Origin of the sequence: Stappia sp. 28M-7 (assembly GCF_014252955.1) — a bacterium.
Classification (GTDB): Bacteria; Pseudomonadota; Alphaproteobacteria; order Rhizobiales; family Stappiaceae; genus Stappia.
Map to the genome: position 1 here is coordinate 3,396,521 of NZ_JACMIA010000001.1, position 56,165 is coordinate 3,452,685.

A 56,165-nucleotide genomic window follows, 5' to 3' on the forward strand; every position below is an offset into this window, starting at 1 on the left:
GCAGGATCGCGGCATCAAGGTCGCGCTGGTCACCGACGGGCGTATGTCGGGCGCCTCCGGCAAGGTCCCGGCCGCAATCCATGTCACGCCGGAAGCTGTCGACGGCGGCCCCATCTCCCGCATCCGCGACGGCGACCTCCTGCGCGTCGACGCCCCTGCGGGCCGGCTCGAGGTGCTAGTCGATGCGGCGGAGTTCGCCGCGCGCACGCCCTCGACCGCCGACCTTTCGGCCCACCAGCACGGCGTTGGCCGGGACCTTTTCGCCGCCTTCCGCGCCTTCGCCGGTCCCGCCGACCAGGGCGCCCACGTATTCGGCAACAGCGGCTTTGCCGCGTGATGCCCCTTCACGGAGACTGACCTTATGGCCACAAGCCAGAACACCGAACGCCTCGACCGGATCATGCAGGCAGCCCCGGTCATTCCGGTGCTGATCGTGGAAGACCCCGCCAAGGCTGTGCCGATGGCCCGCGCGCTGGTGCGCGGCGGCCTTCCGGCCATCGAAATCACGCTGCGCACGCCGAAGGCGCTTGAGGCGATCCGCGCCGTCGCCGCCGAGGTGCAAGGCGCCTTCGTCGGGGCAGGCACCGTTCTGGATGCCGCGCAGTATCAGGCCGCCGTGGAGGCCGGCGCCACCTTCGTCGTCTCGCCCGGTGCGACCGACCGGCTGCTGGCGGCCGCATCCGACCACGACGTGCCGCTGCTGCCGGGCAGCTCCACCGCCTCGGAAGTGATGAAGCTGCTGGAGGCCGGCTACTCGCGCCTCAAGCTGTTCCCGGCCGAGGCTGTCGGCGGCGCCAATCTGCTCAAGTCGCTTGCCTCGCCGCTGCCGGCCGCGCGCTTCTGCCCGACCGGCGGCATCACCGAGAAGACCGCCCCCACCTATCTCGGTCTGCCGAATGTCGTGTGCGTCGGCGGCTCATGGATTGCCGGGCCGGATGCGATAGCCGCCGAGGACTGGGACGGCATCGAGGCCCGCGCGCGCCGGGCGGCGCAGCTGTCGGCCTGATCCGCGGCCTCGCACGAGAAAGGGAGCAGGCCTTGGCAGAAAATAATCTTGCCACTGGCCTGTCCTCGCCCTTGAAGGGGATTTTTGCCGTTCCCATCTGCTTCTGGCTGCGGACCCCTTCGTCCGCACTCCATGAGGCATCCATCCATGTCACAGTCGCAGGATACCGCCACCCCGGCGGTTGCAGCCCGGACGAAAGTCCGTCCGGGCCTGACCTTCTTCATTGTCGTCGTCTCCGCAACGCTGCTCTTTGCCGCCGAAATCTGGGCAATGACCCTCGGCTTCCTTTGGGCCTTCATCGGCATCATGTCGCTCAGCTCGGTCAGCGCCATCGTCCTCTCCGCGCTGGTCCTGCCGCTCGCCGCCTTCGCCACCTGGCGCCTGGCCGTCCTCGCCGTTCGCGGCGAGTTGGACTTGCTCCCTGTCTCTTCCGATCGCCAAGTGCGAGGATCGACAACCCGGACCGGGTAAGCGCGTTCCTCCAAGGAACGCTTGCCGGCGGCGCGCGTGTGCCGGCCGGCGAGCCCGGATGCCCTGCCCCGGTTCTCAAGACCTGGGCCTTGCCATGGCTTCGAGGGACGGATGCGTCCAGCGAATGCCCGGATCGGAATTGTCATGCTCCTCGACATCGCCCTTGTGGGCCTCGGTCTCGTCCTGCTGTTCTTCGGCGGCGACCTTCTCGTGCGCGGCGCGGTGGCGCTGGCGGCACGCCTCAGCGTTCCCCCTCTTCTGATCGGCCTGACCATCGTCGGCTTCGGCACCTCCATGCCCGAGCTGCTGGTCTCGCTGAACGCCGCCTTAGCCGGCCTGCCGGATATCGCCGTCGGCAACGTCGTCGGCTCGAATACGGCCAACATCCTGCTCATTCTCGGGCTTGCCGTGCTGGTCGCGCCGCTGCCAACGCGCATTCCCGGCCTCTCGCGGGACCTTGCGGTGATGCTGGCCAGCGCCGGCTTGCTGGCGGTACTTGCCATGGATGGGCGGATCGCCGGCTGGCAGGGCCTGCTGCTCCTGACGCTGCTCGCCGCCTATCTCGTCTACGGCGCCATCCGCGGCCGCTCGCAGGGCGCGGAAGAGCCCGACACCGGTTCCTCGCTGAAGCTCTGGCAGATGCTCGGCTTCCTTGCAGCCGGCCTTGTCGCCCTCGTCTTCGGGGCGGACTTCCTGGTCGATGGGGCAACCAGCCTGGCGCGCGGCGTCGGCGTTTCGGACGCGGTGATCGGCCTGACCATCGTCGCGGTGGGCACCAGCCTGCCGGAGCTCGCCACCTCGGTCGTTGCTGCCATGAAGCGCCAGCCGGAAATCGCCGTCGGCAACGTCGTCGGGTCGAACATTTTCAACATTCTCGGTATCTTGGGCGTGACCGCCGCCATCTCCCCTGTCCCCGTGGCCCCGCAAATGGTGGCCTTCGACATCCCGGTGATGCTTGCGGTCTCCCTTGCCATCGCGGCACTGCTGACAGTCGTGCACCGCGTGCCCCGATGGGCAGGCCTGGCCCTTCTTGCCGTCTATGCCTGGTATTGCGTCGTGCTGTTCGTCTGACGCACTGTCTGGTCCTGGCGGCACCGCCCAACCCATGAGGAGGAGTACAGCCATGACCGGACCTGCGTTCCCGCAAGACCTGAAGCAGAAGGCCGAGGCGTTCCGCGCCGCCGGCCTTCGCCACCTGTTCGCGCAGGACCCGGGCCGGTTCGACAGCCTTTGCTTCCGCTTCGAGGATCTGCTGCTCGATCTGTCGAAGATGCACTGGGACCGCGATACCATCGCGGCCCTGGCCGCCTTCGCCCGCGACCGGGGCATGGAAGCACGCCGCGAGGCGATGTTCGCCGGCGAGGCGATCAACGCCACCGAGGCGCGCGCCGTGCTGCATGTCGCCCTGCGCAACCGGGGCGAAACTCCCGTGCTGGTGGACGGGCGCGACGTCATGCCGAGCGTGCGCGAAACGCTGGCGCGGATGGAGGGCTTTGCCCGTGGGATTCGCGACGGGTCGATCCTCTCCGCCGCCGGACGCCCCTTCACGGACGTGGTCAATATCGGCATAGGCGGCTCGGATCTCGGCCCGGCCATGGTGACGGCCGCCCTGTCGCCCTTCGCCGACGGACCGCGCCTGCATTACGTCTCGAATGTCGACGGCGCCCATATCGCCGACACGCTGCAAGGGCTCGACCCGCGCTCGACGCTGATCATCGTCGCGTCCAAGACCTTCACCACCATCGAGACCATGACCAATGCCCGCACGGCGCGGCAGTGGATCGTCAAGGCCCTGGGCGAAGACGCCGTCGGCGCGCATTTCGCCGCCGTCTCCACCGCGCTGGAAAAGGTCGGTGCCTTCGGCATCGATCCCGCCCGCGTCTTCGGTTTCTGGGACTGGGTCGGCGGGCGCTATTCGGTCTGGTCGGCCATCGGCCTGCCGGTGATGATCGCCGTCGGGCCCGAGGATTTCGCCGCCTTTCTGGAGGGCGCCCATGCGCTCGATCGGCATTTCCTGGAGGCCGAGGCGACACAAAACCTGCCGGTCCTGCTGGGACTTGCCGGGATCTGGCACCGCAACTTCTGCGGCTTTCCCGCCCGCGCCATCCTTCCCTACGACCAGCGCCTTGCGCGTCTGCCCGCCTATCTCCAGCAGCTCGATATGGAATCGAACGGCAAGCGCGTGACGCTAGCCGGCGCACCCGTCGACTGCGCAACCGGGCCGCTCGTCTGGGGCGAGCCGGGCACCAACGGCCAGCACGCCTTCTACCAGCTGCTGCACCAGGGCACGGACGTGATCCCTTGCGAGTTCATCGTCGCGGCAACCGGGCACGAGCCTGAGCTTGCCCATCATCACGCCCTGCTGGTCGCCAACTGCCTCGCGCAGTCGGAAGCCTTGATGAACGGGCGCACGCGCGAGGAAGCCGAGGCACTGCTTGCAAGCGAAGGAAAGTCGGTGGCGGAGGTCGCCCGCCTTGCCCCGCACAAGGTGTTCCCCGGCAACCGGCCCTCGCTAACAATCGTCCACGACCGCTTGACGCCTCGTGCGCTCGGCCGCCTCATCGCCCTTTACGAACATCGCGTGTTCGTGGAAGGCGCGATCTGGAACATCAACTCCTTCGACCAGTGGGGCGTGGAGCTCGGCAAGGTGCTCGCCAACGAGCTGCTGCCCATGCTCGACGGCCGCGAACCGGCCCAAGGCCGCGACAGCTCGACCCTCGGACTGCTCGCCCACCTGCGAAGCCGTTGATATCGGAGCGTTAACCGCCTCTTCGGCAAGAACGTCAAACGATGATCTGCGTCACAGCTTCGCCTTAGCGTGCCGCTAGACTGGGGTCGGTTTTGGTGCTCAGATAGGAGCCAACGCAGGAATGACTCTCCGTCTCCCTGCCGCGGCGCCTGCCGGGAGGCGACATTCGCCGGAACCATGTGGACACGTGAGGAGTTATAGGATGGTCAGGATTGTTCTTGTGGGCGCGGCTGCGCTTCTGCTGGCGGCGTGCCAGTCCGACAGCCAGCGCGACCGTACGCTTGTCGGCGGTGGCCTTGGCGCCGCGACAGGTGCGGTGATCGGTGCGGCGGCGACCGGTGATGTCGGCGGCGCGCTCGTCGGTGGCGTCATCGGCGGTGTGGGCGGTGCCATGGTCGGTTCGGCCACGACACCGAAGAACTGCGTCGCGCGTGATCGCTACGGCCGCCGCTATCGGGTTGCCTGCCCGTAAGGGTCGAAACTCGCCTGCCCGAGAGGGACATGCCTGACCGCCGCAACGGAAGCTCCGGCCAACCGTTGCGGTGGAGCATGCGTTTCGTCGAAGCGCAGATCGGCCAACCAATCGGAGGCGAATTTCATGCATAAACTCGTGATCGTTTCGGCGACCGCCCTGCTTCTTGCCGCTTGTCAGTCCGACAGCCAGTCCGACCGTGCTCTCGTCGGCGGCGGTCTCGGTGCTGCCACCGGCGCAGCCATCGGCGCTGCGACGACCGGCGATGTCGGCGGCGCGCTCGTCGGCGGTGCGATCGGCGCAGCCGGCGGTGCAGTGGTCGGTGCGGCCACCACGCCGAAGAACTGTGTCGAATACGACCGCTACGGCCGCGCCTACCGGGTAGCCTGCCGGTAAGCGAAAGCCATCCTTCGTGAGGCAAAACAGCCGGCCAGGACACCCTGGCCGGCTGTTTTCGTTTGAGCTCAGGAAACCCTGGAGCCGAGATCAGGCGGCGGCGGCCGCCGCCTTGCCCAGCGCCTTGGCCGGCGCGACATAGTCGTAGCCGAGCGCGGTCGCGACCGCCTCGCAGGTCACCTGCCCGGCATGCACGTTGAGGCCGTTCATCAGGTGCGGATTGTCCGCCAGAGCCTTGCGATAGCCGTTGTTGGCCAGCGCCAGGGTGAAGGGCAGCGTCGCGTTGTTGAGCGCATAGGTCGAGGTGCGCGGCACCGCGCCCGGCATGTTGGCAACGCAGTAGTGCACGACATCGTCGACCACATAGGTCGGCTCGGCATGCGTCGTCGCATGCGAGGTCTCGAAACAACCGCCCTGGTCGATGGCGACATCCACCAGCACCGAGCCGGCCTTCATGCGGCGCACGTGGTCCGCCGTGACCAGCTTGGGCGCCGCCGCACCCGGCACCAGCACCGCGCCGATCACCAGATCTGCTTCCAGCACATACTGCTCCACCGCCGAGCGGGTGGAGTAGACCGTGCGCAGCGCAGCGCCGAACCGGGCCGACAGGTTGCCCAGCACATCGATGGAGCGGTCGAGAACCGTCACATCGGCACCGAGGCCCAGCGCCATGGTGATGGCATGAGCACCGACGACACCGCCGCCGATCACCACCACCTTGGCCGGCGCCACGCCCGGTACGCCGCCGAGCAGAACGCCGGCGCCGCCATGGGCGCGCTCCAGCGCGGTCGCGCCGGCCTGCACCGACAGGCGGCCGGCCACCTGCGACATCGGCGACAGCAGCGGCAGGCCGCCGCGCGCATCCGTGACCGTCTCGTAGGCGATGCAGGTCGCGCCCGACCTGACGAGATCGGCCGTCTGCGGGGCATCCGGCGCCAGATGCAGATAGGTGAAGAGCAGATGATCGGGCCGCAGCATCGCCCGCTCGGAAGCCTGCGGCTCCTTGACCTTGACGATCATGGTGGAGGCTTCGAACACCTCGGCCGGAGTGGCGGCGATCGAAGCGCCGGCCGCCTCGTAGACGGAATCGTCCGCGCCGATGCCCTGCCCGGCGCCGGTCTCGACCAGCACCTCATGGCCGTTGGCCACCAGTTCCCGGACGCTGTCCGGGGTCAGGCCGACGCGATACTCGTGGTTCTTGATTTCCTTAGGGACACCGACGCGCATTTCGAACCTCCTCCGTACTCGACCGCCATGCGGTCGGGATAATCGAAGACGTTACGGCAAAACGCGTCGAATTTGCTTGCGTTGTCGCCCTTCCCTTCACAATCTACGCAATATCCAGGCGTAGAAACGACAAGTCATGAAACAATATTCGAAGGAAACCGCGAGACTGGACCGGATCGACCGTCACATCCTGTCCCTGCTGCAGGTGGACGGGCGCATTGCCAATGCCGATCTTGCCGAAGCGGTCGGCCTGTCGGCCTCAGCCTGCCTGCGCCGGGTCCGCATGCTGGAGGACAGCGGCGTCATCGACCGTTACGTCGCCCTGCTGGACCAGGCCCGCATCGGCAGGCGGATGAACATCTTCGTCGAGATTTCCCTGACCTCGCAGTCGAACGACGTGCTGACCCGCTTCGAGCAGGCGGTCGCCCGTTCGCCGGAGATCATGGAGTGCCATCTGATGGCGGGTGACGCCGATTACCTGCTACGCATCACCGCTGCCGATCCCATCGACTTCGAACGCATCCACCGCGATCACCTCGCCCGCCTGCCGGGCGTCTCGCGGATGCGCTCGTCCTTCGCGATCCGCACCATCGCCCGCAGCACCGCCTATCCCCTGCCGGACGAAGACGACCGCTGAGCCGGAACGGTCCCGCATGTGGATTTCCCGAGCGCCCTGTCACTACTGCCTAAAAGGTCGGCAGTCGACTTTATGGAACCCTGTCTAATTTACTGATAGACTGGGTCCGTGTTCCGGAAATTTCGCGAGCTATCGCCTTGGCAGCCCAGCTATGAGAGCAGAAGCGGTTTCTGCAAGCGGATCCGACTTGACGCTGATGATCGTGGACGATGATCCCGATGATCTCTGGATGTTCGGGCACCTGTTCATGCGCGCCTGTCCGGAGCCTGGAGAGCTGTCGCTGATCGCAGCCGCCGACGGTGCCGACGCGCTTGCACAGATCGAGCGGGCCCTTGCCACCGGCGCGCCGCTCCCCGATGCCATTCTTCTCGACATGAACATGCCGGGCCTGACCGGCCTCGATGTTCTGGCCGCCCTGCGGCAGAAGTCCTGCCTCGATGCGACCCCGATCATCATCCTGTCCACGGCAGAAGACGCGGCGACGAGCGAACGTGCCCTGGCCGCCGGCGCCGATGCGGTTTTCACCAAGCCGGACTCCATGGACTGCATCGCCCGCCTTGCCGCCGGCATCTTGCGCACCGTGCTTGCGCGCCGCAATCCCCGGCCCCACTGCAACAAGGCGCGGGCCTGACCCCATTGCCTCCTCATCCGGTTGCACCTGCCCTGCGCAAGGTGCTTGATCGCGTGCGCCTGTCGTCCGACAACGGAGACCCGTTTCCCAGTCTCAGGAGCACCCCATGGCCCATGCGATTTCCCGCCTCAGCGACACCCGCTGCGAGCTTGCCGAAGGCCCGACCTGGGACGAGCGCCTGCAGCGCCTCTACTGGTGCGACATCCTCGGCAAGCGCATCCATGCGCTCGACTGGCAGAGCCGCGAGGAACAGCACTGGGAGATGCCCGATGTCGTCGGCTCTCTCGGGCTGACGGAGGACGAGGACCGGCTGGTCGTCGCCCTGCGCGACCGGGTGGTGCTCTTCACCCTGTCCACCGGCGCCATGGAGCTTCTGGCAGAGATCGAGACGGACGATGCCCGCACCCGCCTCAACGACGGCAAGGTCGGACCGGACGGCGCCTTCTATGTCGGCACCATGGACGACCGCCCCGACCGCCAGCCCATCGGCGCGCTCTACCGGGTGGCCCGCACGGGCGGCGCGACACGCCTTGTCGACGGCGTCACCGTTTCCAACGGCCTTGCCTGGTCGCCCGAGGGAACCGTGCTCTATCATGCGGACAGCCGGCCAGGGCATATCGAGGCTTGGAATTTCGACGCGGCGACCGGCGCGATCTCCGCCCGGCGCCTTTTCGCGCAGCTGACCAACGAGACCGGGCGCCCCGATGGCGGCACGGTGGATGCGGAAGGGCGCTACTGGTCGGCGGGCGTTTCCGCCGGCCTGCTCAACTGCTTTGCACCCGACGGCACGCTTATCGAGGCGATTGCCATGCCGGTACCGCGCCCGACCATGCCCTGTTTCTGCGGCCCCGCGCTGGACGAACTGGTGGTGACGAGCCTGCGCCCGCACAATGCTCCCGACCTGCTCTCCGAATTCCCGGATTCGGGCTGTCTGTTCGTCCTGAAGACCGGGGCAACCGGCCTGCCGGCCTCTCGCTTCCGCCTCTAGCTGGAGCGCGGCGTCAGCCTTCGGTGCCGCGCGCCAGATCCCGCGGCAGGACCGGCAGCGCCTCCTCCGGCGCGTTCTGCCCCCAGGTCGGGCGCAGCGCGTGGTCGACGGCGATCCGCTCGTCGAACACGAAACAGTCGCCCCGCCACAGGCTTTTTTCCTGCGGCACCTTTTCCAGATAGTTCAGGATGCCGCCTTCTAGGTGGTAGACCTCCTCGAAGCCTTCCGAGAGCAGAAACGCGCTCGCCTTCTCGCAGCGGATGCCGCCGGTGCAGAACATCGCCACCTTGCGCGGAGCGCAGGCCTCCTCCCGTTGCTGGCGCAGCCATTCGGGGAAGGCGCGGAACGAGCGGGTATCGGGCGAGCTCGCCCCCTCGAACGTCCCGAAGGCGACCTCGTAGTCGTTGCGCGTGTCGATGACGAGAACGTCCGGGTCGCTGATGAGATCGTTCCAGTCCTGCGGCGCCACATAGGTGCCGACCTCCCGGGTCGGATCGATCCCCTCGACGCCGAGACTGACGATCTCCCGCTTCAGCCGCACCTTGAGGCGGGCGAAGGGAATGCGACCGGCCCAGGAGGCCTTCTCCTCAAGAGCTGCAAGACGAGGGTCGGCCCTCAGCCAGGCGAGCACCTGCGCAATGCCCGCCTCGGGCCCCGCGATGGTTCCGTTGACGCCCTCGCTGGCCAACAGGATCGACCCGCGCACGCACGCCGCTCCGGCAACGTCCAGCAGTGGCTGGCGCAGGGCCTCGTAGTCCGGCAGAGGCGCAAAGTGGTAGAAGGCGGAAATGCGGATGTCGGTCATGGCTGCGTCGGGGCTCGTCGGCGAAGGTCTCGGCCTGCCGAGCCTTCTACACTCGTCGCTTCCTCGCTGGCAACATGCAGGCCCGGCGCTAGAACGGCAGCCTTTCGCCGTCATGGGAGAGGAAGGCGCCGCTGTCCTCGCGCCCTGCGGCATCGATCACCGCGAGCAACCGGCCGGCGGCTTCGTCCGGCGTGCGAACGGTGAGCCCGGCGCGGGCGAAGGGGCGCGACAGTCCCGTATCCACCGTGCCCGGATGCAGCGCCAGCAGCAGCAGCTCCGGCTGCCGGCGGGCAAGCTCGATCGACGCGGTGCGAACGATCTGGTTGAGAGCCGCCTTCGACGCGCGGTAGCTGATCCATCCGCCGAGCCGGTTGTCGCCAATGCTGCCGACCTTCGCCGAAAGCGTTGCGAACACGCTCTTGCCCTCGCGCGGAAACAGCGGCGCGAAATGCTTGATCATCAGCGCCGGGCCGATGGCGTTGATGCGAAACGCGCGCTCCATCGCGGCCGGGTCGATCTGGCGCAGCGCCTTTTCCGGCTGCATCCGCGCGTCGCTCAAAAGGCCGGTGGCATCGATGAACAGCCGCAGCTCTCCGGCCGCAGAGATCCGAGCGGCCGCAGCGGCAATGCTCTCCTCGTCCTCAAGATCGAAGCCTGGGGCCAGGCTGCGTGCCAGCCCCTCCACCTGGTCGAAGCGGCCGCACGCCTCGATCCGCTGCAACAGGGCCGAACCGATGCCGCCAGTCGCGCCGGCAACCACCGCAAGCCCGCCCTGGGTGAAACTGGTGAGATCGGTTGTCATGCCGAAACATACGCGCAGGCATCGCCGACGGTTTTGTCGAAACCCGAGCAGTTAACGAAACGTTAGCCTGGCAGGAAGGGCTTGTTCACAGGCAGGTTGGCAAGCGGCGCCCCTCCATGCCACAGTCTGGCCCGTCGCCGGCTGGACCGGCGCAACGCGAAGTCCGGCAAGACGAAACGACGCCACCGTCCAGCAGGGAACCCCCAAGATGCCTCGACGTTTCTTCGTCCTCGACGTCTTCACCAACCAGGCGCTTGCCGGCAATCCGCTGGCCGTCGTGCTGGATGCGGAAGGCCTGTCGGACGCGCGCATGCAGGCGATAGCGCGCGAGTTCAATCTGTCGGAGACCGTCTTCGTCCTTCCGCCGGAAAATCCCGCCCATTCGGCGCGCCTGCGCATCTTCACCCCTGCCCGCGAGCTGCCCTTCGCCGGGCACCCGACGGTCGGCACCGCCATCCTGCTGGCCAAGGAGCGGTTCGGCGACATGGATTCCGACGCCGACCGCAATGCCATGGTCGTGCTGGAGGAGACGGTCGGCAACGTGCGCTGCGGTGTGGTCCTGAAAAACGGGGCGGCCGGCTTTGCCGAGTTCGACATTCCCCGCCTACCCCGCCCCTGCGACCCGCTGGGCGACAGGGAGATCATCGCCGCCGCCGTCGGCCTGGAGCCCAACGAGATCGGCTTCGAGAACCACCGCCCCTGCGCCTTCGAGGCGGGCGTGCCCTTCGCCTTCGTGCCCGTGGCCACTCTCGATGCCCTGTCGCGCGTGTCTCCCGTGCATCGTCACTGGGAGGAAGCCTTCGGCCGCCGCGGCGAGATGGGCGCCTATCTCTATTGCCGGCAGACCAATTCCCAGGACAGCACCTTCGCCGCCCGCATGTTCGCCCCGCATATGGGCATCGGCGAGGATCCCGCCACGGGCGCGGCCGCGGCCGCGTTTTCCGGCGTCATCCGGCATTTCGACAAGCTGACCGACGGAACCCATTACCTGCGCATCGAGCAGGGCTTCGACATGGGCCGCCCCTCGCTCATCGATCTGGAAATCGACATCACGGCCGGCGCGCTGAAGGCCGTGCGCATCGGCGGCCAGGCCGTCATCGTCTCGCAGGGCGAGCTGTTTCTCTGACACGCTGTCCCGGCGGCGCGCCCGGCGCTCTCGCTCAAGGTGCCGCCGCGGCGCCCAAATGAGGAACGGGCCGCGGCACGCCGCAGCCCGTTCCCGGTTCACCCGACCGCACGTTTACTGCGCCGTGCCCGGGGGATTGGCCGGATCGACCACGGCCGGCTGGCCCGCTCCCATCTCCTTCTGGGCGCGGATCGCGTCCTCCTCCTGGCGCTTCTGTACCAGGGTGACGAAGTCGGGCGCCGTCTCCAGGTCCTCTGCCGTAGCGGCAAGGATCAGCTGATGCTCGCCGGGCGTCACCGTCACGTGCTGCACCGCCTCATAGGGCACGGCCACCTGCCGCGCGCCCATGCCCAGGAAGCCACCGGCCTCGATCACCACCGAGACGACCCGGCCGTCCGGCCCGATCTCGAGCGCGGCAACCTTGCCGAGGGTCTCGCCTTCCGGATTGGTGACGCCGAGGCCGATCAGGCTGCTGGTCAGCCAGTTGCCGTCCTGCTGTTCGCCGATGAAGCTGGCGGTTGCTGCGGCATCGCCGGGCATGGCGGCCGGAGCCTCGGCCCGCGGCATCCCGGTGTCCGGCGTCTTGGTGTCCGGCGCCTCGTCGGCCGGCATCGCCGCGCCCGGAAGCGTTTCCTCCACCAAAGGCTCGTCGACCTGCGGCTCCGTCGCCGACTGGGCCCAGACCGGCCCCATCGACAGGATTGCAAGCGTTGCGGTCGTCGCAAGAAGCGTCTTCATCATCGACTCCCTTGTCGCGTCTCTCGCCCGCAACACCGGGATGGCGCCGGGGCTGGACAGTCGGATTAATTTGGGAATCGATCGTGATCTTTTTCCGGCCCTTCGCTTTTCGGGCAAGATCCATGAAAACAATAATTTAATATTTTTGAAAAACAGCCCCATACAACAGGATCCTGGCAAGAGGATGGCTGTTTTCACCGAGCGGGAGGACCGTAAAGCCACTGCACGCCGGAAATGTCCGCCGCCTGAAGACCTTGGAAAATTTCACTATACTTGAAATGCATGATCGACAGGCCCTTCAGGTGATGATCAAGGCCGATCGCATGGCCGATCTCATGCGCGAAGGTGTAGCGCAGATCATACGCGGCAAGGTTTCCGTCGAAACCGATCTTCCAGTCATGCCCCGGGTTGAGGCAGATGGCCGAGCGGGTGATCGGCGCGATCCGCGCGGCGACCGGCGCCGTCCGCACGCCCTTTCCCGTTCCTGCGACAGGCAGGTTCAGCCCTCGCCCGTCGGAGCCGCCGGCCTCCATCAGGCCGGGCGCATCCTCATGGGCAAAATCCACGTTGGTGAAGGCAAAGCCACGGGGCATCGTCTGGGCGCCGAGCAGAATATCCGCGCTGTCTCCGTCCGCGGCCTCCTCGAAGACCAGACCGCTCACTTCGCTCCACATGCGAAACGCGGCGACTGCTTCCGCACGGACCGCCTCGCTCGTTTCGCCGGAGGCTTCCGCCAGATGATCGAGGCTCTGCATCTCCCGGCAGTTGCGCGCATCGGGACGGCTGACCGGCCCGCTGGCGAAGGCATAGGTCACCCGTGCCGGCGTGCCCACGCGCGGCTCGCCCCACTTGAGGATCGATCCCTCGAGCCGAAGCGGCGTGAACAGGCGTGCCAGCGGCAGACGTGCCTTGGTGCGAGCCGGCGGCTGCAGCGTCCTTGCACCGACGGCTGGGGCCTGGGGGCCGGCGGCCAGGACAACCGAAGCCGGCAATGCCAAAGCGGCTGCAAACACCAGCGCACGAAGGGAGGAGATCGTCGCGCGGGTCAAAGCGAGCCGGGCCCGTAAACCGGAGTTCCACCGAAGATCATGCAGCGGGTCCTCGCTGTCGCTGGCCGGCTATGCGCCGGGCATCATCCAGTGCCGGATGTCGGGACCCTCACTCTGCAGGCCGCGGGCCTGACGCAAACACCCTTGCGCCGAACCCCGCTTTTTTCCCGAAGCACCCCGGAACACCCTAGTTAGGATTACCAGCCTGCTTCGGATTCCCCTGCGTCGGCAAGGGGTGCAAGCTTCCCGTGAGGGATCGTCCGTCTGGCGTGTCTTTTCTGCAACGCCGGCCGGGCTGTCGGGATCGCCGGGTTCTGCGCCGGATTTCCCCTTGACGCGATCCGGCATCCGCGCGAGTGTGCCCGCCGAACCGTACCGTACGGTACCAGAAATTTCCCACGCGCGGAACCCGGCCCTTCGGCGTCGCTTCGCCCGTCTCTCCAGCTCGCAGAACCTTGCCCCCGATGCCGCCCGTCCCCGACAGCGATTTCACGCCGCGCCAGAACGAGGTCCTCGCCTCGGCCCTGCGTCTTGTCGTCGATGGCGGCGAGAAGGCGCTGACCACCTCGGCGGTGGCGCGTGCGGCGAACTGCTCGAAGGAAAGCCTCTATCGCTGGTTCGGCGACCGCGACGGTTTGCTGGCGGCCATCGTCGCGCACCAGGCCGCCAAGGTGCGGGTGCCGAGCGAGAGCGCGGGCGCCCTCGACCTTGCCGAATTCCGCGGCCGCCTTGCGACCTTCGCCGAGGATCTGCTGACGGTGCTGGCCGGCGACACCTCGCTGGCGCTCAACCGGATCGCCATCGCCCATGCCAGCCGGCACGGCGCCCCGCTCGGCCGCCTGCTGCTGGAGCGCGGCCGCGAGCGCATCGCCACTCGCGCCCGCACCCTGCTGGAGGCGGGCCGCGACCAGGGGCACATCGACTTCCAGGACGCGACGGAGGCCTACCGCACGCTTTACGGCCTCATCGTGCGCGATGCCCATGGCCGCTGGCTGCTCGGCCAGCCTCCGCTCGGCGAGGATGCCGACTTCGCCGGTCAAGCGCGCCGCGCCGTCGACCAGTTCATCACCCTTCATCCGCCGCTTCCGCGCGACAGCGCACGGTCGGGACGGAGCTGACCCCGGCCGGGAAAGGTTCCCGGTCCAACCCAAAACGCCAAACGGGAGATACCAGATGCGCGTTTATTATGATCGCGATGCCGACCTCAACCTCATCAAGTCCAAGAAGGTCGCCGTCATCGGCTATGGCAGCCAGGGCCGCGCCCATGCGCTGAACCTCAAGGATTCCGGCGTCAAGGACATCGTCGTGGCCCTGCGCCCCGGCTCCACCACCGCCAAGAAGGTCGAGGCCGACGGCCTCAAGGTCATGAGCGTCGCCGAGGCGGCCGGCTGGGCCGACCTGATGATGATGGCCACCCCGGACGAGCTCCAGGCCGACATCTACCGCGACCACATCGCCGACAACATCCGTGACGGCGCCGCCATTGCCTTCGCGCACGGCCTGAACGTCCATTTCGGCCTGATCGAGGCCAAGTCGACCGTCGACGTCCTCATGGTCGCTCCGAAGGGCCCGGGCCACACCGTCCGCGGCGAGTACGAGAAGGGCGGCGGCGTGCCGTGCCTCGTCGCCGTTCATCAGGACGCTTCGGGCAACGCCCTGGACCTCGGCCTGGCCTATGCCTGCGGCGTCGGCGGCGGCCGTTCGGGCATCATCGAGACCACCTTCAAGGAAGAGTGCGAGACCGACCTGTTCGGCGAGCAGGCAGTCCTGTGCGGCGGTCTGGTCGAGCTGATCCGCGCCGGCTTCGAGACGCTGGTTGAGGCCGGCTACGCTCCGGAGATGGCCTATTTCGAGTGCCTCCACGAGGTGAAGCTCATCGTCGACCTCATCTACGAGGGTGGCATCGCCAACATGAACTACTCCATCTCGAACACCGCCGAGTGGGGTGAGTACATGTCCGGTCCGCGCGTCGTGACCTCGGAGACCAAGGCCGAGATGAAGCGCATCCTGACCGACATCCAGACCGGCAAGTTCACCTCGGAGTGGATGCAGGAATGCAAGGGCGGCCAGGCCCGCTTCAAGGCGACCCGTCGCCTCAACGATTCCCACCAGATCGAGGAAGTCGGCGAGAAGCTGCGCGGCATGATGCCGTGGATCAAGAAGGGCGCCCTGGTCGACAAGGAGCGCAACTGATCCCATACGCTTCCGGCCCCGCCGGAGCGAAACGGAGACGGCCCGCACCCGCGGGCCGTTTTCATTTGCGGGCGACGGCGCTACTAGAGGCGTCGACAACACCCGCCAGGAGCCAGAGATGACCGCATCCGCAAGACCCGAGATCGTGCTGATCGCCGCCGTCGGCGAGAACGACGTCATCGGCTCGGATGGCGACATGCCCTGGAAACTCTCCACCGACCTGAAGCGGTTCAAGCGCCTGACGCTCGGCCATCCGGTCGTGATGGGCCGCAAGACCTTCGAGTCCATCGGCCGCCCGCTGCCCGGTCGCCGCAACATCGTCGTCACCCGCGATGCGGGCTGGGCACATGAGGGCGTCGCGCGCGCCGGCTCGCTCGACGAAGCCTTTGCGCTTGCCGGCGAGACCGCGGGCGACGCGGTGATGGTCATCGGTGGCGGCACGATCTACTCGGCTGCCCTGCCCATGGCCGACCGGCTGGAGATCACCCGCGTGCATGCCGCGCCCGCCGGCGACACGCTGTTCCCGAAGATCGACCCGCAGCTCTGGCAGGAAGTGGCGCGCGAGACGCCGCCGCGCGGCGAGAAGGACACGGCCGACGTCACCTTCCTGACCTTTCGCCGCTGTACACAGGCGCCGTCGCGCTGAGACGCCTGTTTGTCGCCTCGGGCCTTTCGCCCGCCGGCCCAATTTCCTAGGATCGCTCTCCAAAGCGGAGCGGAAGCGTTTTCCTATCCTACCTCGTCCCATAGCTGGAGGTTTCCCATGGACGTACGTGCTGCAGTCGCCTTCAAGGCCGGCCAGCCGCTGTCGATCGAAACGGTGCAGGTCGAAGGCCCGCGCGCCTTCGAGGTGCTGGTCGAGATCAAGGCGACCGGCGTGTGCCACACCGATGCTTTCACCCTGTCGGGCGACGATCCGGAAGGCCTGTTCCCGGCCATTCTCGGTCATGAGGGCGCCGGCGTCGTCGTCGAGGTCGGCAAGGGCGTGACCTCGCTGAAGCCGGGCGACCACGTCATTCCGCTCTACACGCCCGAGTGCCGCGAGTGCGAGTACTGCCTCAACCCGAAGACCAACCTGTGCCAAAAGATCCGCTCCACGCAGGGCGCGGGCGTGATGCCGGACGGCTCCTCGCGCTTCTCCATCGGCGGCGAGAAGATCTTCCACTACATGGGCACCTCGACCTTCGCCAACTACACGGTGCTGCCTGAGATCGCGCTCGCCAAGGTCCGTCCCGACGCGCCTTTCGACAAGATCTGCTACATCGGCTGCGGCGTCACCACCGGCATCGGTGCGGTCATCAACACCGCCAAGGTCGAGCCGGGCTCCAATGTCGTGGTCTTCGGCCTCGGCGGCATCGGCCTGAACGTCATCCAGGGTGCCCGCCTCGTCGGCGCCAACATGATCGTCGGCGTCGACATCAACCCCGACAAGAAGGCCATGGCCGAGCGCTACGGCATGACCCACTTCGTCAACCCGCTGGAAGTCGAGGGCGACCTCGTTCCCTATCTCGTCGACCTCACCAAGGGCGGCGCGGATTATTCCTTCGAGTGCATCGGCCGCACCGACACCATGCGCCAGGCGCTGGAATGCGCCCACAAGGGCTGGGGCGAGTCGATCATCATCGGCGTCGCCGGTGCCGGACAGGAGATCTCCACCCGTCCGTTCCAGCTGGTCACCGGCCGTTCCTGGCGCGGCTCGGCCTTCGGCGGCGCGCGCGGCCGGACCGACGTGCCGAAGATCGTCGACTGGTACATGGACGGCAAGATCGAGATCGACAGCATGATCACGCACACCATGCCGCTCGAGGAGATCAACAAGGCCTTCGACCTGATGCACGACGGCAAGTCGATCCGTTCCGTCGTGACGTTCTGATCAAGGCGGGCCGGAGGCACCGCCCCCGGCCCGCACCGCGCCCCGCTTGCGGGGCAAGCCGCACCTGCGGCGCAAGCAGCACGAACCGGGGGGACCGATGAGCGAGACCGAGAACATGTGGGCGGAGCCGCGCGACGGCGACACCATCGGCGGGCGCATTCGCCGCGCACGCGAGGCGGCGAATTTCTCCTCCGCCCAGCTCGCCCGGCGCCTCGGCGTCAAGACCGCGACCGTCAACGCCTGGGAGACCGGCCGGTCGGAGCCCCGCGCCAACCGGCTGACCATGCTGGCCGGCTTTCTCGGCGTCAGTCCCACCTGGCTGCTCTACGGCCTCGGCGATGCGCCGGCCGAGACCCCGCTGGCGAGCGAAATGGCGCTGATCGCTTCGAGCCTCAAGCTGCTTCGCGAGACGCACGAGCGCACCGGCGAGGCACTGGACCGCCTGGAGGCACAGGTCGAGCAGATCGGCCGTCTCGTCGGCAAGGACGCGCCGGGTCCCGGCGCGTGAGCGCACCCATGACCAGCCCCACGCTCGGCGCCCCCGCCCTTCCGGCAATAGCCGGCAGACCGCCCCTCGCCGCCCTGTGGGCGGAGATGGACGAGCTCTCGCCGCGCCAGCTCCATGCCATGCTTCGCCTGCGCGTCGATGTCTTCGTCGTCGAGCAGGCCTGCCCCTATCCGGAGATCGATGGCCGCGACCCGCAGGCCCGCCATCTGCTGGTGAGCGCACCCGGCGAAAACGGCCCGGATGATGAGAACCTTGCCGCCTGCCTGCGCCTGCTGAGGCCGCAAGCGGCGGGCGAACCGCTGCGCATTGGGCGCATCGTCGTTGCACCGGCCTGGCGCGGCACCGGCCTTGGCGACTACCTGATGCGCGCGGCGCTTGCGGAGGCACGGCGCATCGCGCCGGGCTGCCCGCAGGCCCTGTCGGCGCAGGCGCATCTGACGGCTTTCTACGCCGGCCACGGCTTCATGCCCGTGTCCGAAACCTACCTGGAAGACGGGATCCCGCATGTCGACATGCTGCGCGATCCCGCCTCGCACGACACCTGACCCCCTCCCCATCACGCGAGAGCCGATGTCCATGACCCTCGACACCATTTCTTCCGCCCGCGCTTTCGGCGGCGAGCAGCGCGTCTATCGCCATGCCTCCACCGCCACCGGAACGGACATGGAATTCGCCGCCTTCCTGCCGGCCGAGGCCCTGCGCGGCGAGGCCTGCCCCACCCTCTTCTATCTCTCGGGCCTCACCTGCACCTGGGAGAACGCCACCACCAAGGCCGGCTACCAGCGTCTTGCCGCCGAGTACGGGCTGATTCTCATCGCCCCGGACACCAGCCCGCGCGGCGAGGGCGTCGCCAACGATGCCGCCTATGATCTCGGCCTGGGCGCCGGCTTCTACATCGATGCCACCCAGGCACCCTGGGCGCCGAATTTCGCGATGGAGAGCTACGTCGCGCGCGAGCTCTTCGACCTCGTCTCGGCCGAGCTGCCCGTGTGGGAAGGCGCCGTCGGCGTCACCGGCCACTCGATGGGCGGCCATGGCGCCCTGACCCTTGCCATGAAGCATCCCGACCGCTTCCGCTCAGTCTCGGCCTTCGCCCCGATCGTCAATCCGCTCGACTGCCCCTGGGGCGAGAAGGCCTTCAGCGCCTATCTCGGCGCGGATCGCGCGGCCTGGGCCGCCCATGACGCCTGCCATCTGGTCGAGCACACCGGCTGGTCCGGCGACATCCTGATCGACCAGGGCACCGCCGACGGCTTCCTGGAAGAGCAGCTCAAGCCCTGGAATTTCGAGCGAGCCTGCCGCAAGTCCGGCGTCGACCTCACCTTGCGCATGCAGGGCGGCTACGACCACTCCTACTATTTCATCTCCACCTTCCTCGCCGACCATGTCGCCTGGCATGCGGCGCGCCTGACCGGCTGAGGAGCGGCGCTGTGGGCGAGTACGACGTCATCGTTATCGGGGCCGGCGCGGCGGGGCTTGCCGCCGGCGAGCGTCTCGCTGCCAGCGGGCTGAGCTTTGCCGTGCTGGAAGCCAAGGAGCGGGTCGGCGGACGGGCCTGGACCGATCGCCATGTCTTCGGCGGCATCCCCTTCGACCGGGGCTGCCACTGGCTGCACAGCGCCTCGCGCAATCCCTTCCGCGCGGCGGCCGACCGGCTCGGCATGCGCTACATGGTGCGCAGCACACGGCGGTCGGCCGACCTCTTCCTCGGCAGCACCAAGGCGGATGCACAGACCGCCCGCGAAGCCTGGAACGCGGTCGAAGCGGCCTTCGAGGCCGCCGCCGCCGGCCCCGGCGAGCCGGACCGGCCGGCCATTGCGGGCTGCGACACCTCCGGCCCCTGGTGGCGCCTTGCCCGTCACTGGCTGACGTTGCTGTCCGCCCTGCCGCCGGAGCGCATCTCGGCGCTCGATCTTGCCGCCTATGCCGACACTTACGAGAACTGGCCGGTTTCCGACGGCTACGGCGCGCTTGTCGCCCGCACCTCGGCGCATGTACCCGTGCATCTGCGGGTCGACGTCCGCAGCATAGACACACGCGACACGCCGATCCGGATCGAGACGAACCGCGGCACCTTGCGCGCCGGGCATGTCATCCTCACCGTGTCCACCAATGTGATCGCCAGCGGCGCGATCCGCTTCCTCCCCGATCTGCCGGCGGAAGTGAGCGAGGCCGCCGCCGGCTGCCCGACCGGCCTCGCCGAAAAGGTCGCCTTCCTGCTGGATGCCCCGCTGGCTGAGTTCGGCGAGAACGTTTATGTCGACACCCTCGATCCCGACCGGCCGGACCGCCCGCCGGTCAACTTCGTCGCCAATCATCTCGGCTGGCCGCTGGTCGTCGGCCAGCTCTGCGGCGAAGCGGCGAAGGCGCTGGAGAGCGAGGGCGAGGCGGCGATGACAGGGTTTGCCCTGGAGGCGCTGAAAGACATGCTCGGCAACGATATCGCTCGCCGGGTGCGCGCTGCGACCGCGACCCATTGGGGCTCGGACCCGCATGTGCTCGGTGCCTACTCCTGTGCCCTGCCTGGCCATGCGGGAGCCCGGGCAGTGCTGCGGCAACCGGTCGGCGAGCGGCTTTTCATCGCCGGCGAGGCCGTCTCGGAAGCGGCATTTTCCACCGCCCACGGGGCACGCGAGACCGGTCTTGCGGCAGCCGCGCAGGTGATTGCGGGACGGTCGTAAACCATCCTTGCGCCAATTCGTCACCGGTCGCGGCGAAACGGCTGTTTTCCGCCGTGCGCGCATTGACATCGCCCGGGCTCGTCGCCACTTCGAAAGGGTGGTGCAGGCACCGGCTTTCGTTGAAAGGCGGGGGCAATCTCCCTATAACCCGACAAGGCCCGCGTGGCGTGTCGACGAACAACCGGAAACGGCACCGTGCCGTTTCCCCAGTGAAGGATGTCTTGATGCCTTGGAGCAACCAGAATGGTGGCGGCGGCTGGAAGGGCGGCGGGGGCGGTGGCCCCTGGGGCGGTTCCGGCGGTGGCGGCCCTTGGGGGCGGCCCGCAGCGTGGCGGCGGTGGTGGCGGAAACCCGCCGGACCTGGAAGAGCTGCTGAAGCGCAGCCAGAACACGCTGAAAACCGTACTGCCCGGTGGCGGCAATCTCGGCTTCAAGGGAATCCTGCTGGCGCTGATCATCGCAGCCTGTATCTGGCTCGCGACCGGGGCTTACCGGGTCGAGCAGGGCCAGGTCGGTGTCGAACTGGTCTTCGGCAAGGTTACCGGCCAGACTGCGCCCGGTCTGAACTACAACTGGCCCTACCCCGTCGGCACCGTCTTTACGCCGGAAGTCCTGCGCATTCGCGAAATCACCGTGGGCCTGCGCGAGAGCGTCAGCGGCACCCGTGTCACCAGCCAGGACGTGGTTGAGGAAAGCCTGATGCTGACCGGCGACGAAAACATCGTCGACGTCGACTTCAAGGTGCAGTGGCGCATCCGCAACACGCCGGAAGGCGTGTCCAATTTCCTTTTCAACATCCAGGATCCGGACGGCACCGTGAAGGCCGTCGCCGAGAGCGCCATGCGCGAGGTCGTCGGCGAGAGCAACATCGACGCCATTCTGGGTGAGAACCGTACTCCGATCCAGATCGCCGTGCAGGAGCTGATGCAGACCGCGCTGGACGGCTACGGCGCCGGCGTCGAGGTTACCGAGGTGCAGATGCAGAAGGTCGATCCGCCGCAGCAGGTCATCGAGGCCTTCCGCGACGTGCAGGCCGCCCGTGCCGACCAGGAGCGCATCCAGAACGAGGCGCAGGCCTATGCCAACCGCGTCGTGCCGGAAGCTCGAGGCGAGTCTGCCCGCATTCTCGAAGCCGCCAACGCCTATCGCGAGCAGACGGTCGCCGAGGCCAACGGTCAGGCGCAGCGCTTCGTGAAGATCCTGGACGAGTACCAGAAGGCTCCGGACGTGACCCGCGAGCGCCTGTATCTGGAGACGCTCGAACAGGTCCTTGGCCGCAACACCAAGATCATCATCGACGAGAGCGCCAGCGGCTCGGGCGTCGTGCCCTACCTGCCGCTCGACCAGCTCAACCGAAACCAGGGCGCCGCCCGCAGCGGAGGCAACCAGTGATGAAGAACGGTCTTTTCGGGATCGGCGGCATCATCGTCGCCCTTGCCGCAGTCGCACTCTACCTGTCGATCTTCATCGTCAACCCGGCCCAGCAGGCGCTGGTGCTGCAGTTCGGCGAGATCAGGCGCGCGGAACAGGAACCGGGCCTGAAGTTCAAGATCCCCTTCGTCCAGAACGTGGTCTATTTCGACAAGCGCGTGCTCGATCTGAACATGCCGCTCATCGAGCCGATCCTGTCGGACAAGAAGCGCCTGGTCGTCGACGCCTTCGCCCGCTACCGCATCACCGATCCGGTGCTGTTCTACCAGACGGTGAACAATATCGGCGAGGCGAACCAGCGCCTGTCCACCTTCCTGCAGTCGAGCCTTCGTTCGGTGCTCGCGCGCGCCACCTTCGTGCAGATGGTGCGTGACGACCGTTCCGGCCTGATGGACCAGATCCGCCAGGACGTCGCCTCGCGCGCCGCCCCCATCGGCATCGAGGTGGTGGACGTGAAGATCCGCCGGGCCGACCTGCCGCAGACCAACTCCGATGCGGTGTTCCGCCGCATGCAGACGGAGCGTCAGCGCGAGGCGACCGAGATCCGTGCGCAGGGCGCCGAGCAGGCGCAGCGGATCCGCTCGCGTGCCGAGCGCGATTCCACCGTCATCGTCGCCGAGGCCAAGCGCGACGCCGAGGTGATCCGCGGTGACGGCGATGCGGAACGGAACCGCATCTTCGCGGATGCCTTCACCCGCGATCCGGAGTTCTTCAGCTTCTATCGTTCGATGCAGGCCTATGCGGAAGGCCTGAAGGCCGGCGACACCTCCATGGTCCTGTCGCCGACCTCCGAGTTCTTCCGTTACTTCCGCGATCCCAGCGGCGCTCCCCGGCCCCAGGCGCCCGCCGCCAGCGGCGAGGCGCCGGTCGCTCGGGGTCCGCTCGCCCAGTGAGCGATCTCTGGGTCGCACTGGGCCTTGTCCTGGCTCTCGAGGGAGCGCTTTACGCGCTCGCTCCGGGAGGCATGAAACAGGCGATCCGGCAAATGCTGGAGCTGCCTGAAGGAGTCCTGCGGACAGGTGGACTGATTGCCGCCATAATCGGCGTTTTCATCGTCTGGCTTGTCCGCGGATAACCTTCGCGAGAACACGGAAGCAGACTTATCAGGACCGGCCGGGGCGCCTCGCGTTCCGGCCGGTCGCCAGAGATCGCGGGGTGCGTCCCCCGAACCCAGATGGAGGACAACGGCCTATGGCCCTGTTGAACACCCACCAGCGTCAGGCCAGCCCGTCCGCGACGGCAGGCTCCCGCCGTATTGCGCGCCGGCTTGCCGCCGCCGCCCTCGCCCTGGCCCTGGCCGTGCCCGCAACGCTCGCCGATTACGGCGTGGCCCGGGCCCAGGCTCCGGACTCGATCCCCGATCTTGCAGAATCCCTGCTCGACGCGGTGGTCAATATCTCCACGGCGCAGAACGTCACCGCACAGCGCTCCGTGCCGCTGCCGCAGGTGCCGGAAGGCTCTCCCTTCCAGGAGTTTTTCGACGAGTTCTTCAACCGGCAGAACCGCGACAACAGTCGCCCGCGCCGGGTGCAGTCGCTCGGCTCCGGCTTCGTCATCGACGGCGAGGAAGGCATCATCATCACGAACAACCACGTGATCGAGGGCGCCGACGAGATCACCGCCAATTTCAACGACGGCAGCAAGCTGGCCGCCGAGGTGATCGGCCGCGACAGCAAGACCGACATCGCCGTGCTCAAGGTGAAGCCCGTCTCTCCGCTCAAGGCCGTCTCCTTCGGCGATTCGGAGAGCCTGCGCGTCGGTGAGTGGGTGATGGCCATCGGCAACCCGTTCGGCCTCGGCGGCACGGTCACCACCGGCATCGTCTCCGCCCGGAACCGGAACATCAATTCCGGTCCCTACGACAACTACATCCAGACCGACGCCTCCATCAATCGCGGCAATTCCGGCGGCCCGCTGTTCAACCGCAACGGCGAAGTCATCGGCATCAACACCGCGATCATCTCGCCCTCGGGCGGTTCGATCGGCATCGGCTTCGCGATCCCCTCCGAGACCGCGACCAAGGTCATCGCGCAGCTGCGCGAATTCGGCGAGACCCGCCGCGGCTGGCTCGGCGTGCGCATCCAGGAAGTGACCGACGAGATCGCCGAGAGCCTGGGCATGGACAAGGCCGAAGGCGCGCTGATCGCCGGCATCACCGAGGGTGGTCCGGCGGAAGACGCGGGCTTCGAGGCCGGCGACGTGGTGCTGGAGTTCAACGGCGCCCGCGTTCCGGCCATGCACGACCTGCCGCGCATGGTCGCCGACACGCCGGTCGGCGAGGAAGTCTCCGTCGTGGTCCTGCGCAAGGGTGAGGAAGTCACCCTGAAGGTCACGCTTGGCCGCCTCGAGGAGGCCGATGCCTCCGCCACCGCCGACAGCACCGCGCCGTCCGACCAGGCTCCGGCCGACGAGACGCCGACCGTGCTCGGCATGACCCTGTCGTCGCTCACCGAGGAGCTGCGCACGCAGTACTCCATCGCTGCCGACGTCAAGGGCGTGGTGGTCACCGCCGTCGAGGATGGCTCGGGTGCCGCCGAAAAGCGCATCGCCGCCGGCGACGTGATCGTCGAGGTTGCGCAGGAGGCTGTCTCCTCGCCCGCCGACATCATCGCCCGGGTCGACGCGCTGAAGGGCGAGAGCCGCCGCCTTGCCCTGTTCCTGATCTCGAACGCGCAGGGCGAAGTCCGCTTCATCCCGCTGACCATCGAGCCGTAGGCACAGGCGCGGGCCCCTGCCCGAACGCAAAAAAGAAAGGCCGCGGGTTCGCCCGCGGCCTTTTTCGTATTCCGTTGAACCGTGCGGCTCAGCCGGCGGCGAAGTGGCTTGCCCGGTAGCCCTGGAAATACAGCAGCGCGGTCAGGTCGCCATGGTCGACCCTAGCATCGGCCGCCGCCGCGACCGCCGGCTTTGCATGATAGGCAACGCCCAGTCCCGCCCGCTCGATCATCGCCAGATCGTTGGCGCCGTCGCCGACGGCAATCGCCGAGGACGCATCGAGCCCCTTCTCCGCCAGCAGTTCCTCCAGCCGCTGGCGCTTGGCCTCGCGCCCCAGGATCGGCTCGCCAACCGTTCCGGTCAGCTGCCCGTCGGCGATACCCAGCGTGTTCGCCTTGTTCTCGTGGAAACCGAGCTGCGCGGCGATCTCCGAGGTGAAAGCCGTAAAGCCCCCCGAAACCAGCGCGCAATAGGCCCCATGCGCCCGCATCGTGCCGACCAGCTCGCGCGCGCCCGGCGTCAGGGTGATCTGGTTCGCCAGCACCTCGCCGATCACGCTCGCCGGCAGGCCGGCCAGCATCGCAGCACGTTCGCGCAGGGCCGGCTCGAACTCCAGCTCGCCGCGCATCGCCCGCTCGGTGATCGCCGCGATCACGTCCTTCTTGCCGATGGCGGCGGCCAGTTCGTCGATGCATTCCTGCCCGATCATGGTGGAATCCATGTCGGCGATCAGCAGGCGCTTGCGTCTGCCCTCGTGCTTCTGCACAAGGACGTCGACGGGTGCGTCGGCGACCACCTCGCGCAAGCGCGCATCGAACTCGCCGGCCTGTGCCTGCGTGCCGCCGAAGGCGAGGTCGCAGGCGATACCGGCGGCCAGCCAGTCGGCCGCAGCACCCGCCGGCAACACATGGAGCGCCCGCGCGACGAGCGTCTCGTCGAGGACCGGGCGCGAGGGATTGGCGACGAGGGTTGCGACAAGCGACATCGTGAAGCGCCTTGCAAGGGAATGAGGAAGAAGTGGCGAAACCGGTCACGTTGATAGCCGGACCCACGGCGAGCGGCAAGTCGGCGCTGGCCCTGGAACTGGCGGCGCGCGATGGCGCCTGGATCGCCAATGCGGACAGCATGCAGGTCTATGCCGATCTCCAGGTGCTGACCGCCCGTCCCTCGCCGGCCGATCTCGCGATGGCGCCCCATCGCCTCTACGGCCATGTCGATGCGGCCGAGCCCTGGTCGGTTGCCCGCTGGCTGGAGGACATCGGCAAGGTTCTGGACGAGGCGCGCGCGGCCGGCAGACCGCTCGTCATCGTCGGGGGCACCGGCCTTTATTTCCGCGCCCTTTCGGGCGGCCTCTCCGCCGTCCCGCCGATCCCGGAAGAGATTCGCACCCGCCTGCGGGCAGACGCCGCGGACGCGCCCGCCGGCGCGCTTCACCGCCGGTTGCTCGAAGTCGACCCGCAGATCGCCGCCCGCCTCGAACCCGGCGACACGCAGCGCATCCTGCGCGCACTGGAAGTGATGGAGGCGACCGGCCGCTCCCTCGCCTACTGGCAGCAGCAGCAGGGTCCCGTCCTGGTCGGCCCGGAGGCTGCGCGCCTGGTGCTTGCCCCGCCCCGTCCCTGGCTGCATGAGCGCATCGCCGACCGATTCCGCACGATGGTGGAGGCCGGCGCGGTGGAAGAGGCCCGCCGCCTGCTCGCCCGCAACCTTGATCCCGAACTGCCTGCGATGAAGGCGATCGGCGTGCGCGAGCTCGGCCCCCTTCCCGCCGATCTCGACGGGCTGGAGTATGCCGTTGAGAAGGCGACGACCGAGACCCGCCGCTATGCCAAGCGGCAGGAAACCTTCTTCCGCGGCCAGCTCGGCGACTGGCCCCGCCTCGACCCGGCCGATACTGCCGCCTGGCAACGCGTTTTACGAGGAGGCGCGTAAACTACATCTCTTGATTGAATCGCCATCATTTGCGCATAAACTTCTCGTAAACGAGGTCAGGCCTGTGGCGCCCCGGCGCGAATCCCTGCAGGCACTGTCCGGTACATCCCATCATGTGCCCCCGGCTCGACGCGGCGAAGATCGCGCGACAGCCATTCTTCCGGAGGAAGGGCCGCAAGGTCCCGATCCCGCCAGACCGTCTTTTACGGACACCGCGCCGCCCCCATCGGCAACGGACCCGCAAGGAGAGAGACATGGCGGACAACGCGATTCTCGAGACGCAGCGCCTGCGTCTGTCCACCTTCAGTGACGCCGACACCGGCGATCTCTACGCCCTGCATTGCGATGAGGGCGTCAACCGCTTCCTCGCCTCGCACGAGGCGATCCGCTCGCGCGAAGACGCCGAGCAGCGCCTACGCGATTATATCGAGGGTCAGGACCACCGCGGCTTCAGCCAATGGAAAGCGACCCTGCAGGACGGCGGATTCGCCGGCCGCGCGGGCTTTTCCGTCTATCCCGAAACCTCGGAAGTGGCGCTCAGCATCTGCCTGAAGCCGCAGCTCTGGGGCAAGGGCTACGCCTCGGAACTGGCCAGCGCCCTGGTGACCTGGTTCTTCGAGAACACCTATTTCACCCATCTGATCGCCTTCGTGGCCGCCGGCAACGACCCCGCCCGCCGCATGGTGGAAGGCATCGGCTTCTCGCAGCGCCAGCGTACGGTGATCGACGGAAACGCCTTCGACTGCCTGCAGGTGCTCTCGCCGGCCCTTGCCCGCTACGCCCGCGCCAGCGCCTGAGCGGGAGACCGGCCCCTCGGCTTTCCGGCCTTGTAGTACCCCATACAAAAGCCCCCGGCGGATCGCTCCGCCGGGGGCTTTTTTCTCATGTCGATCCGTCAGACCCGATGGCGTCTCAGACCGCCTTGAGTTCCTGGTGGTCCGGCTTGCTCTGGCGGGCGATCAGGCGGTTGAGCGCCGAGATATAGGCGCGGGCCGAGGCCACCAGCGTGTCGGTATCCGCGCCCTTGCCGGTCGCCATGCGGCCGTTCGACTCGAGCCGGACGGACACTTCCGCCTGCGCGTCGGTCCCTTCCGTCACCGCATGCACCTGGTAGAGCGACAGGCGCGCATCATGCGGCACGATGGTCTTGATGGCGTTGAACGTTGCGTCGATCGGACCGTCGCCCGTGCACTCGCGCGTCTCGTGACGGCCGTTGACGTCGAGCGTCAGGATCGCCTTGCCGGCCGAGCCCGTGCCGGCGATGACCGTGAGTGCGATCACCTTGATCTGCTCGCCCTGGGTCGCGATCTCGTTCTCGACCAGGGCCTCGATGTCCTCGTCATAGACGTGCTTCTTGCGGTCCGCGAGGTCCTTGAACCGGCGGAAGGCGTCCTCGAACGCGTTGTCGCCGATCTCGTAGCCCAGCTCTTCCAGCTTCTGGCGGAAGGCATGGCGGCCCGAATGCTTGCCCATCACCAGCGAGGTGGCCTTCACGCCCACATCCTCGGGACGCATGATCTCGTAGGTCTCGGCATTCTTCAGCATGCCGTCCTGGTGGATGCCGCTTTCATGCGCGAAGGCGTTCTTGCCGACGATGGCCTTGTTGAACTGGACCGGGAAGCCGGACACAGCCGAAACCAGCTTGGAGGCGCGGGTCAGATAGCGCGGCTCGACGGAGCAGCTGTAGGGCAGCACGTCGGAGCGGGTGCGGATCGCCATCACGATCTCTTCCAGCGCCGCATTGCCGGCGCGCTCGCCGAGGCCGTTGATCGTGCACTCGATCTGCCGCGCGCCGCCGGCGACACCGGCCAGCGAGTTGGCGACGGCGAGGCCCAGGTCATTGTGGCAATGCACGGAGAAGATCGCCTTGTCCGCATCCGGCACGCGGGCGCGGATCTGCTCGAACATCGACTTGTATTCGTCCGGCGTCGCATAGCCGACCGTGTCCGGCAGGTTGATCGTGGTGGCGCCGGCGCGGATCGCCGCCTCGACGCAGCGGCACAGATACTCGATCGGCGTACGGGTGGCGTCCATCGCCGACCATTCCACGTCGTCGATCAGGTTGCGGGCCCGGCCGACCGTGTCGGTGATGATGTCGAGCACCTGCGCCTCGGTCTTCTTCATCTGGTGCTCCAGATGGATCGGCGAGGTGGAGACGAAGGTGTGGATGCGGCCGCGCTCGGCATGGCGTACCGCCTCGCCCGCCCGGTCGATGTCGGCATGGATGGCACGGGCGAGGCCCGCGATCACCGAACGCTTGGTGCGCTTGGCGATCTCGGAGACCGCCTCGAAATCGCCGTTGGACGCGATCGGAAAGCCTGCCTCGATGATGTCGACACCCATGTCGTCGAGGATTTCGGCCACCTGCAGCTTCTCTTCCAGCGTCATGGAGGCGCCGGGCGACTGCTCGCCGTCGCGCAAAGTGGTGTCGAAAATGAAGATCTGGTCCTGGGCAGACATTATCCGTTTCCCTTCGGGTCTGGCCCTGCGCCGCTCGCGTGTTTAGGGGGCGCGGGCCGAAATGCAATCGGTCGGTGAAGGTTTCGTCCCCTGAGCGCCCGCCTCCGTTCCGCTGGGAGGCAGCCGGTGCTCAGGGGCAGATAAGGAGAAGGAGGCCGCCGTGACGCAGGGCTCCGCCGCGCGTCGTGCGCGCGTCGATCGCAAAAGCGGCATATGTGCCAGCGGCGATCATGCGGTTCGTCCAGTCCTTGCGTCTTGCCCGTCAGTTGCGGGCCGGTGGCATGGGAAACGCGCCAAGCTTGCGCAAGATTTCCCGAAAGAGGCGTTAATGCACCAAGGTGGTACCCGATCGCCCGCGTCCTTGCAAGATACTTGCGCGGACTTTCATAGGTCTCGTGCTGCGGGCCTGCGCAAGAGACGAAACAGGGCGGGGTCGCCCCCGCCCTGTGTGAAATGTCAGATGCCCTCGGGGCCGCGCTGCAGGGCCGCAACGCCGGAGCGCGACACCTCCACCAGGCCGAGCGGCTTCAGGATGGCGATGAACTGCTCCACCTTGCTGGTCCGCCCGGTGATCTCGAAGACGAAATGCTCCGCCGTCGCATCGATCACGGTGGCGCGGAACGCATCCGCCAGCCGCAGGGCTTCCAGCCGCTTCTCGCCGATGCCGGCCACCTTGATCAGGGCCAGCTCCCGCTCCAGCGGCTTTTCGAAGCTGCGCCGCCGCGCCTCGACCGTCAGGTTGGTCACCCGGTGCACCGGCACCAGCCGCTCCAGCTGATGGTGGATCTGCTCGATAACCATCGGCGTGCCGGTGGTCACGATGGTGATCCGCGACAGGTGCTTCTCGTGCTCGGTCTCCGAGACGGTCAGGCTGTCGATGTTGTAGCCGCGGCCCGAGAACAGGCCGATGACGCGGGCAAGCACGCCCGGCTCGTTGTCGACCAGCACCGAGAGCGTGTGGCTCTCGACCTGCTCGACCACCTCGGCCATGAAATAGGCGGAAGGCGCATTGAGGTTCTGTGCGTTCATCTCGTTCGTCTCCGCGATCTCAGACCAGCGCCTTGCCGGCCGCGCCGATGGCATTGGCCACCGCCTCGTCGTTGGCCTCGTCCGGCAGAAGCATCTCGTTATGCGCCTTGCCCGAGGGGATCATCGGGAAGCAGTTGGCAAGGTTCGCCACCCGGCAGTCGAAGATCACCGGCTTGGGCGTGTCGATCATCTCCTGGATGGCATCGTCCAGGTCCGCCGGCTTGTCGACGACGATGCCGTGGCCGCCGAAGGCCTCCGCCAGCTTCACGAAGTCCGGCAGGCTGTCCATGTAGGAATGGGACAGCCGGTTGCCGTGCAGCAGCTGCTGCCACTGGCGCACCATGCCCATGTACTGGTTGTTGAGGATGAAGACCTTCACCGGCAGCCCGAACTGCACGGCCGTCGACATCTCCTGGATGTTCATCAGGATCGAGGCATCGCCCGCGATATCGATGCACAGCGCGTCGGGATGCGCCACCTGCGCGCCGATCGCCGCCGGCAGGCCGTAGCCCATCGTGCCGAGGCCGCCCGAGGTCAGCCAGTGGTTGGGCGCGTCGAAGCCGAAGAACTGCGCCGCCCACATCTGGTGCTGGCCGACTTCCGTGGAGACGAAGGTCTTGCGACCCTTGGTCGCCTCGTAGAGCCGCTGGATCGCGTATTGCGGCATGATGACGTCTTCCGACGGCCGGTAGGCGAGCGAATTGCGCCCGCGCCAGCGGTCGATCTGCTCCCACCACGACTTCAGCGCCGGCGCGTCGAGCTTGTGTCCGCTGGTCCGCCACAGCCGGACCATGTCCTCCAGGACATGGGCGACGTCGCCGACGATCGGGATGTCGACCTTCACCGTCTTGTTGATGGACGACGGGTCGATGTCGATATGCACCTTGAACGACTTGGGCGAGAACGCGTCGATCCGGCCGGTGATGCGGTCGTCGAAGCGCGCGCCGATGCAGATCATGACGTCGCAATCATGCATCGCCATGTTGGCTTCGTAGGTGCCGTGCATGCCGAGCATGCCCAGCCAGTTGTCGCCGGAGGCCGGATAGGCGCCGAGGCCCATCAGCGTCGAGGTGATCGGCGCGCCGGTCAGCTGCACCAGCTCGCGCAGCAGCTGGGTCGCCGCCGGGCCGGAATTGATGACGCCGCCGCCGGTATAGAAGATCGGCTTGCGCGCCCGCGACAGCAGGTCGACCGCGTGGCGGATCAGCTCGATATCGCCCTTGACCTTCGGCCGGTACGACTTGTGAGCGATATGCGTCGGCGGATCATAGATGCCGGTGGCGAACTGGATGTCCTTCGGCACGTCGACGACGACCGGGCCCGGACGGCCGGAGGTCGCGACATAGAAGGCTTCGTGCAGGATGCGCGGCAGGTCCTCGATCCGCTTCACCAGCCAGTTGTGCTTGGTGCAGGGACGGGTGATGCCGACCGTGTCGCATTCCTGGAAGGCATCGCTGCCGATCAGATGCGTCGGCACCTGGCCGGTGATGCAGACCAGCGGAATGGAGTCGAGCAGGGCATCGGTCAGCGCAGTGACCATGTTGGTCGCGCCGGGGCCGGAGGTGACCAGCACGACGCCCGGCTTGCCGGTCGAGCGGGCATAGCCCTCGGCCGCGTGGCCCGCGCCCTGTTCGTGGCGCACCAGGACGTGCTCGATCTCGTCCTGCTGGATGATCTCGTCATAGATCGGAAGCACGGCACCGCCGGGATACCCGAACACATGCTTGACCCCCTGGTCCTTGAGTGCCTGCAACACCATTTCGGCGCCGGTCATCTCGCGCTTCATCGTTCCTGTCCTCGATCGTCGCGGCGTCGTCGCCCCGAACCGTCCGTTTCGTCTTCCGCCACGTCGTCCCGCGCAAGTCAGGTCCGGGCGCTCTCTGGCATGCGGCCAATAAAAAAGGCCTCCGGTGGAGGCCTCGCGCGCGCTGAGCTATCTGGGAAACCGAGTGTTACCTCGTCCCGGCCGCGCGCGCCCCGCATACAAGAATGAGCCCGATGCTCTTCGTCACGTCAAATCCGTCCTGTTCGGCGGTGTTACCAATATGCCTGTCCGTCTGCCCCTCGTGAGGCGCCTCCGGAAGGCGTGTCGGTCGCCCAACGCTCATGACAGGGTCATGTTGCGACTTAGCCGATCCGACGCCGCGCAAACTAGACGCGCCGCCTGCCCCGGTCAAGCGCATTATCCGGAAATTTCGCAAAGCACCCCGTGGACTTGCCGAATCTTGCAAGACCGCTGCCCCGCCCTCCCGCGGCCCGCATGATCCGGTGCTACGCGCCCTTGACCGCGATGAGGCCGAGCGCGCATCCCGCTCTCCCTTCCGGCAAAAGATATCCCCAGGCGAAAGGCTTCGGTTTTCGGCGCAAAGCCTTGCGCCCGGGCCGGTTTTCGCCTGCCGGCGAAAAGACCCTTGCATCCGCCTCGCAGCCTCTGTATACACCCGTCTCACAGCGGGCGGCGACACACGCTTTCCGCTTCGGGACACTGTTGCAGTGAACTCTTGGACACCAAGAATCACAGGCATGAATGTTCCGAAAGGCCGAATGGCCCGTGGGTGTATAGCTCAGTTGGTAGAGCAGCTGACTCTTAATCAGCCGGTCCTGGGTTCGAATCCCCGTGCACCCACCACTTCCTTCCCTTGTCTGTCATCGACGCCCCGCACGGAACCGCATCGCCGGTTTCGTTTGACCTGCATGTTCTCGCAGGATTGACGGGCTGTCGCTGGCCGCGAACATGACAGAGACAATTTTCGCTGTCCGCACGCATTCTCAAGCCGTTTTCAGCCGATTGATGAAACAGATCTTTTCCTCACCCGCCTACACCGTCATCGAGCATGTTCCCGCCGAGGCGTGCACGGATGTCGTGATGGTGACGCTGGCCAACCGGATGCCGGAAGACGGCCCGCGCCGCCCCTTCGCCCACCACATCCTCGCCCCGCTCGGCTACCGCACGCTCAACCTCGTGCCGGCCAGCAACGACTGGTACCAGTCCGAAGGCATCGAGGAGACGCTTGATTTCATCCGCGAGCGCAGCCGGGGCGAGCACACGATCGGCTTCGCCGCCTCGATGGGCGCCTTCGGCCTGGTGAACTATGCCGACCTGCTCGGCCTCGATGCAGCGCTCGCCTTCAGCCCACAATTTGCGCTGGAGCGCAGCCTGGTGCCGTTCGAAACGCGCTGCGAGGACGACGCCATACGGATGGGGCCCTTCCCCCGCCACCGCATCACCACCCGGCCGCAACCCGAACGCCTCGTCGTCTACTACGACACTGAGTATCTGCTCGACACGCAGCAGGTCGACCTCATCGCCGAGCATCTCGACTTCACGCGGGTCCCCTGCCCCGGCGCCGTGCACAACGTTCTCGGCACGTGGTACCGTCAGCGCCAGCTTCAGGAAAAGGTCCGCGAGGCCATCGGGGCCGTCAGCCCCGCTTGACCCCGCCGCAACGTTTTTCACCGTGCACGGGTTGGTTGAAGCGCGCCTTCGTTCCTATATGCTCCACCAACCCCGGGTTCCGGGCGGCATCGTCCGTCCTGCGCCCTCGAACCCGCATTCGTGCGCGCGTTCGTCCTTTTCCCTCTTTCATCCGGCCCCTTCATGGCACCCATCCTTTCCATTTCCGGTCTGTCGAAGACCTATGACACCGGCTTTCAGGCACTGAAATCCGTGTCGCTCGACATCGAGAAAGGCGAGGTCTTCGCCCTTCTCGGACCCAACGGCGCCGGCAAGACGACCTTGATCAGCATCGTCTGCGGCATCGTCAACGCCTCCTCGGGCAGCGTCACGGTCGACGGAAACGACATCGTCCGTGACTACCGCGCTGCCCGCTCCCTGATCGGCCTCGTACCGCAGGAGCTCACCACCGACGCTTTCGAGACCGTCTGGGCGACGGTCTCCTTCAGCCGCGGCCTGTTCGGCAAGCCCAAGGCCCCGGCCATCGTGGAGAAGGTCCTGCGCGACCTCTCCTTGTGGGACAAGAAGGACAACAAGCTCGTCACCCTGTCCGGCGGCATGAAGCGGCGCGTGCTCATTGCCAAGGCGCTCGCCCACGAGCCGCGCGTCCTGTTCCTCGACGAGCCGACCGCCGGCGTCGACGTGGAGCTGCGCCGCGACATGTGGCGGGTGATCCGCGAGCTGCGCGACACCGGCGTCACCATCATCCTCACCACCCACTACATCGAGGAAGCCGAGGAGATGGCCGACCGGGTCGGCGTCATCAACAAGGGCGAGATCATCCTGGTGGAGGACAAGGCCGAGTTGATGCGCAAGCTCGGGCGCAAGCAGCTCACCTTGCACCTGGCCGATCCGCTGTCCGCCGTGCCGGCCGGTCTTTCGGCCCACAACCTGGAGCTTTCCAGCGACGGCAGCGAGCTGGTCTACACCTACGACACCCAGGGCGAGCGCACCGGCATCACCGCCCTGCTGCAGGACCTCAACGCCGCCGGCATCCGCTTCCGCGATCTGCAGACCCGGCAGAGCTCGCTGGAAGAGATCTTCGTCAACCTCGTCAGGACGCCGTCATGAACATGCATGCCATCAAGGCGATCTACAGGTTCGAGATGGCCCGCACGGGCCGCACCCTGTTCCAGAGCATCGTCTCCCCCGTCATCTCCACCTCGCTCTACTTCGTGGTCTTCGGCGCGGCCATCGGTTCGCGCATCTCCGAAGTGGACGGCATCAGCTACGGCGCCTTCATCGTGCCGGGGCTGATCATGCTGTCGCTGTTGACGCAGAGCGTGTCGAACGCCTCGTTCGGCATCTACTTCCCGCGCTTCACCGGCACGATCTACGAGGTGCTCTCCGCCCCCGTCTCCTATCTGGAGATCGTCATCGCCTATGTCGGGGCGGCGGCGACGAAAGCGATCATCGTCGGATTGATCATCCTGGCGACGGCCGCGCTCTTCGTGCCGCTGCAGATCCAGCATCCGGGCTGGATGCTGCTGTTCCTGATGCTGACGGCGGTCACCTTCGCCCTGTTCGGCTTCATCATCGGCATCTGGGCCGACAATTTCGAGAAGCTGCAATTCGTGCCGATGCTGGTGATCACACCGCTCGCTTTCCTTGGCGGCAGCTTCTACTCGATCTCGATGCTGCCGCCCTTCTGGCAGAAGGTGACGCTGTTCAACCCGGTGGTCTATCTGATCAGCGGCTTCCGCTGGAGCTTCTACGGCCAGGCGGATGTCGACGTCGGCGTGAGCCTCGCCATGACGCTGCTGTTTCTGGGGCTCTGCCTTGCGGTGATCTGGTGGATCTTCCGCACCGGCTACCGGCTGAAGTCCTGATCCGAAAATCCGGTGCGGGCCGCCTCGCGGCCCGCCCGTCAGCGCTTGGCGCTCAGACGGCGACCGCCGCCTTGATATGCGGATGCGGATCGTAGCCGGTGAGCTCGAAATCCTCGAAGCGGAAGGCGAAGAGGTCGGTCACCGCCTCGTTGATCTTCATCTGAGGCAGCGCGCGCGGCGCGCGCGACAGCTGCTCGCGCGCCTGATCCAGGTGGTTCAGGTAAAGATGCGCATCGCCGAACGTGTGGATGAACTCGCCCGGCTCGTATCCCGTCACCTTCGCCACCATCATCGTCAGCAGCGCATAGGACGCGATGTTGAACGGCACGCCGAGGAAGACGTCTGCCGAGCGCTGGTAGAGCTGGCAGGATAGCCGTCCGTCGGCGACATAGAACTGGAAGAAGGCGTGGCACGGCGGCAGCGCCATCTCGTCGACCAGCGCCGGGTTCCACGCCGAGACAATCAGGCGCCGGCTGTCCGGCGTCTTGCGGATCTGCTCCAGCAGCTTGGAGATCTGGTCGATGGACCCACCGTCCGGCGCCGGCCACGAACGCCACTGGTAGCCGTAGACCGGACCGAGATCGCCGTTCTCGTCGGCCCACTCGTCCCAGATCCGCACCCCGTTTTCCTTCAGGTAGCGGATGTTGGTGTCGCCGGCCAGGAACCACAGCAGTTCATGGATGATCGACTTCAGGTGCAGCTTCTTGGTCGTCACCATCGGGAAGCCGTCGGCAAGGTCGAAACGCATCTGGTGGCCGAACACGGAAATGGTTCCCGTGCCCGTCCGGTCGGTCTTCTTCACGCCCTCGTCGAGGATGCGCTGCATCAGCTCGTGATATTGCCGCACGCTGCCGTCCGCCTACCGATTGTCAGTCCGATTCTCTGCACCGTCATGGTTGCCCGGCTGCGGCGCGAAGGGCAAGCGAACCTGCGTGCTCGTCCCTGCAATCCACCGGCGGCCGTTGCCGCGGCAGGGCTCAGTCTCCGGCGGCAAGCGCCGGCCAATTGGCCTGCGCCTTGTCGATGAAACCCGGGATGTCCTTGCGCCAGCGCGACTGGATGTCGTCGCTGTAGTTGAGATAGAGCCGCCCCTCGACGATGTCCCAGTTCTGCGGATCGCCCTTGGCGAGCTTGCCCTGGGCCACCGCCCAGGAGCAGTAGCCGCCATAGGCCGGGGCGTATTTCTCCGGCTCGGCCAGGAACGCCTCCCGGTTCGCCTCGCTGGCAAAGCGCCATGTCGCACCGCGATAATCGGTCGTGATCTCCGGCGATCCCTCGATCGGGCGCCCTTGCGTGAAATAGGCGACCGGATCGTAGCCGCCGACGGCGACCCCTTCGACGATGCCCGTGTACACCTGTCCCGTATCGCTGCTGCCGCCGAGCCCGAACCAGCCCGCGCTCGCCGTGCCGGCGACAAGCACCGTGGCGGCGCCGACCAGCATCGCCTGCCTGCGCGAAATTCTGCTTGAGCGTTGCCGTGTCATCGCCTTGTCCTCCGCGCGCGCCCGTACCTTTCCAGCACCTCACCCGGTTGTAGCGCGGCCCGGTGCTCTCCTGCCAATGACGTCGTCTCACAAGCCTGCGATGGCCCGCATCCGCTGGCGTTCCGCGCACTCGCCGGCCGATCGCAGGGCGCGCCGGCCTGTCCGGCGGGCGGGGTTTTCCCAAGCCTTGCGATGGTTGACACGCGCCCCTTTTCAGCCGCCCTCGCTGCCCCTATATTCACGGGTGCCGGTGCAAGCCGGCTATGGCGATAAACGGACTTCGAAATAAGCCTATCGGACCCGGGGGCGGTACCCGGCGCCTCCACCCAAGCCCGCCGCACGACCTGATCGGTCGGCGGGTTTCGGCGGGGGCGAAATAGGATCGACGAGGGTGTAAAGGTCGTTCTTTTGCTCGGCATGGTTCCGCCGTTATCGGGCCGTCTCAATAGTTGCAAATGACAACTATGCTATGGACAACGCTGTCGCCGCGTAATGCGGTGCCGGTAGTCCTTTAAGCCCTGGCGGTTAGCCCCGTCAGGCGGGGTCCGGAGGCACCTGGCAACAGAAGCCTCCACTCAATTTTCGTCGACTTCGGCCCGCCTGGATCCGTCCTGCGGACAAGAGGCAGGGGCCTTGAGGTCGGCGCAAGCGGTGTCCAGCGGGCGGTTCTCGCGAAAAAAAGCGGGGCAAGCACCAAAAGGCCGGTGGCGAGCGCTGATCGGCGCTTTTCATTCGTGTCTTCGCGCGCCATGTTGGGCGCGACCCGATTCTCACGTTCAGTAAGTGCGATGGCCGAAGACCTGATCCGCTACGATATCGTCATTCAGGACGCCCTGCGCGGTGCCGTCCGCAAGATCCTCTCCGAGGTCGCCCGCGTAGGCCTGCCCGGCGAGCACCATTTCTATATCGCCTTCGAGACCACCGCGCCGGGCGTGCGCATCTCATCGCGCCTGCACGAGCGGTACCCGAAGGAAATGACCATCGTCCTGCAGCACCAGTTCTGGGACCTGACCATCGGCGAGCACGCCTTCGAGGTCGGCCTGTCCTTCGGCGGTATCCCCGAAAAGCTGTTCGTCCCGTTCTCGGCGATCAAGGGTTTCTTCGACCCGTCCGTCCAGTTCGCGCTGGAGTTCGAGCCGGGCAAGACGGCCGAGGAGCTGCCCGAGGAACTGGTCGAGGCGGCCCGCGAGCAGGAGCGCGCGGAGGCCACCTTGTCGGCCGTCGAGAAAACGACGGTTGACGCAAAATCCGATAAGATTGCGCCGGTTCAGGACAAAATTTCGCAAAATTCTGATCAATCGGAAAAGCCGGAGTCCAAGGAGGACAAGTCCGGCGAGCAGGGCGGCGCCGACGTCGTTTCGCTCGACGCTTTCCGCAAGAAGACCTGAGAAACGGCCGGACCACGCAACCAGCATCGGCCGCAAGGGGACGGATGATGAGCGGGGATATCGTCAATCTGAGGCAGGCCCGCAAAGCACGCACTCGGCGCGAAAAAGACGAGAAGGCAGCCCAGAATCGCAGCCTTTTCGGCCGCACCAAGGCCGAGAAATCCCGCGACCGCATCGAGGCCGAAAAGGCACTTGTCCACATCGAGGGCCACCGTCGCGCCCCCTCTGACGGAGCCCCCGACGGCACCGGCAAGGAAGACTAATCCCCCATGCTGGCCAAACGCTCCCTCACCCTGCACGGCCACCGCACCAGCCTGGCGCTGGAGCCGGAGTTCTGGGAAGTACTGGAGGAAATGGCCGAGGCCGAAGACGTCAGCCTGCCGGCCCTGGTCGCCCGCATCGACGATGCCCGCGAAATGGAAGCGGACGGCAGCGGCGATCTGCCTTCCTCGCTCTCCTCGGCCCTGCGCGTCGCCGCGCTCGCCCATTGCCGGGCGAAGGCCAACGCGGCCTGATTTAGCGTTTCAAATCAAGGATTGACGTGCGCGAGCGGCGGTCCCGCGATCAGCGGTCCGGTGTCGGCCCGACGAAAACCGGTGGGTCGAGCGGCGGCAACAGCTGCATGGGCCGGCCGACACCCGCCTCCCCGCTCGCTGAGCCCGTGGTCGCCGGATCGTCCAGCGCCCGGCGGATCCGCTCGCCGAAACTCGCAGCCGGTGTTTGCGCCGGAGCCGCCTGTTGCTGCTGGCGGCGCTGTTCGGCCCGCCGTCGTTCGGCGGCACGGCGCTCTTCCTCGGCCTTTCTTGCTGCTTCCGCCTTGCGGGCCTCTTCAGCCTTTCTCGCCTCCTGCGCCTTGCGAGCCTCTTCCGCCTTGCGGGTCTCTTCGGCCTTGCGGGCCTCCTCCGCCGCGCGCTCTTCCTCCAGCTTGCGGGTGGCGCCCTCGTCCTGCAGCTGCTGCTGTTCCCGTTCCTTGCGGCGCTTTTCCTCGCGTGATCTCCGCATCTCGCGCATCAACCGGTCGCGCTCGGTGATCTCCGCCTGCAGGTCCTCCACCCGCTGCACCTCCTGCTCGAAGGCGCGCAACGTCAGGAATGCGGTGAACGGCGCGATGTCTATGGTACGCTGCGGCTCGGCCAGCGGCCCGGAGAAGACAAGACCCACCTGCGCTTCCGCACCCGTCACCGCCTCCTCGCCCGGATCGACCCGCAGCGAGAAATCGCTCTGCAAGGTCAGGGCCTTGAGATCCGCCTGGGCGTTGCCGAAGATCGAGGCGTCGCGGTTGTCGACCCGCGCATTGCTGATCCGCATGACGCCGCCGGCGATCGAGGCGCTGGCCTCCAGCTCGGCGAAGGGCAGCACGCCCGCATCGAGATGACTGGCAAAGGCGGTGCGGATCGCCTCGTCATTGAGGTCCAGCCCGGCATCGACGGCGCGGATCACCAGCGCGAAGGCGTCCGGATTGAGGCTGCGGATTTCCCCGTTCTCGACGCTCAGCGTTCCCCCGCCGGTGAGACCCGAGACGATACCCGAAAGCGAGCGGCCGCTGCCTTCGACATCGAGGTTTATGCTTGCCGCGCCCGTTGCGACCGGGCGTCCCGCCCGCCGCCAGACGAGTTCTTCCAGCCGCGCCCCATCGACCCGCAGCGAGGCGGTCATGCCCGCCTGGCCGGCCGAGCGCTTCAGTGTGTACGCGCCCGTCAGATCGCCGCCGGCAAAGCCCGCCTTGGCGACGTCCAGCGACAGCGCGTCGTCCTTCAACGAAACCCGCGCAGTCACATTGCTGGCGGGCGGCAGCGGGGCAAGAACCATGCGCTGCGCACTCACCTCGAGCGACAGATCCACACCCGAGACGACCGGCGGTCCGAACGCGGCCTCGGACCAGGCGCCGCTGGTCGAGGCCGCCAGCTGATCAGCTCCGAGCAGAAGATCGCTCAACTCCGAAATATCCAGCTCCGACAAGGAGATGGTGCCTCGGATCTGCGGGTCGAGGCTCGCCATCGCCCGGCGCAGGTCGAGGCGCAGATCCGCGTCGAGCCGCATCCCTGCGAATGCACCGGAAAGGCCGGACAGCGTGAAGCGATCCCCCTCGCCCTCCAGCACCGCCGCCAGATCGACCGCGCCTGCCGAGGCATCGAGCGAGGGCAGGCGCCCGGTCAGCAGCGCCAGCGGCATCAGGTCCGGGGCGCGCAGGGCGAGATCGGCCGTGTAGCGGCTGTTGCCGCTCTCCGGCAGAGTCAACGTGCCGGATGCCGTCAGTTCCGACGGGCCCAGATAGAGCCGTCCGTGGCCCTCCAGCCCTTCCTCCGGGATGCCCGCCGCCCCGATCTCCACCCGTGCCTCGCCGAGGCTGCCGACCGGCAGCATCGTCACGCCCAGCTGGGTCACCAGATCGGCCGCTTCGGCCGCGCTGAAGCTTGCCTCGAAGTCGAGGGAGGCCGCCCGCCAGCGGTCGAGCCGCCCGTCGAGGCCGAGATTGATATCCACATTGGTGCCGCCGGCCGTGCCGCGGGCGACAAGGCTTGCCTGGGTCCCGGCGCTGTCGCTGCCCCCGTTCGCCTCACCCTGAAAGGTCAGCGTCAGCTTGGCAGGGGCGAATGCGCCCGGCCGGCCCGCGAACTCGCGGACCATGCGGTTTTCCGGGGCCAGCGCCATCGCCAGCGCCGCAACGCCATCGAGCCGTTCGGCGTCGACATCGACCTCCAGCGCGCCGGACGGCGTCGTCGACAGCTTCTCGATCCGCCCCTTGGCTCCAAGGCGCGCGCCGGACAGGTCCGCCACCTGCGCCTCGTCGATCACCAGCGTGTCGTCGCGATAGGACGCGCGCAGCCGCGTGGAGGAGGCCGACAGCGTGCCGAAGCTCATTTCCTCGGCAAAGAGGTTGAGCGCCAGTTCCGTTCCGGTTCCGGCGATCCCTGCGGCCAATCCGGCCTCGTTGCCAAGGAACAGCCGAGCCAGCTGTCCCACCTGGTTGCCGTCGATGCGCTTGGCGTCGAGATCCGCCTCGAAGACCGGGTTCTTTCCTTCTTCCGCCGACCAGGAAATCGCGCCCTCTCCCCGGTCCTCGCCGATCTCGAACGCGAAATCGGTGAGCGACACATGCCCCACCGCCGCATCGATCCGGCTCTCCACCGCGAAGGGCGTTGCCGCGATTCCGCGTGCTCCGTCCTTGCGCCACCAGTCGGCGAAAGCGACCGGCTGGGCGACGGACGCGGCGAAACTCCCGCGGAAGGTCGGCTCCGGCTGCAGGCCGAGATCGCCGCGCACGAGAAATTCTCCCCGCCCCGGCATCCGGCCCGACAGCTCGGATATCCTCCATCCGCTTGCCAGCCGGTCGGCCTTCAGCAGCACGTCCTGCGTCAACCCGCCCCCCGACACGATCGCGGGAACAGAGAACTCGATGCTGCCGTCGATGGGCGGATGCGGAAGTCCGCGCAAGGCCGCAAGAAGCTCGACGCCGGTCTCGGCCGCCGCCAGCGGCTCTGCCGGTCCCCGTCCGGCGATACGGTCGAGATCGATCTGCCGCGCCGCAGCCTTGACGTCGAAGCGGTAGGGCTCGGCCAGCGTGAAGTCCGCACCGCCCTCCAGCGTCACCGGGCGGTCTTCGGGACCGTAGCGGAACGTGGCGCCGCTCAGGGCAAGCTTTGCGATGTCGAGCGCGAAACCGCCCTCGCTGCGCCAGGTGTGACGAGCCTGCTCCTCCGGCGTGACCGAGGCCAGCGTATAGCTCCCCTCATAGCCAGGCCGGCTGTCCGAAAGGGTCAGCGTCCCGTCCATCACGAGATCGACCGGCACGGAGACAGGCGTCACCCCGGCGCGCAGACGCAAGCCTCCAGCAGGATCGCGCCGCCCCGTGGCCAGAACCACGGTCGCCCGCTGGCCGCGATAGCTCGCCATGCCATCCAGCTTGAACGGTCCGAGCATCGAGCGGGCCGTGACCAGGAGGTCGATGTCGTCGATCCGGTGGCTCTGGCCGTTGCGCGCGTCGATGACCGTCAGATCGCCGTCGCGGATCGTCGCCTGCTCGAGCATCACGAGATCCGGGTCGACCTCGGAGATCAGCCCGTTGCGCGCCCTTGCGGTGAACCAGTCGAGCCGCCCCTCCTCGTCGATGGACAGCCGCAGGTTCGGCCGGTCCATCGTGAGATCGATGATCCGGACCTCGCCCTTCAGCAGCGGCGGCAGCTCGATGCGCATCTCGAAGCGCTGGACCGCCAGCAGCGGGTCCTCGGGCTCGCCCACCCGCACATCGGAAAAGGTCAGGGTCGGCGTCGGGAGCAGGCGCATCTCCGCCTCTCCCATCACCGCCACCCGATGGCCGAGCAGCTGCTCGCCATAGCGCTCGAATGTGGTGCGATAGGCCGTCCAATCGATGAGGAACGGCCCGACCAGCGCTGCCAGCAGCACCGCGATCACGGTCACGCCAATCGTGATGTAGATCGAATTCAGCGCCCTGGCCTCCCGTTTGCGCACCGCATCGCGGCTGTCAGTCCAGCCGGACGATCTTGCCCGGATTGAGGATGTTGTCGGGATCGAGAGCCTTCTTGATCGCCGCCATCATGTCGAGGCCGGCGCCATGCTCGCGGGCAAGGTATTTCATCTTGCCCTGGCCGACGCCGTGCTCACCGGTGCAGGTCCCGCCCATTTCGATGGCGCGCCAGTTGAGCCTTTCGATGAAGGCCTCAGTCTTGGCGATCTCCTGCGGATTGTCGACATCTACCAGCACGAGGACGTGGAAATTGCCATCGCCCACATGGCCGACCAGCGGGGCGAGCAGGCCGTTGGCCTCCACATCCTTGTAGGTCTCGTCGATGCACTCCGCCAGTCGCGAGATCGGCACGCAGACATCGGTCGAAACGCCCTTGCACCCCGGCCGCAGGCCGAGCGCTGCCCAGTAGGCATCGTGCCGCGCCTTCCAGAGCCGGGTGCGATCCTCCGCCTTGGTGGCCCAGACGAACTCGCCGCCGCCGTTGTCGCGCGCGATTTCTCCGAAGATCTCGCTCTGCTCGCGCACGCCCGCCTGCGTGCCATGGAATTCCAGGAACAGGGTCGGCGCTTCCTGCAAGTCCAGCTTGGAATAGGCGTTGCAGGCGCGAATCTGGTTGGCGTCGAGCAGCTCGATACGCGCCACCGGCAGGCCGGACTGGATGGTGGTGATCACCGCGTTGCAGGCGGATTCCAAGTCCGGGAAGGGGCAGACGCCGCCCGAAACGGCCTCCGGAATCCCGTAGAGGCGCAGCGTCACCTCGGTGATGATGCCGAGCGTGCCTTCCGAGCCGACCATCAGCCGGGTGAGATCGTAGCCGGCCGCCGTCTTCTTGGCCCGTCCGCCGGTATGCACGATGCGCCCGTCGGCCGTCACCACGGTCAGCGCCAGCACGACGTCCTTCATCGTGCCGTAGCGCACCGCATTGGTGCCGGAGGCGCGCGTCGCCGCCATGCCGCCAAGGCTCGCATCCGCGCCCGGATCGATGGGAAAGAACAGGCCCGTGTCGCGCAGATATTCATTGAGCTGGGTGCGGGTCACGCCGGCCTCGACCACGCAGTCGAGATCCTCGGCATTGACCTGCAATACCCGGTTCATCTGCGACACGTCGACGGAGATTCCCCCGGCCGGCGCGTTGACATGGCCCTCCAGCGAGGAGCCGGTGCCGAAGGGAATGATCGGCACCTTGTGCTGGGCGCAGATCTGCACGACATCCGCGACCTCTTGCGTCGAATGGGCAAAGACCACCCCGTCGGGAGCCTGATTCGGCAGCCAGGTGGTGGTATGGCCGTGCTGTTCGCGCACCGCGGCCGAGGTCGTGAAGCGTTCGCCGAACCGCTGCGCGAGGATCTTCAGCGCAAGGTCGATCCCTTCCTCGTTGCGTTGTACGGATGCCTGTAGGCTTGCAAGGCTCATTATTCTCTCCCGCTCAACCGATGCCGACGTCTCCGGCGCCTGCGGGCACCTGGCGCGAATTTGCGTTTCCTGCCGGTCTCGGACTAGGTTTGGCGCAAACTAGCAAAAACGGCAATCCCGGCCAAAGACTTCCGCCCGTTTCACCCGCAGCCGGAACAGGCCGGCGAGCCTCACAGGATGGAAGGAGCGCCATGTCACAGCCGAGCCGCCAGCCAGCCCCCTTCACCGGGTCGATCCAGGAGGTCAGAAGCGAGTGGCTGGACTATAACGGCCATCTCAACATGGCCTACTACAATGTCCTCTTCGACACGGCGCTCGACGAGGCCTTCATCCATCTGGGCCTTGGCCCCGACTACGCCCGCGAGCGCGGCGCCTCCTTCTTCACCGCCGAGACCCACCTTTGCTACCTGCGCGAACTCAACGGGGGAGATCGCGTGCGCGCCACGGTTCAACTCGTTGATTTCGACGCCAAACGGGCGCATCTCTACCAGGAGCTTCACCACGCGGACGACGGTTTCCTCTCGGCAACGTCCGAGCAGGTCTCTCTGCATGTCGACCTTGCCGCCCGCAAGGTGGTGCCATGGCCGCAGGACGTGCTGGAGCGGCTGGAGGAGATGAGGGAGAGCCATGCGGTGCTCGGCCGGCCCGAGCGGTCCGGGCGACGTATTTCCCTTGAAAGACGCTGACGAAAGACGCTTGAGGCTCAAAGAGCCAGGCGGACGGCTGGACGAGCGATGACCGGTCTGCTGACGCAATTGAAACGCCTGCCCGTGCTGACCGCGGGATGGATCAAGCCGAACATCCGGCTTTTCCGCTCCACGCGCCTGCCACTGGTCTGGGCGCTCGCCATCGTCATCGGCGTCCTGACCGCGATTGCCGCCATCCTGTTCCGCATGGCCATCGGCGCCTTCCAGTGGCTGTGGCTCGGCACCTCGGCGGAAACGGTTATCACCGCCGCCGCGACGGTGCCCTGGTGGGTTATCCTCCTGGCCCCGACGCTCGGCGGGCTGTGCATCGGCATCTTCCTGCAGACGATCCAGCCCAAGCAGCGCACCGGCGGCGTGCCCGACGTGATCGAGGCCCGCGTCCAGGGCGGCCGCGGCCTGCCCTTCTGGTCCGGCATTTCCTCCGCCTTCCTCACCTCCGCCTCGCTCGGCTGCGGGGCCAGCGCCGGCCGCGAAGGCCCCGTCGTGCATCTGGGCGCGACCATCGGCACCGCGCTCTGCCAAACGTTCCGCCTGCCCGATGCCGCCCGCCGCATCCTGCTTGCCTGCGGCGTCGCCAGCGCGGTGTCCGCCTCGTTCAACGCGCCGATCGCCGGCGTTCTCTTCGCCCATGAGGTCATTCTCGGCCACTACGCGATGACCGCCTTCGTGCCTATCGTCATCGCCTCGGTGCTCGGCACACTGATGTCGCGCCTGTGGTTCGGCGACATCGCCGCCTTCTCGATCCCCGAATACCAGATCTCCTCCTTGCTGGAGATGCCGGCCTTCGCCCTGCTCGGCCTCACCTGCGCCGCCGTGGCGGTGATCTTCCAGTTCTCGTTGATCGGCACGGATTGGGTGGCCCGCAACATCTCCATGCCACTGTGGCTGCGCCCGGTGATCGGCGGGCTGGCGGTCGGCGCCATCGGCATCGTGTTTCCCGGCGTTCTCGGCGTCGGTTACGAGGCGACCGACCTTGCCCTGCGCCAGGAACTGCCGCTGATGACCATGCTGGCGCTGCTGGTCGCCAAGACGGCGGCGACCTCGATCACCCTTGCCTCGCGCTTCGGCGGCGGCATCTTCTCGCCAGCGCTCTATCTGGGCGCGATGACCGGCGGCGCCTTCGGCCTGATCGCGGCAGCCGCCTTCCCCGAGCTCGCCTCCTCGCACGGTCTCTATGCGATCCTCGGCATGGGCGCGGTTGCGGCGGCCGTTCTCGGTGCACCGTTCTCCACCACGATGATCGTGTTCGAGCTGACCGGCGGCTACGCGCTGTCCATCGCGCTGCTGATCGCCGTGTCCATCGCCACCGGCCTGACCCAGGCGGTGCACGGGCGCTCCTATTTCCACTGGCAGCTGGAAATGCGCGGCGTGATGCTGAACGAGGGCGCGCACAAGTGGCTGGTGCGCATCGTCCACGTCTCGGATTTCGTCGAGCGGCTGCCGGACGACGCGGAACCGCAAACCCACGATCCGGAGGCCGACGGCGCCAGCCTCAAGCTCGACGACACGCTGGAGGCAGCGCTGAAGGTCTTCGACGAGAGCGGCACCAACAAGCTGCCGGTGGTGGATGCGGCCGATCATACCAAGGTCATCGGCCATGCCACCCATGTGCGGGCGCTGCGCTTCTTCAACGCCGAGCTGATCAACAACCAGGTTGAGGAGCACCGCTGAGCGGCGCTCCTCGACCCGTTATAGCGCCCCTTACAGCGGCGCCGTCGCCCGCTCGAGCCAGGCCCGCGTCGCCTCGTCCACCAGCGGCCCCAGCTCGCGCAGGACGCGGGCATGATAGGCGTCGAACCAGGCCCTCTCCTCGGCGCTGAGCATCTCCGCCGCCACCGCCCGCCGGTCGATCGGGGCAAGCGTCAGTGGCTCGAAGCCGAGCATCGCCCGCTCGCCGCCCTCGATGGCGGCCGGCGGCGTCACCAGCTCCAGGTTCTCGATCCGGATGCCGTGGCTGCCGTCGCGATAGTAGCCCGGCTCGTTGGAGACGATCATGCCCGGCTCCAGCGGCACATGGCCGGTCTTGGCGATGCGCTGCGGCCCCTCGTGCACCGACAGGTAGGAACCGACGCCGTGGCCCGTGCCATGGTCGAAGTCGAGACCGGCCTTCCACAGGGCGATACGGGCCAGCGCATCGATCTGCGCGCCGCTGGTGCCGACCGGAAACCGCGCGGTGGCGATGGCGATGTGCCCCTTCAGCACCAGTGTGAAATGGCGCTTCTGGTCCTGCGGCACCTCGCCGACGGCAACGGTGCGGGTGATGTCGGTGGTGCCGTCCTCGTACTGGGCACCGGAATCGATCAAGAACAGGCTGTTGTCCGGGATCGGCAGGTTGCTGCCCCGGTCGACCCGGTAGTGGCAGATCGCGGCATTGGGACCGGCTGCCGAAATGCTGTCGAAGGAAATCTCCTTCAGCTTGCCGGTCTCGGCGCGAAATGCCTCAAGCCGCTCGGCAACGGCGATCTCGTCGAGCCCTCCGGCAGCCGCCGCGCCATCCAGCCAGCACAGGAAGCGGGCAAAGGCCGCACCGTCGCGCAGATGCGCGGCCCGCGCACCGGCGATCTCCGCCGCGTTTTTCACTGCCTTGGCCTTGGTCACCGGATCCGCGCCATGCTTCACCTTGCCGCCGGCGGCGAGTACGGCGCTCGCCAGCGCATCGCCCGCCCAGTCGGGATCGACCAGCACCGTGGCCCCCGACGACCCGAGCGCGCTCAGCGCGCCCGTCAGCCCGCCCGGCTCGGCGATGTCGGCCAAGGCCTCCAGATGGTCGCGCGAGGCATTGGTGAGCTTGCGGGCGTCGATGAAGATCTGCGGGCGCCCCTCGCGCGGCAGGATGGCGAAGGACAGCGGCAGGGGCGTGTGCGACACGTCGCTGCCGCGAATATTGAACAGCCAGGCGATGGAATCGGGCTGGGTCAGGACGAAGGCATCGCCCCCCGCACGGCGCACTTCCGCGGCCATCCGCGCGACCTTCTCCTGCGCCGCCTCGCCGGCGAATTCGGGAGGATGCACCTGAACCTGGCCGAGCGGCGGCTCCGGCCGGTCCTCCCACACCGCATCGAGCGGATTGCTGTCCACCGCGACCAGCTCCGCACCTGCCCTGGCGCAGGCTTCGGCAAGCCGCCTGGCCCCGTTCACCGTATGCAACATCGGATCGTAGCCGAGCTTCTGGCCCGGCTGCAGCTTGCCCGCCAGCCACTCGGACGGCGGCGTCTCGATCAGGTGCATCGGCCGGAAGACGCCGGTATCCACCTGCTCGCGCACCTGGATCGTATAGCGGCCGTCGACAAAGATCGCGGCCTCGTCGGCCAGCACGACCGCCATTCCGGCCGATCCGGCAAACCCCGTCAGCCAGGACAGCCGCGCGTCGCTGGGCGGCACATATTCGCCCTGATGCGCATCGGCGCGCGGGATGAGGAAACCGTCAAGGCCCCTGCGGGCCAGCTCGCGCCGCAGCGCCGCGCAACGCGCGGAACCGACGGACGGGTCGATGACATTGTCGAAGGACTGGAACATGCCACGACGCTAGCGCCAAAGCCGGCGCTGCGAAAGGGCGTTGAATGCGCCCCCGGGCGGCTTTTGCACATGCGCAAGGCAAGCTTTTGCCGGGGATTTCAGCATCTGCTTTGTTGCGTTGCAAAATTATGAATTCGCACATGCAGCAATCGCAGCACTGCCATGCACTTATGGCGCTTTTCGCATGGCCCGGCACTCCCCATACTCTGTGTCGAGAGTTTGAGGGAGGAAGCTCTATCTAGAGACCTCGAACCGGAGACTAAGACCATGGCCATTGCCACCACGACCACCACCGCCATCTCGGGCGTATCGCGCAGCTCTTCCAAGAGCGTGTTCCGCAAGGCGCTCGACTCGATGATCACCGCTCGTGAGCGTCAGGCTCGCCGCTATGTGAACGGCTACCTTCTGTCGCTCGACGACGCCACGCTCGCCGCCTACGGCTACGACCGGGCCGAGCTGGAGCGCAACAGCTCGCTGACCTCCGCGTTCTGATACGCAGGTCACTGACTGTACAGAAACGGGCCCGGCGGTCACTCCGCCGGGCCCGTTCCGTTTTCTGCAGCAGGCTCTTGCGGGTCGTCAGCCCTCGTGGCGGCCGCGCACCAGCGTCAGCGTCAGCCAGCCGTCGCGGTTCTGCCGGCGCACCAGGTGAAAGCCCTGCATGCCATAGGCGAACAGGATGCGCGGGCCGTCCTCCACGCGCAGGCCCGACAGGACCAGCGTCGCCGAGCGGGTCATGCGTGCAGACAGGCCGGCGGCCATGCGCATCAAGGGCCGGGCGAGAATATTCGCCACCACCAGATCGAAGGGGCCGGCTTCCGCGAAGATCCGGCTGTCGACGCCCGCTGCCGTCGCCGTGCGCACCAGGTTGCCGGCAAGATTGTGGATCGCGTTGGCGCGCGCCGTGATGGTTGCCACCGGATCGATGTCGGTTGCCAGCACCGGCTGTCGGGACAGCCGCGCCATGGCGATGGCCAGAACGCCTGTGCCGGTGCCCAGGTCCAGCATCCGCGCATAGGAGCGGCGGGTCAGCAGCCGGTCGATCTCGATCAGGCAGCCCGCCGTCGTCCCGTGATGACCGGTGCCGAACGCTAGCGCCGCCTCGATCTCGATGGAAATGCCGGCGAGCGGGCGCTTTGCGCGGTCATGCGAGCCATGGATGAAGAAACGGCCCGCCTGTACCGGCGACAGGCCTTCCAGGCTCTTTTCCACCCAGTTGATGTCTTCCAGTTCCACCGCCTCGACAGGCGCGGCAAACGCGTCCGCACCCAGCCGGTCCTTGACGAGTTCGGCCGCCTCCGTCTCGCTCATGTCGAACAGCAGGATCTCGGCGGTCCATTCCCGCCCATCCGCCGACGCTTCGAAAACGGTCACCGGATTGCCGTCGTCCTCGAAGTCGCGCGACAGCAGCTCATAGATGCGCTTCGCCTCGATCTCGGGGGCGGTGATACGGACGCGGATGGTGGACATGATCTCTCCGGAGACAGGAAACAGCGCCCGCCCTATAGCGCCCGAAAGCAGGGGGCATCAATCGCATTCGCGCTGGATGGGGAAACGCGCGCCGTTCAGTGCCGTTCGACGAAGCTGTCGAGCACCTTCTTGCGCCCTGCCTTATCGAATTGCACCGTCAGCTTGTTGCCTTCGATGCCGACGACCTCGCCATAGCCGAACTTGAGGTGGAACACCCGCTCGCCCATGTCGAAGGCCGACGGCGTGTCGGATACCGACTTGGCGACCAGCTCGCCCTCGATCATCCGCGGCCCGCCCGATTGCCCGCCTGACTGCCGGCCGCCGCCCGATCCCATCCGCCCGCCAAAGCCGCCGCTACTGGTGCTGCCCTGCGCTTGCGAACGCTGCGCCCGCTGCCAGCCCGGCGTCGAATAATTCGCCTTGAAGGGATCGCGCGTGTCGAAGCGGCTGGCGCCGTAGCCCCCGCCGCCATAGCCGCCGTAATTGCTGGACTGCTCGACCACGTCGACGTGATCGGCCGGCAGCTCGTCGAGAAAGCGCGAGGGGATGGAGCTCTGCCACATGCCGTGGATGCGCCGGTTGGAGGCGAACCAGATCTTCGCCCGCCGCCGCGCCCGGGTGATGCCCACATAGGCAAGCCGCCGCTCTTCCTCCAGCCCCGCGCGGCCGCTCTCGTCGAGCGCGCGCTGATGCGGGAAGAGGCCCTCCTCCCAGCCGGGGAGGAACACCGTGTCGAACTCAAGGCCCTTGGCCGAATGCAGCGTCATGATCGACACCGCGTCGTTGTTGCCGTCCGCGTCCCGGTCCATGACCAGCGCGACGTGCTCCAGGAAGCCGGCGAGCGATTCGAACTCGTCCATCGAGCGGACGAGTTCCTTCAGGTTGTCGAGCCGGCCCGGCGCCTCCGCCGAACGGTCGTTGCGCCACATCTCGGTATAGCCGCTCTCGTCGAGAATGATCTCGGCCAGCTCCGTATGCGACATGGCCGGCACCAGGTCGCGCCAGCGGTCGAAATCGGCCAGCAGCATGCGCAGCGTCGTGCGCGCCTTGGGCTTCAGTTCCTCGGTCTGGCACAGGTCGGAGGCCGCCTGCATGAGCGGGATACGGTTCGCCCGCGCGTAGGCATGAACCAGCTTCAGGCTGGCCTCGCCGAGGCCGCGCTTGGGCGTGTTGACGATCCGCTCGAAGGCGAGGTCGTCGGCCGGCTGCACCACGCAGCGGAAATAGGCCATCGCATCGCGGATCTCCATGCGCTCATAGAAGCGCGGGCCGCCGACCACCCGGTAGTTGACGCCGAGCGTGACGAACCGGTCCTCGAACTCGCGCATCTGGAAGGACGCGCGCACCAGGATCGCCATGCTCTCGAGGCTGTGCCCCTTGGACTGCAGCGCCTCGATCTCGTCGCCGATGGCGCGGGCCTCTTCCTCGGAGTCCCAGGCGGCGGCAACGCTGACGCGCACTTCCTCGCCTTCCGGGTCCACGACGTCGGTGAACAGCGTCTTGCCCAGGCGCCCCTCGTTATGGGCGATCAGGTGCGAGGCGGCGGCGAGGATATGGCTCGTCGAGCGGTAGTTGCGCTCCAGCCGGATCACCTTGGCGCCGGGAAAGTCGTGGTCGAAGCGCAGAATGTTGTCGACCTCGGCGCCGCGCCAGCCGTAGATCGACTGGTCGTCGTCGCCGACGCAGCAAATGTTGCGGTTGCCCTGCGCCAGCAGCCGCAGGAACAGATACTGCGCGATGTTGGTGTCCTGATACTCGTCCACCAGCATGAAGCGGAAGCGGTTCTGGTACTCGGCCAGCACGTCCGGATTGTTGCGGAACAGCGTGATCACATGCAGCAGCAGGTCGCCGAAATCGGCGGCATTGAGGATCGACAGCCGCTCCTGGTACTGCTCGTAGAGCGCCCGGCCCTTGCCGTTGCCGAAGGAGCGCGCCTCGCCCTCCGGCACCTGGTCGGGCGTCAGGCCGCGGTTCTTCCATCCGTCCAACTGGCTGGCGAAGGCGCGCGCCGTCCAGCGCTTGTCGTCCAGCCCCTCGGCCTGGATGATCTGCTTGATCAGGCGGATCTGGTCGTCCGTATCGAGGATCGAGAAACCGGACTGCAGGCCGATCAGTTCGGCGTGTCGGCGCAGGATCTTGACGCAGATCGAGTGGAACGTGCCGAGCCACGGCATGCCTTCCGCGCTCTCGCCGATCAGACGCTCGATCCGCTCCTTCATCTCGCGGGCGGCCTTGTTGGTGAAGGTCACCGCCAGGATCTGGCTCGGGAAGGCCCGGCGCGTTGCCAGGATATGGCCGATACGCGTCGTCAGGACGCGGGTCTTGCCGGTGCCGGCACCCGCCAGCACCAGGACCGGACCGTCCAGCGTCTCGACCGCCTCGCGCTGCTCCGGGTTGAGGCCATCGAGATAGGAGCCGGGTTCGGGCGGACGCGGCCCCAGCGCCGCGCGGGCACGCGCGGCAATGCCGCTGCCGCCGCTCGCCCGCTCCAGGTCGCTGCCCCGCGCCTCATGCTCCGCCCGCCCCTTTTCCGGGTCCTGGTGGAACTGTCGGGTATCGGCGGGATGATTGGCCATGCGGGAGAGTGTCTCGACGGGTCTGGGTCACGGATCTGAAACCGCGCGGGCCGTGGCCCTTGCGATTCTGTTCTCTCTTTGGACCATATATAGCAGCTTGTCCCGTCAAATGGAGGGGCGCAATCGCTCGCGCCCCTCCCTCTTGGCTTTTGACGCCTTTGTTATTCAGAAAAACGCTCAGGCCGCGACGAGCGACACCAGTGCCGGGGCCGCCTGTTCGAAGCGCAGCGTGTAGCGCCCGGCGCCGGCAGCAGAGACGGCCGCCGCAAGCACCTGCCCGTCGGCAAGCTGCAGCATGACGGCCTGCCCGAGCTCCAGCCGGGCCGATGCGGAAACGGCGGCTTCATGCACGTCCGCCTCCTCGACCCGCGCCCGGTAGCGGCGCCCCATGGCGGTGACGATGACGGCCTCGCGCATTTGCGCCTGCACCTGCGCACGCCGCGCGGCGAGATCGACCGAGATATCCGCCAGGAACGTCTCCACCTCGCCCGCGAGTTGCTGTGTCACTTCCGCAAGGCTCGAGGAGACCGCGCTGACATTTCCGGCGAAATGGGCGGTACGCTCGATCGCGGAGGTCACCGAGGTGACGTTGTCCGCCACCGTGTCGGTGCCGTCCGAGGCGGCAATCACCGAGTTGGCGATCTCCTGCGTCGCCGCGCGCTGCTGCTCCACCGCACCGGCGATGGTTGTGGTCAGCTCGCGGATATTCGTCATGACGCTGGCGATCTCCCCGATGGAGCCCACCGCGCCTCGGGTCGAGGCCTGGATGCCCGTCACCTGTGCGGCGATATCCTCCGTCGCCTTGGCGGTCTGGCCGGCAAGGCTCTTCACTTCGCTGGCAACGACCGCAAAGCCCTTGCCCGCCTCGCCGGCGCGCGCGGCCTCGATCGTGGCATTCAGCGCCAGCAGATTGGTCTGCTCGGCGATGTCCCGGATCAGGTTGACCACCGAGCCGATCTGCTCGGCCGCCTGCGACAGGGAGGCGACTTCGGCATTGGTCAGCTGGGCGCGCTCGGCGGCCGAAGCCATCAGGCCGCTCGCCTTGGCCGTCTGATCGGCAATCTCGCTGATCGAGGCGGAAAGCTCCTCAGCGGCCGCGGCGACCACCTGGATATTGCCGGACGCCGTCTGCGTGGCGTGGCTTGCGGCTGATGCGTCGGTCGCGGCGCTGCTTGCCCCTTCCTCCAGCGTCTCGGCCGAGGAGCGCATGTCGCCGGCCTTGGCCCCTGCCGTCGACAGGGTCGACGAGACGCTGCCGCGGAAGCCGGCGATCATCGTCTCGATGGCCGACTGCCGGTCGCGCTCGCGCAGGCGCTCCTGCTGCAGGTTCCGCTCCAGCTCGATGCGCTCGATGGCGTTCTCGCGGAAGATCTCCACCGCCCCGGCCATGGCGCCGATCTCGTCGCGGCGGCCGACGCTGGTCACCTCGACGCTGGTGTCGTTGGCCGCAAGCCGGCGCATGACACCGACCAGTTGCGCCAGCGGCGGCGCGATGGAGCGGTAGACGCCAACGAAGATCACCGCCATCACGACGACCAGCGCGACCATCAGCCCAAGCTCCCAGAGGAAAGCCCGCTGGTTTTGGGCCGCGGCCTCTGTGGCAGCGGTCAGGATCTGGCGGGAGATCTCGTCTTCGACCTGCTTCAGTTGGTCGATGCGCGCCGTACTGACCGCGAACCACTGCGGACCGCTGACGGCGGCGACATCCCCGCCGAACGGCGCCGACACGGCAACCTGTCTCAGAGCGTCGATTTCCTTCACGGCCGCACCGGACAGAGCTGCGTCGTAGGCGGAGAGCATCTGCGGCGTGGCATAGCGGCGGAAGCTCTCGAGCGAGACCTCCTGCATGGCGCCGAGGCGGATGAAGTTCCGGTAGACGGCTTCGCCGAAGCTGCCCGAGCCGAAGCCGACGGCGCCGGTGGCCCGCTCCAGTCCCGCCCGCTCCTTCGCCTGCAGCAACGCGCTATAGGCCAGGACCGGGCGCAGCATGTCGCCGGAGCTGATCAGCGTCGTCATGCCTCCGACCATGTCGAGCAGGTTGCCGATGATGGGGGTGTAATAGGCGCCGACATCGGAGCTGGCGAGGCGCAGCGCGTCGATGTCCGCGCGGACCCGCTCCAGGTCCTGAAGCGCCTGCGCAGCCTTGTCGCGAGGCGCGGTAAAGTTGTCCGCCTCCAGCCGTGCCGTCGCCGCGCCGATGCGTGCGACATAGCGCGCGATCGCCTCGTCGGTGGCCTTGCGCTGGTCGCCGATCACGTCGGAAAACGAAACGCCCTTCGACCCGACGAAGCCGGAGGACATTCCGCGCTCCTTCTGCAGCTGGTGCACAGCCTCGGAAATCACCGGGGCAAGATCGAGCACCTCGCCGACGAAGCGTTCCTCCTGGACGTGCTCGAACCGAACCGCCAGCTCCATGGCGCTTACGACAAGCAGGCCGCAAAGCGGAATCGCACCCAGCAGAACAAGTCGCAAACCGATGGAACGGTTCACAAATCCAGAAAACATAAGCTTCTCTCCAGACGCCAATGAAACGGCTCACATGAGAGAGATGATCGACACCTGGGGTTGAAATTCCCTTACAAGACAAGGATCAGTGTGATTAAATTCCGAAAAGACAAATAGTTTCAAGGTTACGTACTGCACCCCATAGGTGTTGTACTTAAGTTGATTCGCACAGACTCATCCGCCGGACATCTCGATCCAGGCATCCTCGTCGATGACGTCGATGCCCAGTTCCTCGGCCTTTTTCAGCTTCGAGCCGGCGCCTGGACCGGCGATCACCAGGTCGGTCTTCTTCGACACCGAGCCCGAGACTTTCGCCCCCATCGCCTCGGCACGCGCCTTGGCCTCGTCGCGGCTCATCTTCTCCAGCGTGCCGGTGAAGACCAGCGTCTTGCCGGCAACGGGGCTTGCGCTCGCCTCCACCCGTTCCATCGCCTGCGGCCGGATCTGCGCCAGCAGCGCATCCAGCGCGTCGCGATTGTGGTCCTCGGCGAAGAACTCGACCACGGCCCGGGCCACCGTCTCGCCGATGCCGTCGATATCCATCAGTTCGGCAAAGGCATCGGAGGCCGGGTCCGCCGCCGCCTGCATCGCCGCGCGGAAGGTCCCCCAGTCGATATAATGGCGGGCGAGCAGCTTGGCGTTGCCCTCGCCGACATGGCGGATGCCGAGCGCGAAGATCACCCGGTTGAGCGGCATCTCGCGCCGCGCGTCGATGGCGGCGAAGAGGTTGGCAGCGCTCGTCTCGCCCCAGCCGTCGCGGTTCCTGAGTTTGATCAGCGGCGAGGCGGCGTCCCGCTCCGCCAGGGTAAAGATATCGGCCGGTTGGCGGATGCCGCCCTCCTCCATTGGCAGGTCGAAGAAGAACTCCACCTGCTTGTCGCCCAGCCCCTCGATGTCGAGCGCGTGCCGTGAGACGAAGTGCTTCAGCTTTTCCTTGGCCTGCGCCGGGCAGATCAGCCCGCCGGTGCAGCGGCGCACGGCGTCGATGCGTCCACTCGATGCGTTGACGTCGCGCACCGCGTGGCTGCCGCAGGCCGGGCATGTGGTCGGGAAGGCGAAGGGCTCGGAACCTTCCGGGCGCTTGTCGAGGTCGACGTCGACGATCTGCGGGATCACGTCGCCGGCGCGCTGGATCTGCACCGTGTCCCCGACCCGGATATCCTTGCCGCCGCGGAGCGGCTCGCCGGTCTGGCCGATGCCCTTGATGTAGTCCTCGTTGTGCAGCGTCGCATTGGAGACGACGACGCCGCCCACCGTCACCGGCTCCAGCTTGGCGACCGGGGTCAGGGCGCCGGTGCGCCCGACCTGGATCTCGATGCCGCGCAGCACGGTGAAGGCCTTCTCGGCCGGGAACTTGTGGGCGATGGCCCAGCGGGGCGCGCGCGAGACGAAGCCGAGGCGCGACTGCAGGTCGAGCC

General features: G+C 67.1%; 51 protein-coding genes, 1 tRNA gene, 1 other RNA gene and 1 pseudogene (2 of these 54 running past the window's edge). 36 read left to right on the forward strand and 18 right to left on the reverse strand.

Annotated features, from left to right (window positions below; all coding sequences use genetic code 11):
- The 7 genes from edd to H7H34_RS15245 all read left to right on the forward strand — a co-directional run.
- A protein-coding gene (gene edd, locus H7H34_RS15215; protein WP_185925675.1) for a phosphogluconate dehydratase crosses the window boundary here: on the forward strand, positions 1-337 show its 3' end. The gene continues 1,499 nt to the left of window position 1, outside the view; the window shows 337 of its 1,836 coding nt (coding positions 1,500-1,836); its start codon lies beyond the left edge, outside the window; its stop codon occupies positions 335-337.
- 24 nt (positions 338-361) lie between these two features.
- The gene (gene eda, locus H7H34_RS15220; RefSeq protein WP_185925676.1) at positions 362-1,006 is read left to right on the forward strand and encodes a bifunctional 4-hydroxy-2-oxoglutarate aldolase/2-dehydro-3-deoxy-phosphogluconate aldolase; all 645 of its coding nucleotides are present in this window, start codon (positions 362-364) and stop codon (positions 1,004-1,006) included.
- A 147-nt stretch (positions 1,007-1,153) separates the two neighbouring features.
- The gene (locus H7H34_RS15225; RefSeq protein WP_120267199.1) at positions 1,154-1,477 is read left to right on the forward strand and encodes a hypothetical protein; all 324 of its coding nucleotides are present in this window, start codon (positions 1,154-1,156) and stop codon (positions 1,475-1,477) included.
- 144 nt (positions 1,478-1,621) lie between these two features.
- Positions 1,622-2,548, forward strand: a complete 927-nt coding sequence (locus H7H34_RS15230) for a calcium/sodium antiporter (protein WP_185925677.1) — start codon at positions 1,622-1,624, stop codon at positions 2,546-2,548.
- Positions 2,549-2,600: 52 nt separating this feature from the next.
- Positions 2,601-4,226, forward strand: coding sequence for a glucose-6-phosphate isomerase (gene pgi, locus H7H34_RS15235; protein WP_185925678.1), 1,626 nt, complete (start codon positions 2,601-2,603; stop codon positions 4,224-4,226).
- Between the two features lie 202 nt (positions 4,227-4,428).
- On the forward strand, positions 4,429-4,698 hold the full coding sequence (locus H7H34_RS15240; RefSeq protein ID WP_120267196.1) for a glycine zipper domain-containing protein: 270 nt from the start codon (positions 4,429-4,431) through the stop codon (positions 4,696-4,698).
- Positions 4,699-4,824: 126 nt separating this feature from the next.
- Entirely contained in the window at positions 4,825-5,094 is a 270-nt protein-coding gene (locus H7H34_RS15245) for a glycine zipper domain-containing protein (protein WP_120267195.1), read from the forward strand.
- A gap of 90 nt (positions 5,095-5,184) precedes the next feature.
- Here H7H34_RS15245 and ald read toward each other — a convergent pair whose 3' ends face one another.
- On the reverse strand, positions 5,185-6,321 hold the full coding sequence (gene ald, locus H7H34_RS15250) for an alanine dehydrogenase (RefSeq protein ID WP_120267194.1): 1,137 nt from the start codon (positions 6,319-6,321) through the stop codon (positions 5,185-5,187).
- 136 nt (positions 6,322-6,457) lie between these two features.
- Between ald and H7H34_RS15255 the strand changes: the two genes are divergently transcribed.
- From H7H34_RS15255 to H7H34_RS15265, 3 genes are all read left to right on the forward strand, one after another.
- Entirely contained in the window at positions 6,458-6,958 is a 501-nt protein-coding gene (locus H7H34_RS15255) for an Lrp/AsnC family transcriptional regulator (RefSeq protein ID WP_120267193.1), read from the forward strand.
- Positions 6,959-7,154: 196 nt separating this feature from the next.
- Entirely contained in the window at positions 7,155-7,589 is a 435-nt protein-coding gene (locus H7H34_RS15260; protein WP_245165438.1) for a response regulator, read from the forward strand.
- Between the two features lie 106 nt (positions 7,590-7,695).
- Positions 7,696-8,577 carry an SMP-30/gluconolactonase/LRE family protein gene (locus tag H7H34_RS15265; RefSeq protein ID WP_185925680.1) on the forward strand — a complete coding sequence of 294 codons (882 nt, stop codon included), beginning with the start codon at positions 7,696-7,698 and terminating at the stop codon, positions 8,575-8,577.
- A 13-nt stretch (positions 8,578-8,590) separates the two neighbouring features.
- On the opposite strand, the gene trhO is transcribed toward H7H34_RS15265, so the two are convergent.
- Together trhO and H7H34_RS15275 are read right to left on the reverse strand one after the other, a co-directional pair.
- Positions 8,591-9,382: an oxygen-dependent tRNA uridine(34) hydroxylase TrhO gene (trhO, locus tag H7H34_RS15270; RefSeq protein WP_185925681.1), complete on the reverse strand. Its 792-nt coding sequence runs from the start codon at positions 9,380-9,382 to the stop codon at positions 8,591-8,593.
- An 88-nt stretch (positions 9,383-9,470) separates the two neighbouring features.
- Complete coding sequence (locus H7H34_RS15275; RefSeq protein WP_185925682.1) at positions 9,471-10,184, reverse strand: SDR family NAD(P)-dependent oxidoreductase; 714 nt, start codon at positions 10,182-10,184, stop codon at positions 9,471-9,473.
- A 208-nt stretch (positions 10,185-10,392) separates the two neighbouring features.
- On the opposite strand from H7H34_RS15275, the gene H7H34_RS15280 reads away from it, so the two are divergent.
- The gene (locus H7H34_RS15280; protein ID WP_120267189.1) at positions 10,393-11,310 is read left to right on the forward strand and encodes a PhzF family phenazine biosynthesis protein; all 918 of its coding nucleotides are present in this window, start codon (positions 10,393-10,395) and stop codon (positions 11,308-11,310) included.
- A gap of 114 nt (positions 11,311-11,424) precedes the next feature.
- Here H7H34_RS15280 and H7H34_RS15285 read toward each other — a convergent pair whose 3' ends face one another.
- Positions 11,425-12,048, reverse strand: coding sequence for a PRC-barrel domain-containing protein (locus tag H7H34_RS15285; protein ID WP_185925683.1), 624 nt, complete (start codon positions 12,046-12,048; stop codon positions 11,425-11,427).
- 194 nt (positions 12,049-12,242) lie between these two features.
- Complete coding sequence (locus H7H34_RS15290; protein WP_185925684.1) at positions 12,243-13,040, reverse strand: matrixin family metalloprotease; 798 nt, start codon at positions 13,038-13,040, stop codon at positions 12,243-12,245.
- A gap of 521 nt (positions 13,041-13,561) precedes the next feature.
- On the opposite strand from H7H34_RS15290, the gene H7H34_RS15295 reads away from it, so the two are divergent.
- From H7H34_RS15295 to H7H34_RS15350, 12 genes and pseudogenes are all read left to right on the forward strand, one after another.
- The gene (locus H7H34_RS15295) at positions 13,562-14,215 is read left to right on the forward strand and encodes a TetR/AcrR family transcriptional regulator (RefSeq protein ID WP_185925685.1); all 654 of its coding nucleotides are present in this window, start codon (positions 13,562-13,564) and stop codon (positions 14,213-14,215) included.
- Between the two features lie 55 nt (positions 14,216-14,270).
- Entirely contained in the window at positions 14,271-15,290 is a 1,020-nt protein-coding gene (gene ilvC, locus H7H34_RS15300; protein ID WP_120267185.1) for a ketol-acid reductoisomerase, read from the forward strand.
- Positions 15,291-15,408: 118 nt separating this feature from the next.
- The gene (locus H7H34_RS15305; RefSeq protein WP_185925686.1) at positions 15,409-15,936 is read left to right on the forward strand and encodes a dihydrofolate reductase; all 528 of its coding nucleotides are present in this window, start codon (positions 15,409-15,411) and stop codon (positions 15,934-15,936) included.
- 117 nt (positions 15,937-16,053) lie between these two features.
- Positions 16,054-17,163, forward strand: a complete 1,110-nt coding sequence (locus tag H7H34_RS15310) for an S-(hydroxymethyl)glutathione dehydrogenase/class III alcohol dehydrogenase (protein WP_120267183.1) — start codon at positions 16,054-16,056, stop codon at positions 17,161-17,163.
- 97 nt (positions 17,164-17,260) lie between these two features.
- The gene (locus H7H34_RS15315) at positions 17,261-17,671 is read left to right on the forward strand and encodes a helix-turn-helix domain-containing protein (RefSeq protein WP_120267182.1); all 411 of its coding nucleotides are present in this window, start codon (positions 17,261-17,263) and stop codon (positions 17,669-17,671) included.
- Between the two features lie 8 nt (positions 17,672-17,679).
- Positions 17,680-18,216, forward strand: coding sequence for a GNAT family N-acetyltransferase (locus H7H34_RS15320; RefSeq protein WP_185925687.1), 537 nt, complete (start codon positions 17,680-17,682; stop codon positions 18,214-18,216).
- A 31-nt stretch (positions 18,217-18,247) separates the two neighbouring features.
- Positions 18,248-19,090 (forward strand): S-formylglutathione hydrolase, encoded by an 843-nt coding sequence (fghA, locus tag H7H34_RS15325; protein WP_185925688.1) that lies wholly within the window; start codon positions 18,248-18,250, stop codon positions 19,088-19,090.
- A gap of 11 nt (positions 19,091-19,101) precedes the next feature.
- Positions 19,102-20,352 carry a flavin monoamine oxidase family protein gene (locus H7H34_RS15330; RefSeq protein ID WP_185925689.1) on the forward strand — a complete coding sequence of 417 codons (1,251 nt, stop codon included), beginning with the start codon at positions 19,102-19,104 and terminating at the stop codon, positions 20,350-20,352.
- A 224-nt stretch (positions 20,353-20,576) separates the two neighbouring features.
- Positions 20,577-21,744, forward strand: a pseudogene (hflK, locus tag H7H34_RS15335) (FtsH protease activity modulator HflK).
- Complete coding sequence (gene hflC, locus H7H34_RS15340; protein ID WP_185925690.1) at positions 21,744-22,676, forward strand: protease modulator HflC; 933 nt, start codon at positions 21,744-21,746, stop codon at positions 22,674-22,676. Before hflK ends, hflC begins: the two are co-directional and overlap by 1 nt.
- On the forward strand, positions 22,673-22,858 hold the full coding sequence (locus H7H34_RS15345; RefSeq protein WP_120267176.1) for a DUF2065 domain-containing protein: 186 nt from the start codon (positions 22,673-22,675) through the stop codon (positions 22,856-22,858). Before hflC ends, H7H34_RS15345 begins: the two co-directional genes overlap by 4 nt.
- A gap of 116 nt (positions 22,859-22,974) precedes the next feature.
- Positions 22,975-24,498, forward strand: coding sequence for a DegQ family serine endoprotease (locus tag H7H34_RS15350; RefSeq protein ID WP_185925691.1), 1,524 nt, complete (start codon positions 22,975-22,977; stop codon positions 24,496-24,498).
- 88 nt (positions 24,499-24,586) lie between these two features.
- On the opposite strand, the gene serB is transcribed toward H7H34_RS15350, so the two are convergent.
- Positions 24,587-25,483: a phosphoserine phosphatase SerB gene (serB, locus tag H7H34_RS15355; protein WP_185925692.1), complete on the reverse strand. Its 897-nt coding sequence runs from the start codon at positions 25,481-25,483 to the stop codon at positions 24,587-24,589.
- A gap of 32 nt (positions 25,484-25,515) precedes the next feature.
- On the opposite strand from serB, the gene miaA reads away from it, so the two are divergent.
- Both miaA and H7H34_RS15365 read left to right on the forward strand, forming a co-directional pair.
- Positions 25,516-26,430, forward strand: a complete 915-nt coding sequence (miaA, locus tag H7H34_RS15360; protein ID WP_185925693.1) for a tRNA (adenosine(37)-N6)-dimethylallyltransferase MiaA — start codon at positions 25,516-25,518, stop codon at positions 26,428-26,430.
- A gap of 254 nt (positions 26,431-26,684) precedes the next feature.
- Complete coding sequence (locus H7H34_RS15365; RefSeq protein WP_120267172.1) at positions 26,685-27,227, forward strand: GNAT family N-acetyltransferase; 543 nt, start codon at positions 26,685-26,687, stop codon at positions 27,225-27,227.
- 115 nt (positions 27,228-27,342) lie between these two features.
- Here H7H34_RS15365 and H7H34_RS15370 read toward each other — a convergent pair whose 3' ends face one another.
- The 3 genes from H7H34_RS15370 to H7H34_RS15380 form a co-directional block, all read right to left on the reverse strand.
- On the reverse strand, positions 27,343-28,890 hold the full coding sequence (locus H7H34_RS15370) for a 2-isopropylmalate synthase (protein WP_120267171.1): 1,548 nt from the start codon (positions 28,888-28,890) through the stop codon (positions 27,343-27,345).
- Between the two features lie 456 nt (positions 28,891-29,346).
- Positions 29,347-29,919 (reverse strand): acetolactate synthase small subunit, encoded by a 573-nt coding sequence (ilvN, locus tag H7H34_RS15375; RefSeq protein WP_120268284.1) that lies wholly within the window; start codon positions 29,917-29,919, stop codon positions 29,347-29,349.
- A gap of 19 nt (positions 29,920-29,938) precedes the next feature.
- Positions 29,939-31,705, reverse strand: a complete 1,767-nt coding sequence (locus H7H34_RS15380; RefSeq protein WP_120267170.1) for an acetolactate synthase 3 large subunit — start codon at positions 31,703-31,705, stop codon at positions 29,939-29,941.
- Positions 31,706-32,472: 767 nt separating this feature from the next.
- Between H7H34_RS15380 and H7H34_RS15385 the strand changes: the two genes are divergently transcribed.
- The 4 genes from H7H34_RS15385 (at position 32,473) to H7H34_RS15400 (ending at position 35,202) form a co-directional block, all read left to right on the forward strand.
- Positions 32,473-32,548 (forward strand) — tRNA-Lys (locus H7H34_RS15385).
- A gap of 162 nt (positions 32,549-32,710) precedes the next feature.
- Positions 32,711-33,355, forward strand: coding sequence for a hypothetical protein (locus H7H34_RS15390; RefSeq protein WP_185925694.1), 645 nt, complete (start codon positions 32,711-32,713; stop codon positions 33,353-33,355).
- 162 nt (positions 33,356-33,517) lie between these two features.
- Positions 33,518-34,444, forward strand: a complete 927-nt coding sequence (locus H7H34_RS15395) for an ABC transporter ATP-binding protein (protein WP_067217254.1) — start codon at positions 33,518-33,520, stop codon at positions 34,442-34,444.
- A complete protein-coding gene (locus H7H34_RS15400; RefSeq protein WP_185925695.1) occupies positions 34,441-35,202 on the forward strand; it encodes an ABC transporter permease in 762 nt (253 codons plus the stop codon). Before H7H34_RS15395 ends, H7H34_RS15400 begins: the two co-directional genes overlap by 4 nt.
- Before the next feature lie 52 nt (positions 35,203-35,254).
- On the opposite strand, the gene H7H34_RS15405 is transcribed toward H7H34_RS15400, so the two are convergent.
- Positions 35,255-36,049, reverse strand: coding sequence for a thymidylate synthase (locus H7H34_RS15405; protein ID WP_185925696.1), 795 nt, complete (start codon positions 36,047-36,049; stop codon positions 35,255-35,257).
- Between the two features lie 130 nt (positions 36,050-36,179).
- Positions 36,180-36,686 (reverse strand): YHS domain-containing (seleno)protein, encoded by a 507-nt coding sequence (locus H7H34_RS15410; protein ID WP_209006235.1) that lies wholly within the window; start codon positions 36,684-36,686, stop codon positions 36,180-36,182.
- A gap of 206 nt (positions 36,687-36,892) precedes the next feature.
- Between H7H34_RS15410 and ssrA the strand changes: the two genes are divergently transcribed.
- From ssrA to H7H34_RS15430, 4 genes are all read left to right on the forward strand, one after another.
- Positions 36,893-37,262: a transfer-messenger RNA gene (gene ssrA, locus H7H34_RS15415) on the forward strand.
- Positions 37,263-37,474: 212 nt separating this feature from the next.
- Entirely contained in the window at positions 37,475-38,074 is a 600-nt protein-coding gene (locus tag H7H34_RS15420) for an SspB family protein (RefSeq protein WP_120267165.1), read from the forward strand.
- Between the two features lie 47 nt (positions 38,075-38,121).
- On the forward strand, positions 38,122-38,337 hold the full coding sequence (locus H7H34_RS15425) for a DUF4169 family protein (protein WP_371811401.1): 216 nt from the start codon (positions 38,122-38,124) through the stop codon (positions 38,335-38,337).
- A 6-nt stretch (positions 38,338-38,343) separates the two neighbouring features.
- A complete protein-coding gene (locus H7H34_RS15430) occupies positions 38,344-38,589 on the forward strand; it encodes a ribbon-helix-helix domain-containing protein (RefSeq protein ID WP_120267163.1) in 246 nt (81 codons plus the stop codon).
- A 49-nt stretch (positions 38,590-38,638) separates the two neighbouring features.
- Here H7H34_RS15430 and H7H34_RS15435 read toward each other — a convergent pair whose 3' ends face one another.
- Both H7H34_RS15435 and H7H34_RS15440 read right to left on the reverse strand, forming a co-directional pair.
- A complete protein-coding gene (locus tag H7H34_RS15435) occupies positions 38,639-42,544 on the reverse strand; it encodes an AsmA family protein (protein ID WP_185925698.1) in 3,906 nt (1,301 codons plus the stop codon).
- A 13-nt stretch (positions 42,545-42,557) separates the two neighbouring features.
- Positions 42,558-43,973 carry an FAD-binding oxidoreductase gene (locus tag H7H34_RS15440; RefSeq protein ID WP_185925699.1) on the reverse strand — a complete coding sequence of 472 codons (1,416 nt, stop codon included), beginning with the start codon at positions 43,971-43,973 and terminating at the stop codon, positions 42,558-42,560.
- 191 nt (positions 43,974-44,164) lie between these two features.
- On the opposite strand from H7H34_RS15440, the gene H7H34_RS15445 reads away from it, so the two are divergent.
- Together H7H34_RS15445 and H7H34_RS15450 are read left to right on the forward strand one after the other, a co-directional pair.
- A complete protein-coding gene (locus H7H34_RS15445; protein WP_067217269.1) occupies positions 44,165-44,659 on the forward strand; it encodes a thioesterase family protein in 495 nt (164 codons plus the stop codon).
- Positions 44,660-44,707: 48 nt separating this feature from the next.
- Complete coding sequence (locus H7H34_RS15450) at positions 44,708-46,351, forward strand: chloride channel protein (RefSeq protein ID WP_185925700.1); 1,644 nt, start codon at positions 44,708-44,710, stop codon at positions 46,349-46,351.
- Between the two features lie 30 nt (positions 46,352-46,381).
- Here H7H34_RS15450 and H7H34_RS15455 read toward each other — a convergent pair whose 3' ends face one another.
- Positions 46,382-48,196, reverse strand: coding sequence for an aminopeptidase P family protein (locus H7H34_RS15455; protein WP_185925701.1), 1,815 nt, complete (start codon positions 48,194-48,196; stop codon positions 46,382-46,384).
- A 267-nt stretch (positions 48,197-48,463) separates the two neighbouring features.
- On the opposite strand from H7H34_RS15455, the gene H7H34_RS15460 reads away from it, so the two are divergent.
- A complete protein-coding gene (locus H7H34_RS15460) occupies positions 48,464-48,688 on the forward strand; it encodes a hypothetical protein (RefSeq protein WP_120267158.1) in 225 nt (74 codons plus the stop codon).
- An 87-nt stretch (positions 48,689-48,775) separates the two neighbouring features.
- Here the strand turns inward: H7H34_RS15460 and H7H34_RS15465 are convergent, their stop codons facing one another.
- From H7H34_RS15465 to ligA, 4 genes are all read right to left on the reverse strand, one after another.
- The gene (locus H7H34_RS15465; RefSeq protein ID WP_120267157.1) at positions 48,776-49,666 is read right to left on the reverse strand and encodes a 50S ribosomal protein L11 methyltransferase; all 891 of its coding nucleotides are present in this window, start codon (positions 49,664-49,666) and stop codon (positions 48,776-48,778) included.
- Positions 49,667-49,761: 95 nt separating this feature from the next.
- Positions 49,762-52,242, reverse strand: a complete 2,481-nt coding sequence (locus H7H34_RS15470) for an ATP-dependent helicase (RefSeq protein WP_185925702.1) — start codon at positions 52,240-52,242, stop codon at positions 49,762-49,764.
- Between the two features lie 177 nt (positions 52,243-52,419).
- On the reverse strand, positions 52,420-54,747 hold the full coding sequence (locus H7H34_RS15475) for a methyl-accepting chemotaxis protein (protein WP_185925703.1): 2,328 nt from the start codon (positions 54,745-54,747) through the stop codon (positions 52,420-52,422).
- A 174-nt stretch (positions 54,748-54,921) separates the two neighbouring features.
- Positions 54,922-56,165: the 3' portion of an NAD-dependent DNA ligase LigA gene (gene ligA, locus H7H34_RS15480; RefSeq protein WP_185925704.1), read on the reverse strand. 925 nt of this gene lie beyond the right edge of the window; only the last 1,244 of its 2,169 coding nucleotides appear in the window; its start codon lies beyond the right edge, outside the window; the stop codon is at positions 54,922-54,924.

What these genes read in the sequence shown, in the direction of transcription:
- H7H34_RS15260 (WP_245165438.1), top strand. Translation starts at nt 7,155, where the DNA reads ATGATCGTGGACGATGATCCCGATGATCTCTGGATGTTCGGGCACCTG.
- H7H34_RS15255 (WP_120267193.1), top strand. Translation starts at nt 6,458, where the DNA reads ATGAAACAATATTCGAAGGAAACCGCGAGACTGGACCGGATCGACCGT.
- serB (WP_185925692.1), bottom strand. Translation starts at nt 25,483, where the DNA reads ATGTCGCTTGTCGCAACCCTCGTCGCCAATCCCTCGCGCCCGGTCCTC.
- H7H34_RS15350 (WP_185925691.1), top strand. Translation starts at nt 22,975, where the DNA reads ATGGCCCTGTTGAACACCCACCAGCGTCAGGCCAGCCCGTCCGCGACG.
- H7H34_RS15320 (WP_185925687.1), top strand. Translation starts at nt 17,680, where the DNA reads ATGACCAGCCCCACGCTCGGCGCCCCCGCCCTTCCGGCAATAGCCGGC.
- H7H34_RS15370 (WP_120267171.1), bottom strand. Translation starts at nt 28,890, where the DNA reads ATGTCTGCCCAGGACCAGATCTTCATTTTCGACACCACTTTGCGCGAC.
- H7H34_RS15285 (WP_185925683.1), bottom strand. Translation starts at nt 12,048, where the DNA reads ATGAAGACGCTTCTTGCGACGACCGCAACGCTTGCAATCCTGTCGATG.
- H7H34_RS15445 (WP_067217269.1), top strand. Translation starts at nt 44,165, where the DNA reads ATGTCACAGCCGAGCCGCCAGCCAGCCCCCTTCACCGGGTCGATCCAG.
- H7H34_RS15475 (WP_185925703.1), bottom strand. Translation starts at nt 54,747, where the DNA reads ATGTTTTCTGGATTTGTGAACCGTTCCATCGGTTTGCGACTTGTTCTG.
- ilvC (WP_120267185.1), top strand. Translation starts at nt 14,271, where the DNA reads ATGCGCGTTTATTATGATCGCGATGCCGACCTCAACCTCATCAAGTCC.
- H7H34_RS15295 (WP_185925685.1), top strand. Translation starts at nt 13,562, where the DNA reads ATGCCGCCCGTCCCCGACAGCGATTTCACGCCGCGCCAGAACGAGGTC.
- H7H34_RS15430 (WP_120267163.1), top strand. Translation starts at nt 38,344, where the DNA reads ATGCTGGCCAAACGCTCCCTCACCCTGCACGGCCACCGCACCAGCCTG.
- H7H34_RS15310 (WP_120267183.1), top strand. Translation starts at nt 16,054, where the DNA reads ATGGACGTACGTGCTGCAGTCGCCTTCAAGGCCGGCCAGCCGCTGTCG.
- ald (WP_120267194.1), bottom strand. Translation starts at nt 6,321, where the DNA reads ATGCGCGTCGGTGTCCCTAAGGAAATCAAGAACCACGAGTATCGCGTC.
- H7H34_RS15275 (WP_185925682.1), bottom strand. Translation starts at nt 10,184, where the DNA reads ATGACAACCGATCTCACCAGTTTCACCCAGGGCGGGCTTGCGGTGGTT.
- H7H34_RS15465 (WP_120267157.1), bottom strand. Translation starts at nt 49,666, where the DNA reads ATGTCCACCATCCGCGTCCGTATCACCGCCCCCGAGATCGAGGCGAAG.
- H7H34_RS15240 (WP_120267196.1), top strand. Translation starts at nt 4,429, where the DNA reads ATGGTCAGGATTGTTCTTGTGGGCGCGGCTGCGCTTCTGCTGGCGGCG.
- trhO (WP_185925681.1), bottom strand. Translation starts at nt 9,382, where the DNA reads ATGACCGACATCCGCATTTCCGCCTTCTACCACTTTGCGCCTCTGCCG.
- H7H34_RS15460 (WP_120267158.1), top strand. Translation starts at nt 48,464, where the DNA reads ATGGCCATTGCCACCACGACCACCACCGCCATCTCGGGCGTATCGCGC.
- H7H34_RS15365 (WP_120267172.1), top strand. Translation starts at nt 26,685, where the DNA reads ATGGCGGACAACGCGATTCTCGAGACGCAGCGCCTGCGTCTGTCCACC.
- H7H34_RS15380 (WP_120267170.1), bottom strand. Translation starts at nt 31,705, where the DNA reads ATGAAGCGCGAGATGACCGGCGCCGAAATGGTGTTGCAGGCACTCAAG.
- H7H34_RS15470 (WP_185925702.1), bottom strand. Translation starts at nt 52,242, where the DNA reads ATGGCCAATCATCCCGCCGATACCCGACAGTTCCACCAGGACCCGGAA.
- H7H34_RS15265 (WP_185925680.1), top strand. Translation starts at nt 7,696, where the DNA reads ATGGCCCATGCGATTTCCCGCCTCAGCGACACCCGCTGCGAGCTTGCC.
- fghA (WP_185925688.1), top strand. Translation starts at nt 18,248, where the DNA reads ATGACCCTCGACACCATTTCTTCCGCCCGCGCTTTCGGCGGCGAGCAG.
- H7H34_RS15410 (WP_209006235.1), bottom strand. Translation starts at nt 36,686, where the DNA reads ATGACACGGCAACGCTCAAGCAGAATTTCGCGCAGGCAGGCGATGCTG.
- H7H34_RS15305 (WP_185925686.1), top strand. Translation starts at nt 15,409, where the DNA reads ATGACCGCATCCGCAAGACCCGAGATCGTGCTGATCGCCGCCGTCGGC.
- H7H34_RS15315 (WP_120267182.1), top strand. Translation starts at nt 17,261, where the DNA reads ATGAGCGAGACCGAGAACATGTGGGCGGAGCCGCGCGACGGCGACACC.
- H7H34_RS15280 (WP_120267189.1), top strand. Translation starts at nt 10,393, where the DNA reads ATGCCTCGACGTTTCTTCGTCCTCGACGTCTTCACCAACCAGGCGCTT.
- H7H34_RS15425 (WP_371811401.1), top strand. Translation starts at nt 38,122, where the DNA reads ATGAGCGGGGATATCGTCAATCTGAGGCAGGCCCGCAAAGCACGCACT.
- H7H34_RS15390 (WP_185925694.1), top strand. Translation starts at nt 32,711, where the DNA reads ATGAAACAGATCTTTTCCTCACCCGCCTACACCGTCATCGAGCATGTT.
- H7H34_RS15440 (WP_185925699.1), bottom strand. Translation starts at nt 43,973, where the DNA reads ATGAGCCTTGCAAGCCTACAGGCATCCGTACAACGCAACGAGGAAGGG.
- H7H34_RS15455 (WP_185925701.1), bottom strand. Translation starts at nt 48,196, where the DNA reads ATGTTCCAGTCCTTCGACAATGTCATCGACCCGTCCGTCGGTTCCGCG.
- H7H34_RS15245 (WP_120267195.1), top strand. Translation starts at nt 4,825, where the DNA reads ATGCATAAACTCGTGATCGTTTCGGCGACCGCCCTGCTTCTTGCCGCT.
- H7H34_RS15400 (WP_185925695.1), top strand. Translation starts at nt 34,441, where the DNA reads ATGAACATGCATGCCATCAAGGCGATCTACAGGTTCGAGATGGCCCGC.
- H7H34_RS15395 (WP_067217254.1), top strand. Translation starts at nt 33,518, where the DNA reads ATGGCACCCATCCTTTCCATTTCCGGTCTGTCGAAGACCTATGACACC.
- H7H34_RS15230 (WP_185925677.1), top strand. Translation starts at nt 1,622, where the DNA reads ATGCTCCTCGACATCGCCCTTGTGGGCCTCGGTCTCGTCCTGCTGTTC.
- eda (WP_185925676.1), top strand. Translation starts at nt 362, where the DNA reads ATGGCCACAAGCCAGAACACCGAACGCCTCGACCGGATCATGCAGGCA.
- pgi (WP_185925678.1), top strand. Translation starts at nt 2,601, where the DNA reads ATGACCGGACCTGCGTTCCCGCAAGACCTGAAGCAGAAGGCCGAGGCG.
- hflC (WP_185925690.1), top strand. Translation starts at nt 21,744, where the DNA reads ATGAAGAACGGTCTTTTCGGGATCGGCGGCATCATCGTCGCCCTTGCC.
- H7H34_RS15225 (WP_120267199.1), top strand. Translation starts at nt 1,154, where the DNA reads ATGTCACAGTCGCAGGATACCGCCACCCCGGCGGTTGCAGCCCGGACG.
- ilvN (WP_120268284.1), bottom strand. Translation starts at nt 29,919, where the DNA reads ATGAACGCACAGAACCTCAATGCGCCTTCCGCCTATTTCATGGCCGAG.
- H7H34_RS15450 (WP_185925700.1), top strand. Translation starts at nt 44,708, where the DNA reads ATGACCGGTCTGCTGACGCAATTGAAACGCCTGCCCGTGCTGACCGCG.
- H7H34_RS15420 (WP_120267165.1), top strand. Translation starts at nt 37,475, where the DNA reads ATGGCCGAAGACCTGATCCGCTACGATATCGTCATTCAGGACGCCCTG.